The sequence below is a fragment of the Mycobacterium sp. genome (genome assembly GCF_035633495.1).
GTDB lineage: Bacteria > Actinomycetota > Actinomycetes > Mycobacteriales > Mycobacteriaceae > Mycobacterium.
Genome location: NZ_DASQEU010000108.1, coordinates 1 through 47208 on the forward strand (window position 1 = coordinate 1; position 47208 = coordinate 47208).

The following is a 47208-nucleotide window of genomic DNA, read 5'->3' on the forward strand; positions in this document are numbered from 1 at the left end:
CGACGTGCGTTCGCTCATCCCGATGATGACGACGCCGTTGCCCGGCACCAGGACGTCACCGCCTTCGATCGTGGACATCCCCCACGACTCCTCGGGATCACCCCACCAGACCTTCGATCCGACGTAGTCCGGATGGAACTCATAGATCGCCTTCATCAGCAGCGTCTCGTCGTGGCGGGCAGGCCAGAACAGCGGGTTGAGCGTCAGCCCACCGTAGATCCAACAGGTGGTGTCGCGCGTGTAGAGCGTGTTGGGCAGCGGCGGCATCAGATACTCGTTGACGCCGTTGGCTTCCCGGGCCAGAGCGCGATAGCCCGACGTCAACTCGGCGGGCAGGTCACGCGTCGACATGCCACCGATCAACAGTTGGGTCAGCCGGCGGGGCTCCAGCGAATCGAGGAAGGACCGCGTGTCGTCGACGAGGCCGAGGCCGACCTCGTTCGGCACGATCTTGAGATCGAGCAGCCAGGTCCTCGCCTCTGGGATGGTGACCGTCTCCGTGAGCAGATTGTGCAATTCGACGACTTCCACGTCGTGGTCGCGCATCTTGTCCGTGAAGTCGAAGTGGTCGCGTCGCGCGTTCTGCACCCACAACACGTCGTCGAACAGCAGATCGTCACAGTTGGTCGGGGTCAGGCGTTCGTGCGCCAGACCCGGTGAACACACCAGCACCTTGCGCAGCTTGCCGACTTCGGAATGAACGCCGTAGGCGGCGGACGGGTTGGTCACGGTGGGTCCTCTCGATACTGAATCTCGTTGAGTCTCAGTGGCGCCGGTAGCCAACGACACGACGCCGGCGACTGCACCCAGGACGATGATCCCGAACAACACGGCCTCTGCCGGGCGGAACAACGGAAGGTTGCGTTCCCTGCGCGCGATCACGTAGAGAATGGCACCCGGGGGCATAGAGGATGCAGGACAACAGCAGCTTGTCTGGACCGGCCGCATAGATCAGAACACCGTGTAGGCGGTCGCCACCGCCGCGATGGCCATGTCGCGAATGAGAGACTTGCCGGTCTCGTACGTCTCGCGAGTCGCAGTGAACTTGAGCATGTAGCCGGCCGCGAGCAGGTAGGGGATGAGGGACAACGAGGCCGTCAGGTCCAACATGCAGTCGAGCGCGTCCGAGGCGAACATCAAGATGATCAGCAACAGCTGGATCAGACCGGCGGCCATCACCAGTGCGGCCACCGGTGCGCCCTTCGCGTTGGTGCGGGCGAGGAACCGTGGCATGTCGTCGGTCTTGGTCGCTATGTAGAGGTCTCGGTGGACATGAGGGTCCACGCCAGGTCCGCACCCAGGACCGACAGAACGACACCGACCCTGATGATTACCGATCCCCACGGTCCCACAATGAATTCCAGCACCGAAGCCATCGACGGCTGCGCCACTCCGGCCAGCTCACCCTGCGGGAGGATGCCGTATGGCAGGAGCGTCACAAGAGCGAAAACACTGAGCACACTGAGGAATCCGATGATGGTGGCGCGCCCGACGTCCTCGCGCTTGCGGGCGAACCGCGAGTACACGCTCGCACCCTCGATTCCGAGGAACACGAAGACGGTGATGAGCATGGTGCCCTTGGCCTGCTCGAAGACGGACGAGAAGCTGCGGTCGTCGCCTCCCCAGAAGTTGTCGGCGAACATGTCGGCCTTGAGTGCGATCGCCGCGATCACGATGAAGACCAGGATCGGGACGATCTTGGCGACCGTGGCGATCTGGTTGATCACCGCCGCTTCCTTCACCCCCTGGAGTATCAGGTAGACGAACAGCCACACCCCGATCGACGAGACGATGACCGCGATGGCCGTGTCCCCCGCACCGAGCCCGGGAAAGAGCGCGCTCGCAGTCGTCATGATCACCACCCAGTAGGAGTGTTGCCCGCACACGCCGACGCCGATGGTTCCCGCAGTGGTCCACGAGCTTCCGATGGACAACGCCACCACGCCGCAGATCACGGCGGTAGCCACGTAGAAGTAGCCCGGCGACAGCATCTGAATCCCGTAATAGACGAGAGTCGGGATCGTGCCGGATAGGTTCCACGTCCCGATGAGGGCTCCGACGGCGAGCAGGATGAACAGGTCGCTGGTGATCGACGAGAGCGCGCCCTGGCCCGCCTCCTGCACGGCAGTCCATCTGTGGCCGTTCTTGAGCGCGATCAGGCTCGCGACGGCACAGCACACGACGAGGGCCACCTGGATGGGCCCGTCGAGGGCAGCCATGCCGAACAGTGCCAGCGCGGACGCGATCAGGATGGCCAGGGCGAGCAGATGGAGTAGTGCATCGAGAAGCGACGGCGCCCGAGTCGTCGGCGATCCCTGCATCTCTGCCACCGCGACCGCGTTCACCCGCGCCGGATATTGACTTCACTGAAAACAACAGCGACTTCACCGTCGCGCAAAGGTCAACTTTGTTACCAAAAGCACCTGCGCCGTACGGCATTCACCGTGAGCCATTCGCAACGGCCCACGAGCCCGGAGACGACCGGCTATCAGAGTTCTGAGATGATTTGCTGCCGTTTGGCGCTGTACTCGGCGTTGGAGATGGTACCCATCGCGCGCAACGTCTCCAGTTCCTGCAGACGCTGAGCGGTCGACGGCTCGGCTGCAGCGGGCATCGGCGGTGGCACGTACGGCGCCGCCGGATCGACGGGGGGCGCCGCCATGTGCGCCGCGGGAGGAACCTGTTGCGCGGCGGCACGCCGGACCACGCTCATGACCTGCTGACGCACCGCCGGGTTGGACCGGATGTCGATGGTCCCGTTCATCGGCACCCCGTTGGCCTTGAGGATCTGCATGATCTCCATCAGCGGACCCGCCTGGCCCGACAGGTCGTAGGTCCGGTTGCCATCCTCCGCGAGCGTGAACTGAGCGGGCATCATTCCGCCCACCAAAGCGCTTCGGTTCCAATCGATTTGATATTCGTTCGTGGCGGGGTCGACGAGCACCACCAATTTGCGGCCGGTGATCAACGGCAGCCTCGTCACCGACGCGATGACCCTGTCCTCGGCGTCGAAGGGCCTGATCCCCGGCCCCTCGACGTGCAGTCCGATCTTCACCAACGGTTGGTCGTTGATCCTGGTGCCCGTCTCGCCGATGGCCGTCACCTGCGCGAGCGCCAGCACGCCGCCGGCCTCGAGCATCTGGGTCTTGGCAGCGGACTTTGCGCCGAAGTTGGTCAGCGCGATGGCGATCAGCACGTCGGCGGCGGTGATCAGCAGACCGACCCAGAACATCCACTCGATGTAGGGTCGCGTGGCCTTGCCGAGCGCGAAGTACACACCGAGGAAGATCGGGCCGACGAGCCCGCCGCACAGCAGCACCATCAGCTGCGCCTTGACGTATCGGCCCACCATTGCCACGCTCCCTCGTCAACCGGGCGGTTCGCAGGTCAGACTAACGCCAACCGGGCGAAATCGGCCCGATTGCGCCGCTCAGTTCGCCTCGCAGAGATCGGGGATCTCGACGATGATGAACGAGAAGTTGTCGTGGGCGCCCTTCTCGCGCGTCGTCGCGATGATGTCGGTCGCAAGGTCGTCGAGGTCGGACTGCAGGACCGCCGCCTGCAGGTCCTCGGGCGTCATCACCCCGCTGACTCCGTCCGAGCACATCAGGTACGTCCCGGCCTGAAGCGGAAGCACCGTCAGATGCGGTTGTACCGGCGGGAACTGACCGAGCGACTGCGTGATGATGTTCGTCGGCCTGCCGTTGGAGTCGAACACAGAGTCGTCGATCGAGATCTGCGAGAGCACGCCGTCGGTGATCGAGAAGACCGGGCTGTCGCCGACGTTGAAGATGATGATCCCGTCGTCGGTGATGCACAGCCCGGCGACCGTCGTGCCCAGCCCCTGCAGGTCGGCGTCCATGCCGACCGCCCGCACCTGCTCGTTGGTGTCGATCAGGGTCGCCGCCACGTCCTCGTCGGTGCGCCATTCGAGCGAACGTTCGGAGATGACGGTGAGCGCCACGCGACTCGCAAGATCACCACCGACATGGCCGCCCATGCCGTCGGCAACGGCGCACACGAAGGGCGCGGCCGGCGCGAAATCCATTGTGACGAGCGACCCTTCGCGCGTCTGGCTGAGCCAACCGGCGACCAGGATGGCGTCCTCGTTGCGCTTGCGCACCAGACCGACGTCGGTGAACGCGCGCACGTTGATCACGGACAATCCGCACCACCCTTTCCGATTCTCCTGCTCAGCACGCTCATCGTAGACGGGAGCACCCGATAACTCGGGCCCGAATACGAAAGCGGCGCCCACCCTTTCGGGTGAGCGCCGCTTCGCGACTAGCGTCAGATCACTTGGATGATCGCCGTAGGCGGAGCCTACTTGATGATCTTGGTGACGCGGCCTGCGCCGACGGTCTTGCCGCCCTCGCGGATCGCGAACCGCAGACCCTCGTCCATGGCGACGGGCTGGATCAGCTTGACCGTGATGTCGACGTTGTCGCCGGGCATCACGATGTCGGTGCCCTCCGGCAGCGTCACGACACCGGTCACGTCCGTGGTACGGAAGTAGAACTGCGGACGGTAGTTCGACAGGAACGGCTTGTGACGGCCGCCCTCTTCCTTCGACAGGATGTAGACGCTGCCCTCGAACTCGGTGTGCGGCGTGGTGGTGCCGGGCTTGACCACGACCTGGCCACGCTCGACGTCCTCACGCTTGACACCACGGATCAGCAGGCCGACGTTGTCGCCCGCCATGCCCTGGTCGAGCAGCTTGCGGAACATCTCGACGCCGGTGACGGTGGTCTTGGTGACGGTCGGCTTGATGCCGACGATCTCGACCTCTTCGTTGACGTTGACCACGCCGCGCTCGACACGACCGGTGACCACGGTGCCACGACCGGTGATCGTGAACACGTCCTCGACGGGCATCAGGAAGGGCTTGTCGGTCTCGCGAATCGGGTCCGGGATCGACTCGTCGACGGCGTCCATGAGGTCCTCGACCGACTTGACCCACTTCGGGTCGCCCTCGAGCGCCTTGAGCGCCGAGACCTGCACGACGGGGGCTTCCTCGTCGAACTCCTGGGCGGCCAGCAGTTCGCGGACCTCCATCTCGACGAGCTCGAGGAGTTCCTCGTCGTCGACCATGTCGGCCTTGTTCAGCGCGACCAGGATGTAGGGCACGCCGACCTGACGAGCGAGCAGCACGTGCTCCTTCGTCTGGGGCATCGGGCCGTCGGTCGCGGCGACCACCAGGATTGCGCCGTCCATCTGGGCGGCACCGGTGATCATGTTCTTGATGTAGTCCGCGTGGCCGGGGGCGTCGACGTGCGCGTAGTGACGCTTCTCGGTCTGGTACTCAACATGCGAGATGTTGATGGTGATGCCGCGCTCGCGCTCTTCGGGTGCATTGTCGATCTGATCGAATGCGCGCGACTCGTTCAACGTCGGGTACTTGTCGTGCAGAACCTTGGTGATTGCTGCGGTCAACGTGGTCTTGCCGTGGTCAACGTGACCGATGGTCCCGATGTTGACGTGCGGCTTCGTCCGCTCGAACTTCGCCTTCGCCACTTCTGTGTCCTCCTGGACTTTGTTGGTGCTTGTTTAAAGGTGTGTCTGTTTTCAGTTGTGTGGTCGCCGCCAGGCGCCGAGACTACTGTCCCGTTGCCTTGGCGATGATCTCCTTCGACACGTTCGCCGGAACTTCGGCGTAGGAGTCGAACACCATGGAGTAATTCGCCCGGCCCTGGGTCTTCGACCGAAGGTCTCCGACGTAGCCGAACATCTCCGACAGCGGCACAGTCGCCCGCACGACGCGGGCACCACTGCGCTCCTCCATGGCTTGAATCTGACCACGGCGGGAGTTCAGGTCGCCGATCACTTCACCCATGTAATCCTCCGGCGTGGTGACCTCGACGGCCATGACGGGCTCCAGAATGGTCGGCTGAGCTTGCGCCGCAGCCTTCTTCAGCACCTGGGAACCGGCAATCTTGAACGCCATCTCCGAAGAGTCGACGTCATGGTAGGCACCGTCGAGCAGGGTGAGCTTGACGTTCACCAACGGGTAGCCGGCGAGCACGCCGTACTGCATGGCGTCCTGCGCGCCGGCATCCACCGACGGGATGTACTCGCGCGGGATGCGGCCGCCGCTGACCTTGTTCTCGAACTCGTAGGTCGCGCCGTCTTCGCCGGTGAACGGCTCGATGCTGACGAGAACCTTCGCGAACTGGCCGGAGCCACCGGTCTGCTTCTTGTGCGTGAACTCGACCTTCTCGACCTTGCGCTTGATGGTCTCCTTGTAGGCCACCTGCGGCTTGCCGACGTTGGCCTCGACCTTGAACTCGCGGCGCATGCGGTCGACCAGAATGTCGAGGTGAAGCTCGCCCATGCCGCCGATGACGGTCTGGCCGGTCTCCGAGTCCTGGTGGACCTTGAAGGTCGGGTCTTCCTCGGCGAGCTTCTGGATCGCCAGGGACAGCTTCTCCTGGTCGCTCTTCGTCTTGGGCTCGATGGCCACCTCGATCACCGGATCGGGGAAGGTCATCGACTCGAGCACGACCTGCTGCTGCGAATCGCTCAAGGTGTCACCGGTGGTGGTGTCCTTCAGACCGATCACGGCGTAGATGTGACCGGCTGCGGCCGTCTCGACCGGATTCTCCTTGTTGGAGTGCATCTGGAACAGCTTTCCCAGACGCTCCTTCTTGCCCTTGGTCGCGTTGACGACCTGGGCGCCGGAGTCGACCTTGCCCGAGTACACGCGGACGTAGGTGAGCTTGCCGAAGAACGGGTGGGTGGCAACCTTGAACGCCAGCGCCGAGAACGGCTCCGTCGTCGACGGCTTGCGGATGACCAACTCGTCTTCCTTGCCCGGTACGTGTCCGGTCACGGACTCGACGTCCAGGGGCGAGGGCAGGTAGTCGATCACGGCGTCGAGCATGGGCTGAACGCCCTTGTTCTTGAACGCACTGCCGCACAGCACCGGGTAGATCTCGGAGTTGACGGTCAGCTTGCGAATCGCGCCCTTGATCTCGGAGACCGTGAGTTCTTCGCCACCGAAGTACTTCTCCAACAGTGCCTCGTCGGTCTCGGCGACCGTCTCGAGCAGCTTGGTGCGGTACTCGTCGGCCTGCTCCTGAAGCTCGGCCGGGATGTCGATGGTCTCGTAGGTCTCACCGAGCTTGGTCTCGCCACGCCAGACCTTGGCCTTCATCTCGACCAGGTCGACGATGCCCTCGAAGTCGCCCTCCGAACCGATGGGCAGCTGAATCGGCAGCGCCCTGGCGCCGAGGCGCTCCTCGATGGTGCGCACGGTGAAGTAGAAATCCGCGCCGACCTTGTCCATCTTGTTGACGAAGCAGATGCGCGGCACGTCGTACTTGTCGGCCTGACGCCAGACCTGCTCGGACTGCGGCTCCACGCCTTCCTTGCCGTCGAACACGGCAACGGCGCCATCGAGCACGCGCAGGCTGCGCTCCACCTCGACGGTGAAGTCGACGTGCCCGGGCGTGTCGATGATGTTGATCTGGTTGCCGTCCCAGAAGCAGGTGGTAGCGGCCGAGGTAATGGTGATACCCCGCTCCTGCTCCTGCTCCATCCAGTCCATCGTGGCGGCGCCGTCGTGCACCTCACCGATCTTGTAGCTGATACCGGTGTAGTAGAGGATGCGCTCGGTCGTCGTCGTCTTACCGGCATCGATGTGCGCCATGATGCCGATGTTGCGGACCTTGGTCAGGTCGGTCAGGACATCCTGTGCCACGGCGTCTTCCCACTCTTTCTTGCTTGTTGGTTGTTGATGTGCGACCGGCGGTCGGCTCTGCCCAGCCGCCGGCTGCAATCACCAGCGGTAGTGCGCGAAGGCCCGGTTCGCCTCGGCCATCTTGTGAGTGTCCTCGCGTCGTTTGACGGCGGCACCCAGGCCGTTGCTCGCGTCCATGAGCTCGTTCGCCAGGCGCTCGACCATGGTCTTCTCCCGGCGCTGCTTCGAGAAGCTCACCAGCCAGCGCAGGGCCAGCGTGGTGGACCGCTCGGGGCGGACCTCGACGGGAACCTGGTAGGTGGCGCCACCAACGCGACGGCTGCGGACCTCCAGCGCCGGCTTCACGTTGTCGAGAGCACGCTTCAGCGTGACGACCGGATCGGTACCGGTCTTCTCACGGGCTTGTTCGAGCGCTCCGTAAACAATGCGTTCGGCGAGGGATTTCTTCCCGTCCAGCAGAACCTTGTTGACGAGCTGGGTGACCAGCTGCGAACCGTAGACCGGGTCGTTGACCAGCGGCCGCTTGGGTGCGGGGCCCTTGCGCGGCATTAGCTCTTCTCCTTCTTGGCGCCGTAGCGGCTCCGGGCCTGCTTGCGGCTCTTCACGCCCTGGGTGTCGAGCGAGCCGCGGATGATCTTGTACCGCACACCGGGGAGGTCCTTCACACGACCACCGCGCACCAGCACCATCGAGTGCTCCTGCAGGTTGTGGCCCTCACCGGGGATGTAGGCGGTGACCTCGACCTGGCTGGTCAGCTTGACGCGTGCGACCTTGCGAAGTGCCGAGTTCGGCTTCTTCGGGGTGGTGGTGTACACGCGGGTGCACACGCCGCGGCGCTGTGGGCTGCCCTTGAGGGCCGCGGTCTTGACCTTGGCGATCTTGTCCCGGCGACCCTTGCGGACCAGCTGGTTGATGGTTGGCATGTACCGGCTTTCTGTGTTGCTTCTCGTTACTGCTCTTCTGTTACTGCGGTCCTGCACAAGTCTGTGTACTGCGGTTACGCCCTGCCCCGTTACCCCGCGGCCGGGTGTGTCGCACGCGCCCTCGCACCGAATCTCGTCGATGCGTCGTGGACATGCGAATTGGCCCGGCGTGCAGGCTTGCTTGCGGGCATCACAGCCCCAAGCGCCCTATCGGCCAGGCACGATCGTCTACGATACCTGTCCGCGGGGGCGCAGGTCAAAGCGCGTCGGAGCCGCCCCCGAGCTGGGCCTTTCGGCGTCTTTCAGCGCCTCTCCATGCCGGCCGCCAGCCGCAGCACCATGTCGGTGAACACGGCGTCGGTGTCGATCGCATCCATCACGCCGGTCATCTCCAGAAGCACGAAACCGTGCAGGGCCGACCAGAACTCCAGCGCCGCAAAGAACCCGTTCTCACCCTCGAGTCCGTACGACGTCAGGACCGCGATCACCGGCTCGGCCGCCGCACGCGTGGCCTCGGTGTACTCCGGATCGTCGCCACCCAGGGGCATCCGCGTGAAGGCCGAATAGCGGCCGGGGTGGTGGTGGGCGTAGCTGCGGTAGGCCCCGGCCATCGCGACCACGGCGTCGTCGCGGGTGCGCCCGTCCCCGACCGTGTTGAGCATCCCGATGATGTCGTCGACCACGCGCATGCGCACCGTCCGGCGCAGATCCTCGAGGCTGTCGACGTGGTTGTACAGCGACGGCCCCTTCGTGCCGAGCTGCATCGCCAGGGCATTGATGGTGAGCGCGTCCCAGCCCTCCCGGTCGAGGAACGTCAGCGCGGCGTTCACGATGGCGTCGCGGCTGAGCTTCGTGGCCCTGGCTGGGTTCCGCGGTCGGCTCGTGCCGGATGTCGAGTCCGACCGAGCTGCCATGGGGCATCACTCTAGCCCCAGGCCATCACGACCGTTCAGTTAACTCTGTCCTGGCTGAGCTGGGCGAGCGTCTCGGTGATCGAGCACAGATCTGGCAGCATGCCGGGGTTCACCGTCTGCACCGAACAGGTGATGACGTCGCTGCCCTTGGCCACGTCGATGCTGCGTGCGTTGTCGTCATAGGCCTTGAAACCCTTGTGTCCGTCAACCGCCATCTCGGTCAGGGTGCGGCCCGCGTTCTGCTCGAGTGACCGCTAGGTGTCGAGGTCGTTGCCGCGGTACCACCACGTCGAGATACTCGTTGGCGAGGCTGCGTTCGCGGTCGAGGGTGCCCTTGTCGAACCAGGAGAAGACGACGTCGACGAGGCCCTCGTCCGCCGTCGGGAGGTACTGACACACGGCGAAGTGGTGTCAGCGGAACGCTCGGCAACGTAGAGTCCTGCAGGAGAATCGAGGCCGCGACGCGAGGGGGATCACCGTGGGTTGGAGGACGTGTGGCACTTCGCTGGCGGCGGGAGCGCCTGCCGTGTCCGTCCCGTTCTGCATCGGACTTCCGTCTGCGCAGGCGAAGAACGGTGACACGCACATCACCGGCCAGGGCATCACCCAGACGCTGGACTGCAACGAGTCCGCCCTCATCATCGTGGGCACCGGCAACTACATCACGGCTGTCGGCACGTGCTGGGGCGTCTCGGTTCAGGGTTCGTCGAACATCGTGGTCGCGGACAACGTCATCAACGACATCACGGTCTACGGGGGCGATCAGACGGTCCTGTTCCACGGCGGCGACCCGTATCTCTTAGACAGGGGCCGTGAACTAGGCATGACGAATCGCATCGACCGGGTGCCCGCATAGTCATGCGCGCGTTCGTCGGTCCGTTGGCAGCGCTGGCCGCCGTTGGCGCGATGGGCCTCGCCGGCTGCGGGTCGAACAGTTCGGACTCCAACTCGCCGACGGTGACGGCGGGGACGTCCGGTGTGCAGGTCGAGATCGCCAACACCATCAACTACGGATCGGTCGGGACGACCGCCGACATCGACTGCGCTGACGGGAAGTCGCTGACCATCGGCGGCTCCAACAACACCCTGACCGTCAAGGGCACGTGCGCCAACGTGAACATCGGCGGCGCCGACAACAAGATCACGTTCGAGAAGATCGACAAGGGTCTGAGCGTCGTCGGCCTCAACAACACCGTTACGTACTCCGACGGCGACCCGACGGTCAACGACACCGGGTCGGGGAACTCCATCAGGAAGGGCTGACCGTCACGCCCTGGTGCCGTGCCGTCCCGCCCCGTCGGCGAATCGCCTAGCCCCGGCCAGTGATTCGGCCGCGACCTTGGACATGCTGCCGAACTCGACGTCCATCGCGTCGTTCTCCGACATGCCCCACTGGTCGAGTGCGGACAGCCGGTCGGCCCGAAGGCACTGTTGGGGCAGCGCCGCGAGCTCGGCGGCCAAGGCCTCGGCGGCCCCGCGGGCCTGACCGCGCGGCACGACACGGTTGGCCAGTCCGATCGCCAACGCCTCGCCCGCGTCGACAGTGCGGCCGGTGAGGATGAGGTCCATCGCGCGGCTGTGCCCGATGAGCCGCGGAAGACGCACCGTGCCACCGTCGATCAGCGGTACTCCCCACCGTCGGCAGTAGACGCCGAAGACGGCGTCCTCCTCGGCCACCCGCATGTCGCACCACAGCGCCAGTTCCAACCCTCCCGCCACTGCGAACCCGCTGACCGCGGCGATGACGGGCTTGGACAACGTCATTCGCGACGGGCCCATCGGCCCCGGCCCGGTGCGGTGGACGGGGTTCGCGTCGGGTGTGCCGAAGGCCTTGAGATCCGCTCCCGCACAGAAGGTTCCGTTGTCACCCCAGAGCACCGCGACCGACGCCGAGTCGTCCCGGTCGAACTCGTCGAACGCGGTGAAGAGGCCCGCGGCAGCCGGACCGTTGACCGCGTTGCGGGCTTCGGGCCGGTTCATGATGACCGTGGTGACGGGGCCGTTGCGTTCCACCCGAACGCCGCCTGTGCTAGTCATGTCGCCTCCAGAGATTGGGTGTCGTCGCGTCGCGCCACCAGTTCGGCGGCGAAGTCGTGATAGGCCAACCGCAGAGCGGGACCCGGCCAGTCGCCGGGCAGCAGTTCGGTCGGCAGCACGGGATCTGCGAGCAGGTGACGCACCATGCCCGCAGCGACGACGAACCGGGCCGGTACGTCGGCGGCGCCGGACATGTCGTCGAGCAGGCGGTGTCCGGTCTGCGCCCAGCCGGGCAGATCCCAGAGGTTTGCCGCCAAGCCGGGGGGGTCCTCGTCACGGGCGTGCAGCACCCGAACCCGACCCCGCAGGCCGTCGGTCAACTCCAGGTGGAGGTTCGCGGGACGCATCCACACGCCCTCACGGAGTTCGGCTAATCGCTTGTCGTGCAACGTCGTTCGCAGCGCCGCGCGCGTTCTGGCGTCGATGCCGACGCTTGTGATGACCAGCGTCGTCCACGTGCCACCCCACCGGCGCAGCTTCGGGTCCAGTGCTTCGTCCTGGCGCGTCTGCCGTGCGAGTAGCCGGTCGGAGAGCCGGTAGCCGTCCGCGGAGCGCACCAGGTCACCGACACCGACCATCCGCGTCAGGGCTACCCGCAGCGTCGGTTCCCTGATGCCGAAATCGGCTGTAAGCCTGACCAGTTCGCTCGCCGAAGCCCAGGCGGGGTGGGCGCCGAGCAACACGCTGAGCACCACCGATCGCGCCGTCAGCCGGGTGAGCGCCATGGTCGCCATCTAGACCCCGGACGTCTTGCGACCCGCGTCGCCGAAGGGCTCGTCGCGTGCCTTCACCGCTTCGCGGAAACCGTGCGCGGTGGCTTCGGCGACGAACGCGTGCCCCTCGGGCGTGTGCCGTGCGACGCCGTCGAACACCGTGCTGACCATGCGGCTGGTGGCGATGCCCTGGTTGTACAGCGCCGTGTTGAGCGCCAGCTTGGCCATGATCAGCTGGTTGACCGGCATGGCGGCGATGCGGGCGACGAGGTTCTCCGTGCGCTCGTCGAGGTCCTCCGGCGCCGGCGCCTCGACTGCGAGCCCCCAGTCGGCAGCCTGGGCACCACTGATGCAATCACCCGTGAACAGAAGGCGTTTGGCGCGCTGGTCGCCGAGTCGGTGTGCCCAGAGGCCGGCGGCGGGGACCCCCCACACCCTCATCGGCGGATAGCCGATCTTCGCGTCGGACGCCGCGATTACCTGGTCGGCGTGCAGTGCGATGTCGGTGCCGCCCGCCACGCAGTAGCCGTGGATCTTGACCACCGTCGGCTTGTCGGCATGCATCAGGCTGGCGAACCCGCGAACGAAGCGGCTCATCATCTGGTAGTCGATCATGGGGTCCCACGGCTGATCGGGCAGATGGTTGATCGCCTGGGTCTTGCCGTCGAGCACGGTGCCCTTGTAGGTCCCCGTTCCACCCGCGGACGACGTGCCGTCGGCGTAGGCGGACAAGTCGAAACCCGCGCAGAAGCCCGCACCGCGGCCGGAGATCAGGATCACGTGGACGTTCGGGTCGAGGTCGGCCCGCTCCACCAGCGCCGACAACTCGAGCGGAGTGTCGGCGACGATCGCATTGCCCTTTTCGGGGCGGTTGAAGGTGATTCGGGCTACCCGGTCGGTGACCTCGTAGGTCATCGTCTTCAAGTCGTCGAAGTCGACGGGCCTGATGGCGTGTGTCACGCGCGATCCATCCCTCTGCGCGAGCAGACGCAAAGGTGCCCGACACGCCGACGTTGTGGAGACATTTGCGTCTGCTCGGCGGGAGAAGTCATCCCTTGACCAACGCTCGCTCGATGATCGGCGACAGGTCCAGTCCCGTGGGCAGCGTGCCGAACGCGCCGCCCCACTGACCGCCAAGCCTGCTGGCCAGGAACGCCTCCGCGACCGCCGGGTGCCCGTACCGCACCAGCAGCGAGCCCTGGAGCGCGAGCGAGATGTCCTCGGCGATCTTGCGGGCCCGGTACTGAATGGTCTCGACGTCCTCGAGTTGGGGGCGCAGTCCGCCGACGTGCGCGTCAAGGCGCGGGTCCTGACCCGTGGTGCGGCCCAGTTCGTCGAACAGCACGTCGATGCACTCGGGTCGAGTAGCCATGGCGCGCAACGTATCCAGGGCGCTGACGTTGCCAGAGCCCTCCCAGATGCCCATCAGCGGCGCCTCGCGGTACAACCGCGGCATGCCGGACTCCTCGACGTAGCCGTTGCCGCCGAGGCACTCCATCGATTCAACGGCGTGCGGGGTGGCGCGTTTGCAGACCCAGTACTTGCCCGCCGCGAGACCGATTCGGCGGAGCAGGGTTTCACGCTCGTTGCCCCGCACAGCCGCGTCGGTGGCACCGGCCATCCGCATCGCCAGCATGGTGGCTGCTTCCGCTTCGACTGCCAGATCGGCGAGCACGTTGCGCATCAGAGGTTGGTCGATCAGGTACGCGCCGAACGCCTTTCGGTGCTGGGCATGGTGGATCGCCCGGGTCAGCCCGGTACGCATGCTGGTCGCACTGCCGAGGGTGCAGTCCAGCCGGGTCAGATTTACCATCTCGATGATGGTCGGGACACCGCGGCCCTCCTCGCCGACCAGCCAGGCCGTCGCGCCGTCGTACTCGACCTCACTCGACGCGTTCGCGTGGTTGCCGAGCTTGTCCTTGAGGCGCTGCAATAACATTCGGTTGCGCGTGCCGTCGGGCAGGATTCGCGGCAGGAAGAAGCAGCTCAGGCCACCGGGTGCCTGCGCGAGGACCAGGAAGACATCGCACATCGGGGCCGAGGTGAACCACTTGTGGCCGGTGATGCTGAACGTGCCGTCACCGTTCGGCGTCGCCTGCGTGGTGCCCGCGCGGACGTCGGAACCGCCCTGCTTCTCCGTCATCGACATGCCCGCGGTGAGGCCGGCCTTCGTGGTCGGGAGCTTCAGTTCGGGGTCGTACGTCCGGCTGGTCAGCAGCGGCTCGTACACGGCCGACAGTTCGGGGTTGTGGCGCAGCGCGGGGACGACGGCATAGGTCATCGAGATGGGACAGACGTGACCCGCCTCCGGCGTCCAGACCGACGTCTTGGCGGCGCGCACGACGTGGGCGCCCGTGCGGTCGTCGGCCCACGGCGCGGCGTGCAGGCCATGGCCCACCGCCACTTTCATTAGTTCGTGGTAGGCGGGGTCGTACTCGACCTCGTCGACGCGGTGACCGTAGCGGTCGTGGGTGCGCAGCACGGGCTGGTTGCGGTCGGCCAACTCACCCCAGCGCTGGGCCTGGCCGCCCCCCGCCAACGCGCCGAGCTCGGCGACCTCGTCGACGCCCCACTCCCCGCCCTCGCGGATCAGGGCCTCGGCGAGCACCGGCGACGTCGCGGGGTTGTAGTCCTCCAGCGGAGGAACCTGATTGGTGACGACGTGCGTGTCTGGCATGCCACTACTGTTACATTTTCCCGACAACTGCACAAGACTCGTAATGGGCCTCACCGTCTCGCATACTGATCCCATGAAGCCCAACTCCGTCGTACATGCCGCGACGCTCACCCTCGATCACGAGCCGGTGCCGTCCGAACAGTCCGTCCGTGGCGAGCCGACCACCGCGGCCGATGCCATCGACGAGCTCGGCGGCCTCGAAGTCGGCGTGTGGGAGATGACGCCGGGGGTGATGAACGACGTCGAAGCCGAGGAGGTGTTCGTCGTGCTCTCGGGGGCGGCCACCGTCGAATTCGGTGACGGGAGTGACACCCTGTACCTGGGACCCGGCGACGTGGTGCGCCTCTCCGCCGGCGCGGAGACCGTGTGGACGGTGACCGAGACCTTGCGGAAGGTCTACCTCACCGGGGGCTGAAGAAGCGCCGGATCGGTGCCTGCGTCGGTGGGCTCCCGCCGCCGTCGCGCCTCGTACCGGTTCAGGGCGGTCACCACGACCGCCGCGAGTGCCCAGCCGAGCAGGATGTCGACGACGTAGTGCTCCGCGGTGTACACCAGCGTGAACGCCATGATCATTGGATACGCCACCAACAGCGGGCGCCACCTGGGGCGCACCCGGGTCCAGATGAACGCCGACACCGCGGCGGTCAGCCCTGCGTGCAGCGATGGAATGGCCGCCACCAGGTTGACGCTGGCCTGGCCCTGATCGAGCAGCGCCGTCGCCGAGTGAAGATTCAGGTTGCCCCAGCCCCGCGCGACGATGCGCTCGACCCATAGGTGCGCACCGTCGTGATTGGCCTGCATGGCCCCGAGCAGTCCCCCATCGGGCACTCCGCGGGCCGATCCGAACATGCACTGCGGATTCGACGGCCCGCCTGCGACGTCGCCGGCCGTGCAGCGCGCGGCAGCCCACGGTGGTGCCGCGGGCAGTACTGCGTAGATCACCAGGCCTGCGAAGGACAGCCCCACGAACAGTCGGACGAAGGCCTTCCACTCGTCGCGGTCGCGCATCCACAACACCGCCGCCACGACGTACGGAAGAATGAAGAACGACATGTAGACGGAGCTGATGACCACCTCCCACCACGGCGGTTGCGGCAGCTTCAGACGTTCCTGCAGCCACACCGTCGGCATCGTCCCGAAGAAGAGCCAGCGGTCCGCATCGGCCTGCCACTGCCACAGCGTCGGGCGCCCGATCAGCGTCGCTGCTCCCCTGCTCAGGTCATAGGCGATGAGCACCAATGCGAACGGTAGCCAATCCCTCACCAGGTAGAGGACGCGCCGCCCCTGTCCGATGCTGGCGGCAGCGAGGCCCGTACAGATGTAGACCAGCAGTAGCTCTCGATTGAACGCAAAGCCATCGGTGGCGGTTCGATACACGACGACACCCGCCCAGACGGAGATCGCCGCCCACCGCACGATCTGCAGCCATCGCTCCCGCGTCGCGGTGGAACCCTCGGCATGCGTCAACGCAATTGACGACTGGTCGATAGCGGACACGCGGGCCTCTCGGAGACGACGGAGTGGAGTCCCCGATGATCCTAGTTAACCCGAGCGATGCCCGACGTTTGAACGCATTTCGCTAGCGATTCACGCTCCGTCAGACGTTCTCGCGAAGGAACGCGATGTCGTCCTTGCGCCCCTCGTCCGACGTCTCACAGATGACGGGGGCGTCTGCGGCCTTCACGACGGCGACCAGCAATTGCGGGTCGATCTGGCCGGTGCCGAAGTTGGCGTGGCGGTCGGCTCCCGACCCCGCCGCGTCGCGCGAGTCGTTGCAGTGCACCAGGTCGATGCGACCGGTGATCGACTTGATCCGCTCCACGGCGTCGATCAGCGCCTCGCCCGCCGCCCACGCGTGGCAGGTATCGAGGCAGAAGCCAATTCCCTTGTCGCCGATGCGATCCCACAGTCTGGCGATGGTGTCGAAGTGTCGTGCCATCGCATGATCGCCACCGGCGGTGTTCTCCAGATACACCGGAACGTCTGTCTTCAGGCTGTTCAACGCCTTGACCCAGCGCTCGAACCCGGCGTCCATGTCGTCGTCGTCGGCGTGGCCGCCGTGGACGATGACGGCCGTCGCGTTGATCTCCGCGGCCGCATCGCAGGTGTCCTGCAGGATCTTGCGCGACGGGATGCGGACGCGGTTGTTCGCCGACGCCACGTTGATCAGATAGGGCGCGTGCACGTAGAGCGGCACGCTCGACGCGCGCAGCACCTCGGCGTCCTCGCGGGGCTTCGGCTTCTTCCAGCTCTGCGGGTTGCCGAGGAAGAATTGCACCGCCTCGGCGCCTTCAGCCGCGGCAGCAGCGAGGGGATCTTCATCGTGGACATGCGAACCGATCAGCACGCGCCCAGTCTAGGTCCGGCCGTCCGACGCCTCTCCCGAGCAGTCCGCAAGCGGCTCCAGCAAGAGCACCCCAAATCGCCTTGCGTCGGGACATCTTCCGTCTGCTCATCCAGCTAGCGGCGCGCGGTCGAGGTGATAGAAGATTCGACCGACCAGGTCGAACGGCGTTCGCCGAATGTCATCGACCACCATCGGAATCACCGTCCATCCGCATTCTTGTAGTCGGGCGGTCTTTATCCGGTCGTGCTTGAACGCCGCCGGATTCGCATGCCAGTCCACACTGTCGTACTCCGCAATCACCTTTGCGTCTGGCCATGCGAAGTCGACCCGCCACAGCCGACCGGAGCGGTCGACGATCTCGTACTGCAACTCCGGCAGCGGCAGCCCGCCATCGATGAAGACGAGGCGCGCCTCGCTCTCCATCGGAGACTCTGCGCGCGCGTCGGCGTGGAACAGGAGCTCTCGCACCTTGACGATGCCGCGGCGCCCCTTCTGCTCGCGGACGGTCGACGTCAATTCGTCACGCGAACACGTTGCGCTCCGTAGCACGCAGTCGAGCGTGGCCAGCGCGCGCGGACGGCGAAGGGTGCGTGCGACTTCGATCGCGGTCCATGCAGGCGCCGTGGCGAGTCGCCCCTCGATGCGGCGGAGCGGAGCACCCACCCGTTGATGCACCATAAGGGTCGCGGACGGTCGCATGCGTACGGTCGGATCAAGCACGTGGATTCGGCCGTCGCTCTCGGTGTCGAAACCGTACAGGTTCGCGGCCGTGTTCGAGCACGCGACGATCGACCTGCCCGTCATCAAGTCCAGCCCCGCGAGTCGTCCGACGATGTCCGGGGGCGACGGGGCGTAAACGCCGTGCCACACCCGAACCATCGCGCCCGTCCGAACACGGGACGCTAGCACCTTGCGCGACATGACATTCAGCAACTGTTCTCTCGTTGCCAAACCACCATTGGCACTGAACGTCTCGTCGATGTCCATGGTGTCGAGCGTTACGTCAAGCCGCGATCAACACCAGCGCCGATCGGATATCTGTGGATGGAAACGCCTCTGTGGACTGCCCACCAGACGCAAAAACCCCCGACACGCCAAGCGTGCGGGGGCCTTTGCGTCTGCTCGCGCAGAGAGGTGACTAGCGGTAGTCGCTGAATCCGTAATCGTCCAGCGGCACGGCCTGGCCGGCGCCCTGACCGAAGTCCGGGCTGTAGTACTGATCCTCGTAGGACGGGATCGTGTACGCGGCGGCCCGAGCTTCCTCGGTCGGCTGCACCTGGATGTTGCGGTAGCGGCTGATGCCGGTACCGGCCGGAATCAGCTTGCCGATGATCACGTTCTCCTTCAGACCGTTGAGCCTGTCGCTGCGGCAGTTGATCGCCGCATCGGTCAGGACTCGCGTGGTCTCCTGGAACGACGCCGCCGACAGCCACGAATCCGTGGCCAGCGATGCCTTCGTGATACCCATCAGCACCGGACGGCCGGCCGCGGGCTCGAGACCCTCGGCCACGACGCGACGGTTCTCGGACTCGAACTCGGCGCGCTCAGTGAGCGAGCCGGGCAGGAATTCCGTTGCACCCGAATCGATGATGGTCACGCGACGCAGCATCTGCCGGACGATGACCTCGATGTGCTTGTCGTGGATCGACACACCCTGGGCGCGGTAGACCTCCTGGACCTCCTTGACGAGGTGGATCTGCACCTCGCGGGGGCCCTGGACGCGCAGCACCTCGTGCGGGTTGGCCGAGCCTTCCATCAGCTGCTGGCCGACCACGACGTGGTCGCCGTCGGTGAGCAACCGCTCGGAGCCGTCCTCGTGCTTGAACACCTTCAGCCGCTGGCGACGGGTGAGCTTGTCGTAAACGACTTCCTCGCCACCGTCATCCGGGACGATCGTCATCTTGTAGAACTTCTCGCCCACTTCGATGTTCACGCGACCGGTGACGTCCGCGATCGGAGCAGTGTTGCGGGGCACGCGGGCCTCGAACAGCTCCTGCACGCGAGGAAGACCACCGGTGATGTCCTCGCCGACGCCGCCTTCCTGCTTGAACGTACGCATGGTCAGCTGCGTGCCGGGCTCGCCGATGGACTGCGCGGCGACGATGCCGACCGCCTCACCGATGTCGACCAGCTTGCCGGTGGCCATCGAACGGCCGTAGCACGTGGCACACACTCCGGTGCCCGTGGTGCAGGTCAGCACCGAGCGGACCTTCACCTCGGTGATGCCGGCGGCGAGCAGTGCGTCGATCGCCGGATCGCCCAGGTCGTGCCCACGCTCGACGACGACGTTGCCCTTGGCGTCGACGGCGTCCACGGCCAGCGTCCGCGCATACGTCGAGGTCTCGACGTGCGCGTCGCGGGTCAGGGAGCCGTCGGCCTCCACCGACGCGATCGTCGTCATGATGCCGCGCTCGGTCTCGCAATCGTGCTCGCGCACGATGACGTCCTGAGACACGTCGACCAGACGACGGGTCAGGTAACCCGAGTCCGCCGTACGAAGTGCGGTGTCGGCCAGACCCTTTCGAGCGCTGTGCGTGTTGATGAAGTACTCCAACACGGTCAGGCCCTCGCGGAACGACGACTTGATCGGGCGCGGGATGAACTCACCCTTCGGGTTCGTCACCAGGCCCTTCATGCCTGCCAGGGTTCGGGTCTGGTTGAACGTACCGGTGGCGCCGGAGTCGATCAGCTGGATGATCGAGTTCGACGACGGGTAGTGATCCCGCAAGGCGTTGCCGACCTCTTCGGTGGCTTCCTTCCAGATCTTCACCAACGCATCGGTCCGCTCGGGCTTGTTCAGTGCGCCTCGCTGGTACTTCTTCTCGATGGCGTCGGCCTGCTTCTCGTAGCCCTCGAGGATCTCGGCCTTGCGCGGCGGCACCAGCACGTCGGCCATCGACACGGTGACACCCGAGCGGGTGGCCCAGTAGAAGCCGGCGTCCTTGAGCTTGTCGACGGTCTGCGCCACGACGATCATCGGGTAGCGCTCGGCGAGATCGTTGATGATCGACGCCTGGACCTTCTTGTGCATCTGCTTGTTGACGAACGGATAGCCCCTCGGCAGCAGCTCGTTGAACAGCACGCGGCCCAGCGTGGTCTCCGCCAACCAGGCGTCGCCCATCTTCCAGCCCTCGGGGAACAGCGCGGCCTCGACGTCGGCCGGCGGACGCTGATGCGTCAACCGCACCTTGATCTTGGCCCGCACGCTCAGCGCGCCACGGTCGACGGCCATCTGGGCCTCGGCCGGCGAGCTGTAGACACCGGTCTCCGCATGGTCCTTGACGGCCGCAGCGCCCTCGCCCGTATCACCGACGATCTCGGTGGTCAGGAAGAACAGACCCGTCACCATGTCCAGACGCGGCATGGCAAGCGGGCGGCCCGACGCGGGAGACAGGATGTTGTTCGACGACAGCATCAGGATGCGTGCCTCGGCCTGCGCCTCGGCGCTCAGCGGCAGGTGCACTGCCATCTGGTCACCGTCGAAGTCGGCGTTGAACGCCTCACAGACCAGCGGGTGCAGCTGAATTGCCTTGCCTTCCACCAACTGCGGCTCGAATGCCTGGATGCCCAGGCGGTGCAGCGTTGGTGCGCGGTTCAGCAGCACGGGGTGCTCGGAGATGACCTCTTCGAGGACGTCCCACACCTGCGGACGCTGACGCTCGACCATCCGCTTGGCGCTCTTGATGTTCTGCGCGTGGTTCAGGTCGACCAAACGCTTCATCACGAACGGCTTGAACAGCTCCAGAGCCATCAGCTTCGGCAGGCCGCACTGGTGCAGCTTGAGCTGCGGGCCGACGACGATGACCGAACGGCCCGAGTAGTCGACGCGCTTGCCGAGCAGGTTCTGACGGAACCGGCCCTGCTTTCCCTTGAGCAGATCGGACAGCGACTTCAGCGGACGGTTGCCCGGTCCGGTGACGGGGCGGCCACGACGACCGTTGTCGAACAACGCGTCCACGGACTCCTGAAGCATGCGCTTCTCGTTGTTGACGATGATCTCGGGCGCGCCGAGGTCGATCAGTCGCTTCAACCGGTTGTTGCGGTTGATCACGCGGCGGTACAGATCGTTCAGGTCGGACGTGGCAAAGCGGCCACCGTCGAGCTGAACCATCGGACGCAGCTCCGGCGGGATCACCGGAACGGCGTCGAGCACCATGCCCATGGGCGAGTTGCGGTTCATCTGGAACGCCGCAACGACCTTGAGCCGCTTCAGCGCACGCAGCTTCTTCTGGCCCTTGCCGTTCTTGATGGTGTCGCGCAGGCTCTCGGCCTCGGCGTCGATGTCGAAGTTCTCGATGAGCTTCTTGATCGACTCCGCGCCCATCGCGCCGTTGAAGTACTCGCCGTAGCGGTCGATGAGCTCGCGGTAGAGCACCTCGTCGACGATCAGCTGCTTGGGAGCCAGCTTGGTGAACGTCGTCCAGACCTCGTCGAGACGATCCAGCTCGCGCTGGGTCCGATCGCGGAGCTGACGCATCTCGCGCTCGCCGCCGTCGCGCACCTTGCGGCGAACGTCGGACTTGGCGCCGTCCTTCTCCAGCTCGGCCATGTCGGCCTCGAGCTTCTGGCTGCGCTCGGCCAGATCGAGATCGCGCTGATCCTCGACCGCCTTCTTCTCGACGACCATCTCGGCATCGAGCGTCGACAGGTCATTGTGCCGCTGCTCGGTGTCGACGGCGGTGATCACGTAGGCCGCGAAGTAGATGATCTTCTCGAGATCCTTCGGGGCCAGGTCCAGCAGGTAGCCGAGACGGCTCGGCACGCCCTTGAAGTACCAGATGTGCGTGACGGGTGCGGCCAGTTCGATGTGGCCCATCCGCTCACGGCGCACCTTGGCACGAGTCACCTCGACGCCGCAGCGCTCACAGACGATGCCCTTGAAGCGCACGCGCTTGTACTTGCCGCAGTAGCACTCCCAGTCGCGAGTAGGTCCGAAGATCTTCTCGCAGAACAGGCCGTCCTTCTCTGGCTTGAGCGTGCGGTAGTTGATGGTCTCCGGCTTCTTGACTTCGCCGTAGGACCAGTTGCGGATGTCGTCCGCAGTGGCGAGGCCAATGCGGAGTTCATCGAAGAAGTTGACGTCGAGCACGTAACTCCCTTTCCCCTTGCGGGACTAGATGACTATCAATCAAAAGCGTGGACCGCGGGGGTCCCCAAAACACTTAGGCGAGATCCTCGACCGACGGAGATTCGTTGCGGGACAGGTTGATTCCCAGGTTGGCCGCAGCACGCTCCAAGTCCTCGTCGTCGCTGTCGCGCATCTCGATGGCATGGCCCTCCGACGACAGCACCTCGACGTTGAGGCACAGCGACTGAAGCTCCTTGAGCAACACCTTGAACGACTCCGGAATACCGGGCTCGGGGATGTTCTCGCCCTTGACGATCGCCTCGTAGACCTTGACCCGGCCGACGGTGTCGTCGGACTTGATGGTCAAGAGCTCCTGCAGCGTGTACGCCGCGCCGTAGGCCTGCATGGCCCAGCACTCCATCTCGCCGAACCGCTGGCCGCCGAACTGCGCCTTACCACCGAGCGGCTGCTGGGTGATCATCGAGTACGGGCCGGTGGAACGGGCGTGGATCTTGTCGTCCACCAAGTGGTGCAGCTTCAGGATGTACATGTAGCCGACCGTCACCGGGTACGGGAACGGTTCGCCACCGCGGCCATCGAACAACTGCGACTTGCCGTCGGCGTCGACCATCACGTCGCCGTCGCGGTTCGGGAGCGTCGAGCCGAGCAGACCCTGCAGCTCGTTCTCACGGGCACCGTCGAAGACGGGCGTGGATACAATGCTGTTCGGCTCGGCCGACAGCAGGTCCTCGGGCAGGTTGCCCGCCCAGTCCGGCGTCCCACCGACGACGTCGATGTTCCAGCCGGCCTTGGCGACCCAGCCCAGGTGCGTCTCGAGGATCTGACCGATGTTCATCCGTCGCGGCACACCGTGCGTGTTCAGGATGATGTCGACCGGCGTGCCGTCCGGCATGAACGGCATGTCCTCGATCGGCAGGATCTTGCCGATGACGCCCTTGTTGCCGTGGCGTCCGGCGAGCTTGTCGCCGTCGGAGATCTTGCGCTTTTGGGCCACGTAGACGCGGACCAACTCGTTGACGCCAGCGGGCAGCTCGTCGTCCTCCTCGCGGGAGAACATGCGCACACCGATGACCTTGCCGGACTCGCCGTGAGGAACCTTGAGCGACGTGTCGCGAACCTCGCGGGCCTTCTCACCGAAGATGGCTCGCAACAGACGCTCCTCTGGGGTCAGTTCGGTCTCGCCCTTAGGGGTGACCTTGCCGACCAGGATGTCGCCGTCGCGGACCTCGGCGCCGATGCGGATGATGCCGCGGTCGTCGAGATCGGCCAGCACCTCATCGGAGACGTTCGGGATGTCCCGGGTGATCTCCTCGGCTCCCAGCTTGGTGTCGCGGGCATCGATCTCGTGCTCCTCGATGTGAATCGAGGTGAGCACGTCTTCCTCCACGAGCCGCTGGCTCAGGATGATCGCGTCCTCGTAGTTGTGGCCTTCCCACGGCATGATCGCCACGAGCAGGTTCTTGCCGAGGGCCATTTCACCGTTCTCGGTGCATGGTCCGTCCGCGAGCACCTGACCGGCCTCGACCCGCTGACCGCTGTCCACGATCGGGCGCTGGTTGGCGCACGTGCCGTGGTTGGAGCGGGCGAACTTGCGCATCCGGTACGTGTGCCGGGTGCCGTCGTCTGCCATCACGGTGATGTAGTCGGCGGACACCTCCTCGATGATGCCTGCCTTGCTCGCGACGACGACGTCGCCGGCGTCGATCGCGGCACGCAGTTCCATGCCGGTACCGACCAGCGGCGCCTCGCTGCGCACCAGCGGAACCGCCTGGCGCTGCATATTGGCACCCATGAGGGCGCGGTTGGCGTCGTCGTGCTCGAGGAACGGGATCATCGCCGTCGCGACCGACACCATCTGGCGCGGCGAGACGTCCATGTAGTCCACGTCGTTGGGCGAGACGTTCTCGACCTCGCCACCCTTACGGCGAACCAGGATGCGATCCTCGGTGAACCGGCTGTCCTCGTCGATCGGCGAGTTGGCCTGCGCCACGACGTGGCGGTCCTCCTCGTCGGCGGTGAGGTGGTGGATCTCATCGGTGACGACACCATCGACGACCTTGCGGTACGGGGTCTCGATGAAGCCGAACGGGTTGACCCGCGCGTACACCGACAGCGAACCGATGAGGCCGATGTTTGGGCCTTCCGGGGTCTCGATCGGGCACATGCGGCCGTAGTGGCTCGAGTGCACGTCGCGGACCTCGAGGCCGGCGCGCTCACGGGACAGACCACCGGGGCCCAGCGCAGACAGGCGGCGCTTGTGGGTCAGACCCGACAGTGGGTTGTTCTGGTCCATGAACTGCGACAGCTGGCTGGTGCCGAAGAATTCCTTGATCGCCGCCACGACGGGACGGATGTTGATCAGGGTCTGCGGCGTGATGGCCTCGACGTCCTGGGTCGTCATGCGCTCCCGCACGACGCGTTCCATGCGCGACAGGCCGACGCGGATCTGATTCTGGATCAGCTCGCCGACGGTACGCAGCCGACGGTTGCCGAAGTGGTCGATGTCGTCAACCTCGACGGGAACCTCGACGCCACCCGGGGCGGTCATCGTGGTCTGGCCCTCGTGCAGGCGCACCAGGTACTCGATGGTCGCGACGATGTCCTCTTCGTTCAGCGTCGACGACGTGATCGGCTGGCCCACGTTCAGGCCGAGCTTCTTGTTGACCTTGTAGCGGCCCACGCGAGCCAGGTCGTAGCGCTTCTCCTTGAAGAACAGGTTCTCCAGCAGGGTCTGCGCGGATTCCTTGGTGGGGGGCTCGCCCGGGCGCAGCTTCCGGTAGATGTCCAGCAGTGCCTCGTCGGGACCGGCGGTGCTGTCCTTCTCGAGGGTCGACATCATGATCTCGGAGAAGCCGAAGCGCTCGGTGATCTTCTCGCTGGTCCAGCCGAGGGCCTTCAGCAGAACGGTGACCGGCTGACGACGCTTGCGGTCGATGCGGACGCCGACGGTGGCGCGCTTGTCGACGTCGAACTCGAGCCAGGCGCCGCGGCCCGGAATGACCTTGACGCTCGTCAGGTCGTTCTCGGTGGCCTTGTCCTTGGACTTGTCGAAGTACACGCCCGGCGACCGGACGAGCTGGGACACGACGACACGCTCGGTGCCGTTGATGATGAAGGTGCCCTTCTCGGTCATCATGGGGAAGTCGCCCATGAAGACGGTCTGGCTCTTGATCTCGCCGGTGGTGTTGTTGATGAACTCGGCGGTGACGAACAGCGGCGCCGCGTAGGTCTGGTCCTTCTCCTTGCAGTCATCGACGGGTGCCTTGACCTCGTCGAAGCGCGGATCGGAGAAACTCAGCGAGAGCGTGCCCGCGAAGTCCTCGATCGGCGACAACTCGGTGAGCACCTCTTCGAGGCCGCCGACCGGGCTGACCTCGCCGCGTTCGAGAGCCTTCTCGCGCCAGCCGTCGGAACCAATCAGCCACTCGAAGGAGTTCGTCTGCACGTCCAGCAGACCGGGAACCTCGAGGGGTTCGCGGAGTTTGGCGAAGGAAACTCGGTTAGGTGCTCCAGGAACGGAGTTGTTGGGGTTTTCTACTGACTTGCTCTGGCGAGAGACTGCCAAGATGCATCCTTCCAGCACCGGATGCGACTATCGGAGACCGGCCTGAACCGGACCCTTGGCCGCGTAATCTGCGTTAGGTTCGGCTGGCGTTCTCAAGCCCGATCTCGGCCCCGAGGCACACGTCTAGTTCACTGAGCAGGGCTCAGGCTAGGACCACGGTGTCAAGAGGCGGGTGAGGGGTGGGCAGGATGCAGCCAGCGCAACGTCCAACAATAGCGCAGACCGGCGCATTCCTCAACAACCGCATGCGGCGCTAGAGCGCCCACGAGATCGGCGCTGGCTGGCGTCCTCTACCCGTGCACACATGCTGACCAACAGATTGGCCCGTTTTCGCGTTTCCGTCAAGACTTCACACGCGGTTTGGGGAGGAAAACTCGCCGGTAGCTTCTAGACCGCGACCGCGCCAAGTCCCGCTGCAGGTTGTCGGGTCGGGGTGATCAATCTGTTGACACCCTTGACCGAAGCCCGGTCCAGCAGCTCCTGGTACAGCTCGTCGGAGACGGTAGGGGTGCGGCTGAGCAGGAACCCGGTCCTGCCCCTGGAGTCACTGACGATGGCCCAGCTGTAATCGGGGGCGAGGTCGACGATCCAGTAATTTCCTGGAGGGGTGGCCGAGGCCGGCCCGAAGAAGCTCACGTTCAGCTTGTTGTTGGCAGGGTCGACCGGCAATGCGGTGCCGACGATGGTCGACTGCGGCCCGTTGTTGAAGAAGTAGTTGCCGGAGTTCTCGACTTTGATCGATCCATCAGCGTTGAGGCCGTAGACGGCCTTGGTGTTCACCAGACCGATCGAGAAGAACTGCTTCACGCTGCCCACCTCGTACCACGTGCCGAGGTATCTGCTCAGGTCGACGACCGGCGGAGGACCGAGCACGACCGCCGCGGTCTGCCCCATGACGATGAACTGATTCGGTTTGCCGTAGATGCCGTACTTGGGGCCCGGGGTGGTCGGGCCGTTGCCGGCGTAGAAGTCGTTGATCCAGCCGGTGGCCAGCGTGTAGACGGCCTGCGTGTTGCCCGGCGGGGAGCGTTTGATGAACAACTGGCTGATGAAGTCGATGATCGGAACGCCGCCGATCAACGAGTCGACATGCGAGCCGTTGGCAAGCACGGCACCGACGAATTGGCCCGAGCGCAAAGCCACCAGATCGTTGGTGGTTTGGCCGTTGGCGTTCCACGCCTGAGGTGGCGCCGCGATCTGATACACCGGGATATCGCCGAGTGCCTCCAGAGCGGGGGCGAAGGTGCCATTCGACGAGACGCCATCGAACATCACCACGCCGAGGAGATCGTTGTCGACCGGCCGCACGGCGTCGGTGTAGAAGCCACCCGCAGCCACGGCGAGCCCCCCGCCCGCCGAGTGCCCGGTCAGGATGAATTTCTCGGGCAGGGTGCCCTCATAGCCCGCGGCGTTGGCGCTGCCGTTCAGCGCGTAGCGGCTGGGGTCGGCGAACAGCGCGGCCACGCCCTGCTGCATCGGCACACTGTTGAGAGTGCAACCTTTGCAGGTAAAGAACGGGAAGGACGGGATGTTGGGTACCACCACGACGCTGTTGGTCTGCTGAGCCAGCTGCTGGGCGAGCGCGCCGTACCACGACTTGCGACCGAGGAAGCCGTGTTGGAGATAGATCACGCCCTGGGCCTGCACCGTGCCGTCGGCCTGCGTCGGGAAGTACCAGTCGGCTGCTCCGGTGTAGGTCTTGGAGCCGACCGGAATCTGCAGATCGGAGTGACCCACTTTGACGCCGGTCACCCCGTTGGTGGACGGCGCGCTCAACGGGACCTGAGCCGGTGTGCTTCCGACCGCGGCCGCCGGCGTGGCCCCCGTGGGGACCGCGGCCGGGGCTACCGCACCGGTGGGCGGCTGCCAGCCGAGACCGGAAACTAGGGTGAGCACCATCGTGGCCAGCGGTCCTGGCGCGGGGGGTGCGTGCGCGACGGGTGCGGCGAGGCTGCGGATCGCAGCGATCCCCTGGGCAACCTCCGTGGCGGGCGCAGGATTGGCCGTTGCATCAGCCGCCACCGCTGTCACGACCGCCGGTTTCGCGCGTTCGTCGATGAGTTGCGGCTGCGGCACGGTGACCGGGGTCGACTCGTCGACCGTCGTCACGTCCTTCACCGCCGACTTCTGGGGTGCGGGTTCGTCCGAGCGCTTGGCCTCTGACGCGGCGACCGGCTCGGGAGCGGCGGCTTCGGCCTGCACCGTCGGGTGTGCGACCCGCGTCGCCGTCTTCGCACGCTTGGAGGACTTCGCCGGTGCCGATTTCACCTGCGCGACGGGCTCGAATGTGGCGGTCTCGTCGCGGTCGACGGTCACCGTGGAAGCACTCATGGTGGTCGCCGGCTTGTCGACGCCCTTGGGGCCATCGACCGAATCCTGGCCCTTGTCAATGTCTTTCGAGACTGCCGAAGCCCCGCTCGTGGAGGGCTGCGAATTCTGGGGCGATTGGGCCGACGACGGTCCCGCTCCACCGTCCGTCGAGCCCGACTCGGCGGCGGCGACCCCGTTCCCGGCGCCGAGCGCGATGCACGCACCCGCGGCCGCGATCCACAACCCGCGCAGCATCTTGTTCGACGTCACCGCCGAACTCTAACCGCACTCGTCGACGAGGTGGGATCCAATTGTCGCCTACGTCAGGAATTCGACATCAAGTCCCGGTGGCAACCCTGCGCCCGCCCACCGTCTGCGACGCGGCCGAGACCTCACGGGTCACGTCGACCAGACCGGCCGCGCGCATGGCGTCGGTGATCTCGTCGACGTCGAACAGTCGAAGCGGCGCCAGTCGCGACGCCGCCACCTCGGCCCGGCGTACCGGTGCGGGTCCGCGGGCGCATGTCGTGAGGACGGCGATCCGGCCACCGGGCTTCGAGACGCGGACCATCTCGCGCAGCGAGCCGAAGGGGTCGGCCATCAGGTACAGCGCTCCGTAACAGCTGATCGCGTCGAACGTGCCGTCCGCGAAAGGCAGGTCGACGGCGTCTCCGCGGACGTAGCCGACCTGGCTACCGGGGGTGGTCTCGCGCACGGCTTGCGCCAACATGGTCGGCGAACTGTCCACCCCGATCGCGAGGCCGTCCGGGCCGACCTCCTCGACGAGCGTACGGGTGGTGTTGCCCGGCCCGCACGCGACGTCGAGCACGGTGTCACCGGGCCGAATGCCGAGCAACCTCAGCTTTCGCCTGTCCTCCTGCACGGTGTTGCGCGCCGTGAAACCCCAGAACAGCAGTGGGCGCCAGAGACGTTCGTAGATCATCGGGAGCACCGTCGAACTCATGACGCGCTGGCCCGTGGTCTGCGGAACTTGGGCGTCGCCCATGACGTCGAGGTATCCGTCCAAGAAAGTCGCGGGACGGTTTAGGAGAGCGCGTGTTCGCCGGTCGGCTGGACCGGGGAGCGTCACTCCTTGACGAGCGGGATGGACGCCGTGGGGGCTTCCTCTTCGGCGTTGCGGTGCCGCGAGGTGGCGTCGCTGTCGCCGTTGGCAAGGCTGGACGTCGGGTGCTGGTTGTGGCCGTCGAGGTCCTTGCGGATGGCTTCCTGCGCCGCGGGCGGCAGGGTGTACATGATCTCGCGCACCCGCGCCTGACGACGGTCGACGGCTTGGCGGTGCGGCATGCCGGGCGTGGCATTGACCTGCGGCGGCACACCCTCGATCTCCTCGGTGCCACCGTCGTGGTGACCAGCGTCGATGAGGGCCTGCTCCTCGGCCATCGTCGACTCGTCCTTCTCCTCGGACATACCGATCGGACCGATACGACGACCGTTGAGGAACTGCTTGACCACCGGCTCGTCGCTGGTCAGCAGCACCTCGCGCGGACCGAACATCACCAGGTGCTTGCGGAACAACATGCCCATGTTGTCGGGCACCGTGCGGGCGATGTTGATGTTGTGCGTCACGATCAGGATGGTGCAGTCGATCTGCGCGTTGATGTCGATCAGCAACTGGCTCAGGTACGCCGTACGGACCGGGTCCAGACCGGAGTCCGGCTCGTCACAGAGGATGATCTGCGGGTCCAGCACCAGCGAGCGGGCCAGCCCGGCGCGCTTGCGCATACCACCGGAGATCTCACCCGGGAACTTGGTCTCATCCCCGGTCAGACCGACCAGGTCGAGCTTCTCCATCACGATCTGACGGATCTCGGATTCCTTCTTCTTCGTGTGCTCACGAAGCGGGAACGCCGTGTTGTCGTAGAGGCTCATCGAGCCGAACAGCGCGCCGTCCTGGAACATCACGCCGAACAGCGTGCGGATCTCGTAGAGCTCCTTGGCGGAGCACTCGATGATGTTGGTGCCGTCGACGATGATCTTGCCGCGTTCGGGACGCAGCAGACCGATCAGCGACTTCAGGAACACCGACTTACCGGTACCGGACGGACCCAGCAGCACGCTGACCTCACCCGCCGGAAGGTCGAACGTGACGTCCTCCCAAATTCGCTGGGACCCGAAGGACTTCGTCAGTCCCTCAACCTGAATACCGATGCCCACGCGCGATCCTTCCGCCAGTGCTTTTGCCCGCCAAACAGGCACACCCGCCTGTGGTTTTAGTCACTCTAGCGCACACAATATTGGCACTCTCCCCTTTGGGCTATTCAGCCACTTCGTGCAAACGCTGAAAGTTGTTTGCTCTACTCGCTCAGTGGCGCGCGGTCCAGACGCGAAAAAGCCCCCGGGGAAGACCCGGGGGCTTTTTGCGTGAGAACTACTACTTGACGGTGACCTTCGCGCCTGCGGCCTCGAGCTTGGCCTTGGCATCGTCGGCGAGGTCCTTGTTGACCTTCTCGAGCAGCGGCTTGGGGGCGCTGTCGACGAGATCCTTGGCCTCCTTGAGGCCCAGACCCGAGACGATCTCACGGACGACCTTGATGACGCCGATCTTCTTCTCGCCGGCACCCTCGAGGATGACGTCGAACTCCGACTGCTCCTCGGCGGCCTCGGCGGCTGCGGGGGCAGCGCCTGCCGCGGCAACGGCGACCGGGGCGGCCGCGGTGACGTCGAAGGTCTCCTCGAACTGCTTCACGAACTCCGAGAGCTCGAGCAGGGTCATTTCCTTGAACGCGTCGAGCAATTCGTCGGTGCTGAGCTTGGCCATGGTGTTGGTCCTTCCTAATTACTTACGTTGGTTGGGTTGGTCGGTCAGGCGGCAGATTCTTCTGCGGCCTTCTTTTCCTGCAGAGCTGCGGCCAGTCGGGCGACCTGGGACGCGGGAGCTGCGAACAGCGCCGCGGCCTGGCTCGTCTTGCCCTTCATGGCGCCGGCCAGCTTGGCCAGCAGCACCTCGCGCGACTCCAGGTCCGCGATGCGCTCGACTTCGGAGACGGTCAGCGCGTGACCGTCCATGTAGCCGCCCTTGATGACCAGTGCCTTATTGTCCTTGGCAAAGGTCTTGATCGCCTTGGCGGCGTCAACCGGCTCGCCGGTGATGAACGCGATCGCCGTGGGTCCGGCGAACAGCTCGTCGAGACCTTCGATACCGGCCTCGGACGCTGCCCGCTTGACCAGCGTGTTCTTGGCGACCGTGTAGGTGGCGGACACGCCGAGCGACTTGCGCAGATCGGCAAGGTTGGCGACCGTCAGTCCGCGGTACTCGGTGACGACGGTTGCCGTCGACTCCTTGAACCGTTCGGCGATGTCGGCGACCGCGGTGGCCTTGTCAGCCTTGGCCATGCATGCCTCCTCGTGGATGATTTCGGATGTTCTCACCGACGAACGTCACGAGGGGCCCGGAAATGACGAACGCCCCGGCGCAGAGCGGGCCGGGGCGTGAACGATCACGGATACCTGGTCCTCCTGCGTGGGCCGCCCGGATGATCCGGGACCTTCAACCGATTGCTCGGTGACCGACGGTCTTCGGTGGAACGCCCAAAGGATAGCGCGCTACCCGCCGATCAGCCAAAACCTCACCCCTCGCCTCGTGCGCCCCTGCGATTTGGGCGTGCTGGGTTGCGCCGACCGCAACTCAGCACGCCGAAGTCACCAGCCAGGCGGCCGCGTCCGGGGCGAGCCGAGTAGCCGTGCCTGGCACCGACGCCAGGATCAACCGGGCGTCTGCCGGCAGGTCCACCGGCACCTCACCCGTGTTGACCCAGCACTGCGCGCTGCCACGCCGAAACGCGGCCACTGCAGGCGGCGTCGCGATCCATTCGAGATCGCCCGAACCCACCCAGACCGCCGACCGCGCCGACAGAGCCGCGCGATAGAGGTTGAGCGTCGAATCCGGATCGCCGTCCTGGGCCTCGGCGGTGTGCGACGACCAGTGCGGCGGCTGCGGCAACCACGTCTTCGCCTCTGCGTCGGACGAAAAGCCATAGGGCGCAACGCCATCCCCCCATGGGAGGGGGACGCGGCAGCCGTCGCGGCCGACGTCGGTGAAACCGGACTGCACCCACATCGGATCCTGACGGACCTCGTCCGGCAGGTCTTCGATTTCCTCCAAGCCGAGTTCCTCGCCCTGATAGACGTAGGCCGTTCCCGGCAGCGCCAACTGCATGAGGGCCGCCGCCCTGGCGCGGCGCAGGCCCACCCCGTAGTCGGCCGACTCCGTGCTCCAGCGTGCCCGCTCCCAGTCGGTTTCGATGAGGTGGTCCGGCTGCGACCGGGAGTAGCGAGTGACCGTGCGGGTGACGTCGTGGTTGGACAGCACCCAGGTCGGCGGAGCGCCGACGGTCGCGGCGACCGTGATCGCATCGTCGACGACCTTGCGCAGAACGTCCGCGCGCCAGGGCGCACGCAGGAAGTCGAACTGGAAGGCGGTGTGCAGCTCGTCGGGACGCAGGTATCGAGCCAGTCGTTCATTGCTGGGCACCCAGGCCTCTGCAATGAAGATCCGTTCCGGCGCATAGCGATTCGCCACCGCACGCCAACCGCGATAGATTTCGTGCACGCCGTCCTGGTCCCATGCGGGATGCGAGGCGTTGTGCTGGACCAGCGTCGGTGCGGCGTCGTCACCGGTGCCGCCGTCCGGCAATCCCTCGGCCTTGACCAGACCGTGCGCGACATCGATGCGGAACCCGTCGACGCCCTTGTCGAACCAGAAGGCCAGCACGTCCTCGAACTCGGCACGGACCTCTGGATTCTCCCAGTTGAAGTCGGGCTGGCCGGGCGCGAAGAGGTGCAGGTACCACTGACCGTCCGCAACCCTGGTCCAGGCTTGCCCGCCGAAGACGCTCTGCCAGTCGTTGGGTGGCTGTTCACCGTCGGCGCCTCGTCCCGACCGAAAGTGGTAGCGCTGCCGCGCACCCGGCTCGTCCGCCAGCGCCGCGGTGAACCAGGCATGGTGGTCGGAGCTGTGGTTCGGCACGATGTCGAGCAGCACCCGGAGCCCCGCGTCGTGCGCCTCGGTGATCAGTCGGTCGGCCTCGGCCAGGGTGCCGTAGACCGGCTCGATGTCCCGGTAGTCGGACACGTCATAGCCGGCGTCGGCCATCGGTGACGGGTACCAGGGGTTGATCCAGATGGCGTCGACACCGAGGCGCGCGAGATACGGCAACCGTTCGCGCAAACCCGCGACGTCACCGATGCCGTCACCGTTACCGTCGGCGAAACTGCGGATGTAGACCTGGTAGACGACGGCGGTCTGCCACCAGGATTCGACGGGGGTCACGGCTCTCCTCGTATCGGTTCGTGAACGTCTGCGCCAAAAGGCTACGCAAGTGCTCGAGCAGGGGTTGTCGCGTGACGCACCGGGGTACGGGAATCGCGCTTCGGCAGCAGGCTTTGGTCATCGGAGTCGACATGCGTTGCGGGACGGCGACTTCCACGCAGTGTCCCGGAATCCCCCGACGGGAAGCTCGTCGGGGGCAGTCGGGTCCACTCGATCGAGCCCACGCCGCGATGACCGGGCCCGGCAGACGCTGCCTGACCACCCCGAGAGTGGTCGCGTCCTCGACCAAGATCAACCTCCATCGCACCGGGGCGGCCTGAAACATGTCTCAGGATAGGCAACTCGCCCATCCCGCGTGTGAGGTGTGCCACACTCGTGCTCGGGTCGAAATGGCTGCTCGCGACCCTCGGCAGCTCACTGATCGGCAGACGAGGACGCATGAAGAAACGATTTCAGTTCGCCCGTTCGCGGAGTCGACGGGCAATGGCGCTGGCCAGCGCGCCATTACTGGCCGCCACCCTGTTGACCGGCTGCGGCAGCGACGGCGGTCCGCCGACACTGACCTGGTATGTGTTCCCCGATAACGGCGGCGCCGCGGCCCGCGCGAAGGATTGCGCGGATGCCTCGGGCGGCGCGTACCAGGTGCGCACCGAAGTGTTGCCGTCCAGTGCAACCGCCCAGCGGGAACAGATGGTGCGCCGGCTGGCCGCCCGCGACTCCTCGATCGACGTCGTCAGCGTCGACGTGGTCTTCACCGCCGAGTTCGCCAACGCCGGGTTCCTGCGGCCGTTCACGCCCGAGGAGAAGAGTCGCCTCACGGCGGGCATGCTGCCCGCCCCGATCAAGACCGGAATGTGGGACGACACCCTCTTCGCGGCACCGTTCAAGTCCAACGCGCAGCTGCTGTGGTTCCGCAAGTCGGTCGCCGCCGCGGCCGGCGTGGATCCGACCAGCCCGACGTTCACGTGGGATGAGATGCTCAAAGCCGCTGTGAGCCAAGGCAAGACGGTTGGCGAGCAGGGCGCCCGCTACGAGGGCTACATGGTGTGGATCAACGCACTGGTTCTCTCCGCTGGCGGCGAAATTCTGCAGAACGCCGACGCCGGTCGCAACGCCACGCCTACAGTCAACAGCCCGGCCGGGAAGAAGGCCGCCGAGATCGTCGGCAATCTGGCCCGGTCGAGCGCCGCCCCGGTCGACCTGTCCAACGCACAGGAGGAACAGGCTCGCGCGAACTTCCAATCGGACCAGGGCGGGTTCATGCTCAATTGGCCGTTCGTGCTGGCCGCTGCCCGCGAGGCAGCCGAAGATGGCTCCCTGGATCAGGCCGTCGTCGACGACTTCGGCTGGGCCCGGTACCCGCGGGTATTCCCGGACCGGCCGAGCGCGCCGCCGCTCGGTGGGGCCAATCTGGGTGTCGGCGCCTATTCGGAGCACCCCGACGAGGCGGTCGCGCTCATCGAGTGCGTCAACACCCAACCCAAGGCCACGCAGTACATGCTCGACGAGGGTGAACCCTCCCCGTATGCGGCGTCATACGACAAGCCGGAGATCCGCTCGAAGTACGACAACGCCGACCTGATCCGCGAATCCATCGCCGACGCCGGCCCTCGCCCACTGACTCCGTTCTACGTCGACGTCGCCGGTGCGATCACGCAAACCTGGCATCCACCGGATTCGGTGACCGAGCAAACCCCGGAAGAGACCGACCAATTCATGGCTGACGTGCTGGCGGGACGGCGGCTGCTATGACGACATTGGAGAAGCCGCCCACGCAGCCATCTGCTGACGAACCGTCGATCAGTGAGCGCGTCCGTGGGGAGCGCCGACTGGGGATGTACCTGACATTGCCGTCGTACGTGGTGATGCTGCTCGTCACCGCCTACCCGCTGGGTTACGCATTGGTGTTGTCGCTGTACAACTCCCGCCTCACCGACCCCGAGGGACGCAGCTTCGTCGGCCTGAACAACTACCTGGTGATCCTGACGGACCCGGTCTGGTGGAACGACTTCGTCACCACGCTGGCGATCACGGTGGTCACCGTGGCCGTCGAGTTGGTGCTCGGGTTCTGGTTCGCCTTCGTGATGCTGCGGATCGTCCGGGGCCGTGGCCCACTGCGCACGGCGATTCTGATTCCCTACGGCATCGTCACCGTGGTCTCGGCGTTCATCTGGCGCTACGCATTCGCGGTCGACTCCGGGTTCGTCAACCAGTGGCTCAACCTCTCCGGCTTCGACTGGTTCGGCGATCGCTGGTCGGCGATATTCGTCATCTGCCTGTCCGAGATCTGGAAGACCACACCGTTCATCTCGCTGCTGTTGCTGGCGGGGTTGGTGCAGGTGCCCGAGGACATGCAGGAGGCCGCCAAGGTGGACGGCGCCACCGCCTGGCAGCGACTGTGGAAGATCACGCTGCCGAACATGAAGGCCGCCATCATGGTGGCCCTGCTGTTCCGCACGTTGGATGCGTGGCGCATTTTCGACAACCCCTACGTCATGACCAACGGCGCCAACAACACCGAGACCATCTCGTTCCTCGCCTATCGCCAGAACGTCACTCTGGTCAATCTCGGAATGGGATCGGCGGTCTCGGTGCTGTTGTTCCTCACCGTCGTCGTCATCGCGTGGATCTTCGTCAAGGGGTTCAAGACCGACCTCTCGCAAGTCAGGGGTGACTAGTGAACAGCGCCAAATCCGGCAAATGGTGGACGATCGGCGGCATCGTCATCGTCCTGTACAGCTTCTTCCCGCTGCTGTGGATGATCAGCCTGGCCTTCAAGCCGCCGTCCGACATCGTGTCGGGTAATCCGCAGTTCCTGCCCACCACGTTCACGTTGGACAACTTCGCCCAGATCTTCAGCCAACCGTTGTTCACGCGGGCACTGATCAACTCGATCGGTATCGCGATCGTCGCCACTACAATCTCGGTCATCATCGCGATGTTCGCGGCGTACGCGATCGCGCGCTTGGAGTTCCGGGGCAAGAAGTTGCTGCTGTCGCTCGCACTGGGCATCGCGATGTTCCCGCAGGCGGCGCTGGTCGGTCCGCTGTTCGACATGTGGCGCGGACTCGGCATCTACGACACCTGGCTCGGGTTGATCATCCCGTACCTGACCTTCGCACTGCCCTTGTCGATCTGGACCATGTCGGCGTTCTTCCGGCAGATTCCGTGGGAGATGGAGCACGCCGCGCAGGTTGACGGCGCGACGGCGTGGCAGGCGTTCCGCAAGGTCATCATTCCGCTCGCCGCCCCAGGGGTGTTCACCACCGCGATCCTGACGTTCTTCTTCTGCTGGAACGACTTCCTGTTCGCCATCTCACTGACGTCCACCGACAGCGCGCGCACGGTTCCCGCGGCGCTGGCGTTCTTCCAAGGCGCCTCGTACTTCGAGTCCCCGGTGCCCTACATCATGGCGGCGTCGGTGATCGTCACCATCCCGGTCGTCATCCTCGTTCTCGTCTTCCAACGTCGCATCGTCGCCGGCCTCACCGCCGGAGCAGTGAAGGGATAACCATGGCAGCAATCACCATGCGCAACATCGTCAAGAAGTACGGTGACGGCTTCCCCGCCGTCAACGACGTGAGCATCGACATCGCCGACGGCGAGTTCATGATCCTGGTCGGCCCGTCGGGTTGCGGGAAGTCCACCCTGCTGCGGATGATCGTCGGCCTGGAGGACATCACGTCGGGCGACATGCTCATCGGCGATACCCGCGTCAACGACATGGCCCCCCGCGACCGCAACCTGGCGATGGTGTTCCAGAACTACGCGCTCTACCCGCACCTGACCGTGTTCGAGAACATCGCCTTTCCACTTCGGTTGTCCGGCAAGCACTCCGACGACGAGATCCGTAAACTGGTCACCGACGCCGCCGAGACGCTCGAACTGGTCGAACACCTGGATCGCAAACCCGCCAACCTCTCCGGCGGTCAACGTCAGCGGGTGGCGATGGGCCGGGCGATCGTGCGGCAGGCCGACGCGTTCCTGTTCGACGAACCGTTGAGCAACCTCGACGCGAAGCTCCGCGGTCAGATGCGCACCGAGATCCTGCGGCTGCACAGACGCCTCGGCGTCACCACCGTCTACGTCACCCACGACCAGACGGAGGCCATGATTCTTGGGGACCGTGTTGCGGTGCTGAAAAAGGGTGTGGTGCAACAGGTCGCAAGCCCGCGCGAACTCTACGACCAACCGGTCAATCTCTTCGTCGCCGGCTTCATCGGGTCTCCGCCGATGAACTTCGTGCCCGCGAGCGTGCGCGGCGACGAGATCGAGCTGCCGTTCGTGACGATCCCGCTTCGCGACGAGTGGCGCAGCGTCGTCGAGGACGGAAAGGTCTACATCGCCGGAATCCGTCCAGGCGCCTTCGAGGACGCCGAGTTCGTGGACTCGGGCAAGAAGTCTCGCGGCGTCACCTTCGACGTCACGATCGATGTGATGGAATGGCTGGGCAACGAGCAGTACGCCTTCGTGCCCTTCGAGTCGTCGTCGGAGATCGGCGGCCATCTGGCCGAACTCGCCAAGGACCTCGACCTCGAGCAGCTGCGCTCGCAGCTGTGCGTGGAGCTGGATCCGCTGAGCAAGGTGCGAACGGGCGACAAGGCCACCCTGTGGCTCGATGCCGAGCGGATCCACCTGTTCGATCCGCAGTCCGGTGACAACCTCACCCGGGTCAGCGACACGTCCGGGCGCCACGCAACCTCCGCCGCAGGCTAGCCAGGGAACTGCCGACGTGGCCGCACCGGAACTGCGGCTGCGCGCGCCCGCTCCCGGACTGCTGTCCCTGCCGTGGGAGCGGCCGCTCGCCGACTGGCTGGTGCCCGACGTTCCGTTGCGGGACATGGCCGTCGGGCCCAGCAGGCACCTGGTCAAGTTCGTCGAGTGCGACGGCGCGTTGTGGGCGCTCAAGGAGCTGCCGCCGCGCATCGCGGCACGCGAGTACGACGTGCTCGTCCAGCTCGAGGCGATGCACCTCAACGCGGTGCGGCCGGCGGGCCTGGTTCGGCAGCCCGACTTCGACACCGCCATCCTCCTGACCCGCTACCTCTCGGGATCGTGGCAGTACCGACGGCTGTTCCTGCGGCTGCCTCCAGACGCGCCCAGACAGCGCGCCCGGTTGCTCGACGGCATGGCGTCGCTGCTGGTCGAACTGCACCGGCGCGGCGTGTTCTGGGGAGACTGCTCGCTGGCCAACACGTTGTTCTCCCGCGATGGTCAGGTGTTGCAGGCCTCCCTGGTCGACGCCGAGACCAGTGAGGTGCACGCGCGCCTGTCCGACGGTCAGCGGGCACTGGACGTCGACGTGATGGTCGAGAACGTCGCGGCGGGGCTGATGGACATCGCGGCCCGCATCGACGGCGGAACGGCGTTGCGGGACCAGCTGATTGGTGAGGCTCTCAGCCTGCGGACGCGTTACGAGGGACTGTGGGAACTGCTGCATGCGGAGCCGGTATTCGGGTACGCCGACCGGTACCGGGTCGAGGGCAGAATCCGCAAGCTCAACGAGTTGGGCTTCGCGGTCGACGAGGTGTCTCTGCAGCCGACCGACGCCGGCGCAGACCAGCTCCGGCTGCACGTCGCCGTGGGCGACCGCCGCTTCCATGCCACCCGGCTGCGCGAGCTCGCAGGTCTGGACGTCGGTGAGGGGCAGGCCACGAATCTGCTCGGCGACCTTCACGCCTACCAGGCTCAGCTGTGCCGCGAAGCCGGGCATGACGTCGACGAGCGCACCGCCGCCCAACTGTGGGTGATGGAGATGGTCAGGCCGACCATGCACCGTGCCCACGCAGCGGTCGGGCACACCGGCACCGCGATCCAGGCCTACTGCGATCTGCTCGAAGTGCGCTGGTTGCTGTCGGAGCAGGCGGGACGGGACGTGGGCACCGAGCGAGCACTGATGGCGTTGGCGCGCAACGTCGTACCCACGGATTCCGCGGCCCAGTTGATGGTGGTGGAGACGCCGACCGAACCGTTCTCGGTCCTCGACGACGTGGACTGAGCGTCAGGCGTTGAAGAGCGCGGCCGCGCCCACCAGGCCGGCGTCGCCGCGGAGTTCGGCGGGTAGCACGCGCAGACCGCGGATGAAGTCCAGGCCCGCGTAGCGCGTGAGTGCCTCGCGGAGCGGGTCGAACAGCAGCGCGCCGGACTTCGCCACGCCCCCGCCGATGACCACCAGGTCGAGGTCGCACACCGCCGCGACCGAGGCGATCGTGGTTGCGATGGCGGTCGCACCGCGGCGGAAGGACCGTAACGCAACGGGATCGCCCTCGTTCGCCGCGTCGGCGAGCTCCTTCGCATCGGCCTCCGGCGTTGCTGCCCAGCCGTTCTCGCGAGCCCAGCGCGCCAGGTGCGGGCCCGACGCCACCGTCTCGACGCAGCCGTGGCCGCCGCACGTGCAGAGCGCACCGTCGGGGTCGACGACGACGTGGCCCACGTGCCCGGCGTTTCCGGTCCGCCCGTCGTAGGGTGCGCCGTCGAGCACCAGTCCGCCGCCGATGCCGGTCGACACCACCATGCCGAGCATGAACTGCGCATCCCGGCCCGCGCCGCGCCACCGCTCGCCCATCGCCATGCACAACCCGTCGCCGCCGAGTCGCACGGGCAGGCCGGTGGCAGTAGCGACCCTGTCGACGATCGGAAAGTGCTGCCACGCAGTGATGTTGATCGGGCTGATCGTGCCGCCAGGAAGATCGATGGGTCCCGCGGAGGCGACGCCGACCCCGCGTACGTCACCGTCGGCGACGGCCACGGCGTCGGCGAGCAGGCCCTCGGCGACCGACCAGATGGCCTCGGCACCCTCGTGGGGGGTCGGCAGCTGCGCGTGGTGGATCAGGTTGCCGTCGGGGTCGACGAGCCCGACGGCGATCTTGGTGCCGCCGATGTCGAGGGCGAGGGTGCTCATCAGTGTTTGTGGGTGTTGTCGGGTTGCCGGGGGTCACCGGGATGTTCGTATCCGGGCGCCAACTGCACGAGCTGCGCGCAACGCGCGTCGAGCCACCGACGGAACTCCCGGCGACGGGCCGCGGCCAGTAGGTGCTCGGTGATGTCCGTCCGCACGTCGTCTAGCGCGGCTTCTACGGGGCGGCCACGCCAGCCACCGCTTCCGGGCGCACGACCGCCGAAGCGAAATGGGTTGCGGCAGTGGTACTCCCTCACCTCGTCGTCGCGGACCTCGACTCCCGAGGTGACGTGCACGAACAGCGCCCGCGCGAGCCCGTCCGCTAGTGCCGACGCCGCAACGCTGCCGATCTCCAGCCGGGCCGCCACGTCGAGAAGGAGGGCGTCCTCGGTCGGCACACCGTCCGCCGTGAGGCCCACCGCCTCGGCCTCGGCGGCCACCACCCGCGCCGTGACGAGGACCTGGGTGAGCCACCGCCGCAGTTGACGTCCCTCGCTGGTCCCTGGACGCGGCAGTGCGCTCGCCTGCCGCGTCGACCGGAGCCGGTCCTCGCTGGCGTCGACCTCGCTGACGAACACCACGGCGTCTCCCACCGTCGCCACCACGGGGATCATCGGACGACCACCTCGACCGCGGGTGAGTACACCAGATCACCGGCGCAGGCCACCCGAATCAGTGCCCACCACTCGCCGGGTTCCAGCCACGCGGGTGGAGCCACGTCGAACGTCAGCTCGACCGTCCCGCGCGCAGGCAGGTCGGCGCCGATGACGTTGGGCCCCATCCACTCCCACGTCCCCCACGGGCTGATGAGATGCGCCTCGACGGCCAGGTCGGCGTACGCGTCGGTGCCGACGGTGACGCCGACCGTGGCAGTCTCACCCGCCAGTATCTCGACCGGCTCCGGGTCGGTGATCAGCCGGAGCACCCGATCGTCCGTCGCTCCGACCGCGATGACGCAAACGTCCTCCACGACCTGACGCCAGGACGCCGGCAGGGCGCTGCCGGTGACCCCGAGTTCGGCGCGCAACGGGTACAGCCCCGCCGCGGTAGCCGGCGGCATCGTCACGTCGACGACCGACTCGAGGAAATCCCCTGGCGGCAGCATGAACGGCAACTCGTCCATCTCCACCGTCCACCCCGGCGGACAGATCAGCCGCACCTTGCCGTGCAGCGGCACGTCGGTCACGTCACTGACGGCGGTGAGCTGCAGCTGCACGGAGGCATCGGGGTCGACGGCCAGTTGATGCGGGTGCAGGTGCGCGACAGCGGGCAGTCCGCCGAGCGGAGCGGGACCGCGATTGTGCAGCCAGTACCTGGCGTAGAGCGGTTGCGCCGGTTCGGCATCGGGCGCTAGCGTGGTGTCATCGGCCTCGAGCACCCGGGGCAGGTTGAGTTGGGCACCGAACGTGGCGATCTCGTAGCCGTGCAGCGTCAGGACGCCCCCGTGGTCGGCCAGTGGCTGCTCGAGCAGGTCGAGCCGCTGGGGGTCCGACACGGTGCGAAGGCCCGAGCGGATGACGACCTCGGTTGCCCTGCCACGTGTTTCGACCAGGCGGAGGGCGATGCCGTCGGCGGGGTCGACGCGTCGACCGCTGCCGCCCGCAGTGGGGTTGCCGAGGGCCTTGAGTGCGCCGAGGGCCACCTCGCGAGCGGGCTCGACCTCGAGCAGTGCGCCCCACGGCGGCAGGCCACCGGCCGCGGGGTCGTGGTCGGCGGCGACCACCAGCAGCGGGTGGTTGAACTCCGCACTGCGCGAGGGGATGTCGGAGTCGCGCCAGTCCCCGCTGCCGCAGGCGACGGCGTAGTCGAAGGTGTGCGTCCAGTGTTGCAGCTGGAAGTTCGATCCGTCCGGCGCGCTGCGCCGCGGCGGGTCGATCCAGGTGCCGGACGGCCAGCCGGTGCAGGACCGCATGAGCGACGTGTGCAGGGTCCCGTCGCCGTCGACCGCGAAGCTCGGTACGCCGCGGTTGAACACCGCGACGGTGCGCGACTCGAAGTCCTCGAGATCGGTGGGCGCCTCGTGGTCGACGACGATCTCGGCGTCGGCGAGATCGTCTACCAGGGCAGCCACGGCGGCGTCCAGTGCGACCCCGCCGCCAATGACCAACACCGGCAGGGCGTGGACGCCGCGGAGGTCCGCCCCCGGTACCCACACGTCCTTGAGCGGCCGGCCCGCCGGGATCCACTTGCGTTCAGCGACATTGGCGACGGCGTCCCCGCGGAGTACGGCCGCGGTGAAGGCGTTCACTTCGGGTCCGCCGAGGGAGATCCGTACGTCGGGCAGGTTCGAGTCGACGCTGAGATCGCCGTAGCGGGCCGACTCGGCGGTGGTGCAGGTGGCCGTGACGCCCGCCCGTGCCAGGGCGACCATCAGATCGCGGACCAACGGGTTCGCATCGCCGCCGGGCGACACGACTTCGGCGACCGAGATCGCCCGTACGCCGTTGGGCGAGTCGCCGAACCGGACGCGCACCATGGACGACAACCCGAACCAGCCGTACGCGGGGTTGTCCAAGGTGGAGGGAAATTTCTCCGCATCGACCGCTCTGGTCGATCCACGGTCGTGGGTGAGGCCGAAGCCGCGGCCGATCACCGCATCGCCCACTTCGCTGACGGGCATGGCGCCCGGCACGGGGCACGGCCAACGCAGCCGCAGCAGCCGGTCCGCGCCGGTGAAGTCGTCGATCGTCGTGCGGCAGTCCACCCGGTCGAGGCCGTTCCACAGCGTGACGGTCTGGTGGTAGGTAAGCAGGTTTCGGATGCGACCGGTGACGACGATGCGTTCGCCCAGCGCGCTGCGGTAGCGCTGCATCGAGGTGGCGCGCGCACCCGCCGACGTCGTGACCGGGCCCTTGGGCAGGAGATGCCACGGCCCCTCCCCCGCCTTCGGATGTGCCGAGTACTCGTCGTAGACGGCGAGCTCGTTGCCCACGCGGCCGCCCGCGATCAACTCCCGACCGTCGACGGTCAACGAGGACACTCCGCCGCCGCGCGCCGCGTCGACGCGCAGCCGGTAGTGCTCGTTGCCGATTCCGTCGCCCGGCAACGGTTCCCAGCGCGAGGCCGCTTCTCCCGTCACGAATCGGTAGGACCGCCAGCCCAGCGACGGGACGTCACGGGCGAGCCAGCTGATCGAGTGCCCGTCGTGCTCGCTGAGCACGGGTACGGCGTTGCCGTCCGGGTCGACGACCGCACCGTCGAACGGCGCCTCGAAGTGCATCGTGACGATGTCGGTCCTGTTGTGCGCCAGCGGGTTCCACACGACGACGGAGCCGTCGACCGCGGACGACAGCAGGCTGAGCGCGGTGTCGCGCGCCTCGCGTCCGAGCTGCCACGCGTCACGCCAGCCGGTCAGCAGGTCGAGGTATACCTGGTCGGACTCCGAACCGGTGATGGCGTCGTGATGCGCGCCGTAGGCGAGCTGCACCCACGCCTTGGCCAGCGCAGCCTCTGGGTACTTCGCCCCGGCGAGCAACCCGGCGAACACGGCGAAGCGCTCGCCTTCCAGCACGGCGTTCTCCGCCGCGCGGTTGGCCTGTTTGGTGTCGATGTAGGACACGTCCTTGCCCGTGTAGATCGGGTTCATGTCACGGGTCTGGGGTGACGGTGCAGCACCGCGCTCATCGAGTTCGGCTCGTACCGCAGTGAAGAACTCGCTTGGGAGCGCGCAGACGAACCGCGGCCAGGTGTAGCGCGCATTCCAGTCGCGGTGAATCTCGGTGACCCACTTGTTCGGAGGCGTGTAGTCGGTACCGACGGGGAGAAGCACGTTGCGGGTCAGCGCGACCTTCTTCATGTTCGCGAACAGCTCGTAGGTCGCGTGTTCGGCGTCCTCGAGCGAGGCGGACGAATCCATCCACCAGCCGGCCGCGTAGTGCGCGGGCATGTAGTGCGTCAGCAGCCCGCGCCCGGACGGCGCCATCCACTCGAACTCGCTGGCGAACTGCATGCGTTCGGGATCACCATCGCCCGCCATCGGACCCCACTGGTGATGGGGGCCGCGGGCCCACGAACTCGACGTCAGCCCCGCATCGGCGGCCATGCCTGGGAATTGCGGGTCGTGACCGAATACGTCGAGCTGCCACGCCGTCGCCGGGTCGGCGCCCATTACGTCTCGCTGAAAGCCGATGCCGTGTACGAAGTTTCGAATCGCCGTCTCGGGGCTGGTGAGGTTGGTGTTGGGCTCGTTGTAGGTGCCGCCCATCACCTCCACGCGTCCGAGTGCGATCAGCCGACGCAGGTCGTCGCGGTCCTCCGGATTGGTGTCCCAGTACGGCTTCAGATAGTCGACCTCGGCGAGGACGAACTTGTATTCCGGTTCACGCCTTGCCATTTCGAGATGAGCGTTCACCAGCTCGAATCCGTTGGTCTGCCTGCACCGGCCCGGCGGGTCCTCGGTCCAGACGCTCGTGTAGGCGGCCTGGGTGTTCCACCACACGGGGTCGTAGTGGAAGTGGCTGACCATGTGCATCGTCCACCCGGGCTCGGCGACGACGAACTCGAAGTCCACGGCGTTGCGACCGACGTGCACCTGCGCCCGACGTCGCTCGCCGACCACCGGGTCGGTCACTCGCACCTGCACTTCGACGGCGCGGCCCCGGGGTACCGCGTTCACGCTGCGCACCGTCTGCAGCCCCGGCCCCTCGACGCGCACCGGCGTGGGATGCGAACAGAATCGATAGGAAACCCGCACCACTTGGAGCGGTTGGTCGGCGGGGCCGGTGAAGAGCTCCGTCGACTCCGCCGAGGTGACGTGCATGCCGCCACCCTACGTGCGGACGCTGGCCCTAATGAGGCGTTCGGCGACGTCCCGTACCGCGGCCACGACCTCGGGCGGCTCGAGCACCTCGAATTCGACGCCGGGAAGAGCCAGCCATGGCACCATCCGTTCGGGGTCGTCGGCACCGGCGGTGACGATGCACACGTTCGGCCCGTCGTCCTCGATCTCGGCGGACGCGTCTGAGAAGGACTTGGCGACAGTCTCCTTCGACGCCTGATACCGAACCCGCGCGACGTAGCGGTACGGGGAGGCGGTGATGGCGCGCTGCACGTAGCGGGCCGCGTCGGGCGCCTCCCGCGGTCTGAACGTGGTGCCGCGCGCCGTGACGTCGACCATCCGGTCCAGCCGCAGACTGCGCCAATCGTCACGGTCGCGGTCAAAGCACAGCAGGTACCAGCGCCTGCCCGTCGTCACCAGTTGGTAGGGCTCCAGCCGTCGTTCGGTGGTGTTGCCGCTGCGGTCGACGTAGCCGGCGTTCACGTATTCGCGATCGCGGCTGGCCCGCGCGAGGGTCATCAGCACGTCGGGGTCGACCAGTTCGTCCGACTGTCTCGTCGTCAGCGTGGTGGTCGCGTCGTGGACGGCGGCGACCTGCGAGCGCAACTTCGACGGCATCACCTGATCGAGTTTTCGACAGCGCTCGCAGCGCGGATTCGCCGACGCCTGCCACGCTGCCGCCCGCCGCCACCCGTAGACACACCGCCATCGCGACGGCTTCGTCGGGATCGAGCAGCAACGGCGGTAGTGCCGCGCCCGCTCCCAGTTGGTAGCCGCCGCCGTGACCCTTGCTGGCGTGTACGGGATAACCGAGGTCGCGCAGGCGTTCGACGCCGCGCCGAACGCTGCGAGTCGTGACCTCGAGCCGGTCGGCGAGTTCTTCGCCGGTCCACACCCGGCGCGACTGCAACAGGCCGAGGAGCTGCAGCACCCGGCTGGTCGTTTCGGACATGACAAGAGTGTGCCGCACTCTTAGGACTGAAACTGTCCTATATGACTGCGAAGGTAGTCCCATGAGTTCGACGACGACCGACTTGACCGCTCATCTGGCCGAGCAACTCGACTGGCACTGGCAGCACCAGTTGCCGCCCCGCCTGCACGGCCTCACCGACGACGAGTACTTCTGGGAGCCGGTGCCGGACTGCTGGACGGTGCACCGGGACGGCGGCATCGACTCGCGTTCCCACCCCCGGAGCCCGAGCCGCTCACCACGATTGCGTGGCGGTTGGGCCACGTCATCGTCGGCGTCTTGGCGGTTCGTGTGCACTCGCACTTCGGCGGACCGCCCGCCGCCTATGAGACGTGGCACTACGCGACCGACGCCACCACCGCCATGCGCCAACTCGAGAATGCGTACGACGGCTGGATGTCCGGCGTCCGCCACCTGACGGTGGCCGAACTCGAGCGTCCGATCGGGCCCGCCGAGGGGCCGTGGGCAGACAGGCCGATGCTCGACCTGATCCTGCACATCAACCGCGAAGTCGTTCATCACGGGGCCGAAGTCGCCCTGCTGCGAGACCTCTACGCCCACACCATCAACACCAAGGAGAACTGAACATGCCCGCGATGCCGCCACCCGTTGCCGACGAGCGTCAAGCGTTGCGCGACTATCTATTTCAGCAGCAGTATGCGTTCCACGCCATGGCCTTCGGGCTCACCGACGACCAGGCACGCGCGACGCCCACGGTCAGCGCCCTGTCGGTCGGCGCGCTGATCAAGCACGCCACCGGATGCCAGCGCAGTTGGATGCAGCGGGTCGCCTCGGCTCCTGAAGCGCCACCGGCCGACGACCGGCCCGTCGAGGAGCGGCAGGCGGAGTACGCCGACCAGTTCACGATGAGGCCGGACGAGACACTCGCCTCGGTGCTCGAGCGCTTCGCGGCGCAGAGCGACGACACCCTGCGATTAGTCGAGACGGCCGACCTCGACGCGGCGGTGCCCGTGCCGCGCGATGCGCCGTGGTTTCCGA

The 47208-nt window shown here is 66.3% G+C and carries 38 protein-coding genes and 3 pseudogenes; 10 read left to right on the top strand and 31 right to left on the bottom strand.

Translation table 11 applies throughout. From position 1 onward, the window contains the following. From VET27_RS16490 to VET27_RS16545, 12 genes and pseudogenes are all read right to left on the bottom strand, one after another. Positions 1-729: arginine deiminase (locus VET27_RS16490; RefSeq protein ID WP_526519994.1), on the bottom strand; the 729-nt coding region annotated here is incomplete at its 3' end. 222 nt (positions 730-951) lie between these two features. Beyond that, complete coding sequence (locus VET27_RS16495) at positions 952-1284, bottom strand: amino acid permease (protein WP_526519996.1); 333 nt, start codon at positions 1282-1284, stop codon at positions 952-954. Further along, a complete protein-coding gene (locus tag VET27_RS16500) occupies positions 1251-2345 on the bottom strand; it encodes an amino acid permease (protein ID WP_526519998.1) in 1095 nt (364 codons plus the stop codon). Before VET27_RS16500 ends, VET27_RS16495 begins: the two co-directional genes overlap by 34 nt. Positions 2346-2488: 143 nt before the next feature. Continuing rightward, positions 2489-3352, bottom strand: coding sequence for an SHOCT domain-containing protein (locus VET27_RS16505; RefSeq protein ID WP_526520063.1), 864 nt, complete (start codon positions 3350-3352; stop codon positions 2489-2491). Between the two features lie 78 nt (positions 3353-3430). Continuing rightward, positions 3431-4159, bottom strand: coding sequence for a PP2C family protein-serine/threonine phosphatase (locus VET27_RS16510; RefSeq protein ID WP_526520000.1), 729 nt, complete (start codon positions 4157-4159; stop codon positions 3431-3433). A 164-nt stretch (positions 4160-4323) separates the two neighbouring features. Continuing rightward, positions 4324-5514, bottom strand: a complete 1191-nt coding sequence (gene tuf, locus VET27_RS16515; protein WP_526520002.1) for an elongation factor Tu — start codon at positions 5512-5514, stop codon at positions 4324-4326. An 82-nt stretch (positions 5515-5596) separates the two neighbouring features. After that, entirely contained in the window at positions 5597-7699 is a 2103-nt protein-coding gene (gene fusA, locus VET27_RS16520) for an elongation factor G (RefSeq protein WP_526520004.1), read from the bottom strand. A gap of 78 nt (positions 7700-7777) precedes the next feature. Then, positions 7778-8248, bottom strand: coding sequence for a 30S ribosomal protein S7 (gene rpsG / locus VET27_RS16525; RefSeq protein ID WP_526520006.1), 471 nt, complete (start codon positions 8246-8248; stop codon positions 7778-7780). Next, a complete protein-coding gene (gene rpsL, locus VET27_RS16530; RefSeq protein ID WP_029115763.1) occupies positions 8248-8622 on the bottom strand; it encodes a 30S ribosomal protein S12 in 375 nt (124 codons plus the stop codon). The genes rpsG and rpsL overlap by 1 nt, the downstream gene beginning before the upstream one ends. A gap of 302 nt (positions 8623-8924) precedes the next feature. Beyond that, a complete protein-coding gene (locus VET27_RS16535; protein ID WP_526520008.1) occupies positions 8925-9536 on the bottom strand; it encodes a TetR/AcrR family transcriptional regulator in 612 nt (203 codons plus the stop codon). 35 nt (positions 9537-9571) lie between these two features. Beyond that, positions 9572-9832 (bottom strand): annotated as a pseudogene (locus tag VET27_RS16540) (DUF3558 domain-containing protein); the annotation flags it as partial. Then, positions 9741-9935, bottom strand: coding sequence for a hypothetical protein (locus VET27_RS16545; RefSeq protein WP_526520065.1), 195 nt, complete (start codon positions 9933-9935; stop codon positions 9741-9743). The pseudogene VET27_RS16540 and the gene VET27_RS16545, both read right to left, overlap by 92 nt. Positions 9936-10014: 79 nt before the next feature. Between VET27_RS16545 and VET27_RS16550 the strand changes: the two genes are divergently transcribed. Both VET27_RS16550 and VET27_RS16555 read left to right on the top strand, forming a co-directional pair. Then, positions 10015-10392: a DUF3060 domain-containing protein gene (locus VET27_RS16550; protein WP_526520010.1), complete on the top strand. Its 378-nt coding sequence runs from the start codon at positions 10015-10017 to the stop codon at positions 10390-10392. 2 nt (positions 10393-10394) lie between these two features. Continuing rightward, the gene (locus VET27_RS16555) at positions 10395-10799 is read left to right on the top strand and encodes a DUF3060 domain-containing protein (protein ID WP_526520012.1); all 405 of its coding nucleotides are present in this window, start codon (positions 10395-10397) and stop codon (positions 10797-10799) included. A 3-nt stretch (positions 10800-10802) separates the two neighbouring features. Here the strand turns inward: VET27_RS16555 and VET27_RS16560 are convergent, their stop codons facing one another. The 4 genes from VET27_RS16560 to VET27_RS16575 form a co-directional block, all read right to left on the bottom strand. Continuing rightward, positions 10803-11573: a crotonase/enoyl-CoA hydratase family protein gene (locus tag VET27_RS16560; RefSeq protein WP_526520014.1), complete on the bottom strand. Its 771-nt coding sequence runs from the start codon at positions 11571-11573 to the stop codon at positions 10803-10805. Further along, on the bottom strand, positions 11570-12298 hold the full coding sequence (locus VET27_RS16565; RefSeq protein WP_526520016.1) for a PaaX family transcriptional regulator C-terminal domain-containing protein: 729 nt from the start codon (positions 12296-12298) through the stop codon (positions 11570-11572). Before VET27_RS16565 ends, VET27_RS16560 begins: the two co-directional genes overlap by 4 nt. 9 nt (positions 12299-12307) lie before the next feature. Beyond that, positions 12308-13246, bottom strand: a complete 939-nt coding sequence (locus VET27_RS16570) for an enoyl-CoA hydratase/isomerase family protein (protein ID WP_526520018.1) — start codon at positions 13244-13246, stop codon at positions 12308-12310. 88 nt (positions 13247-13334) lie between these two features. After that, positions 13335-14963, bottom strand: a complete 1629-nt coding sequence (locus VET27_RS16575) for an acyl-CoA dehydrogenase family protein (RefSeq protein WP_526520020.1) — start codon at positions 14961-14963, stop codon at positions 13335-13337. 73 nt (positions 14964-15036) lie between these two features. Between VET27_RS16575 and VET27_RS16580 the strand changes: the two genes are divergently transcribed. Then, positions 15037-15378: a cupin domain-containing protein gene (locus VET27_RS16580; RefSeq protein ID WP_526520022.1), complete on the top strand. Its 342-nt coding sequence runs from the start codon at positions 15037-15039 to the stop codon at positions 15376-15378. On the opposite strand, the gene VET27_RS16585 is transcribed toward VET27_RS16580, so the two are convergent. The 11 genes from VET27_RS16585 to VET27_RS16635 all read right to left on the bottom strand — a co-directional run bounded on the left by VET27_RS16585 (position 15360) and on the right by VET27_RS16635 (position 33564). Further along, a complete protein-coding gene (locus VET27_RS16585; RefSeq protein ID WP_526520024.1) occupies positions 15360-16460 on the bottom strand; it encodes a phosphatase PAP2 family protein in 1101 nt (366 codons plus the stop codon). The two genes, VET27_RS16580 and VET27_RS16585, sit on opposite strands and share 19 nt — an antisense overlap. A gap of 100 nt (positions 16461-16560) precedes the next feature. Then, the gene (locus VET27_RS16590) at positions 16561-17310 is read right to left on the bottom strand and encodes a deoxyribonuclease IV (RefSeq protein ID WP_526520026.1); all 750 of its coding nucleotides are present in this window, start codon (positions 17308-17310) and stop codon (positions 16561-16563) included. A gap of 105 nt (positions 17311-17415) precedes the next feature. Further along, positions 17416-18297 carry a type IV toxin-antitoxin system AbiEi family antitoxin gene (locus VET27_RS16595; RefSeq protein WP_526520027.1) on the bottom strand — a complete coding sequence of 294 codons (882 nt, stop codon included), beginning with the start codon at positions 18295-18297 and terminating at the stop codon, positions 17416-17418. Between the two features lie 151 nt (positions 18298-18448). Continuing rightward, positions 18449-22399, bottom strand: coding sequence for a DNA-directed RNA polymerase subunit beta' (locus VET27_RS16600; RefSeq protein ID WP_526520029.1), 3951 nt, complete (start codon positions 22397-22399; stop codon positions 18449-18451). A 73-nt stretch (positions 22400-22472) separates the two neighbouring features. Further along, positions 22473-25964 carry a DNA-directed RNA polymerase subunit beta gene (gene rpoB, locus VET27_RS16605; protein WP_526520031.1) on the bottom strand — a complete coding sequence of 1164 codons (3492 nt, stop codon included), beginning with the start codon at positions 25962-25964 and terminating at the stop codon, positions 22473-22475. Between the two features lie 387 nt (positions 25965-26351). Next, a complete protein-coding gene (locus tag VET27_RS16610) occupies positions 26352-28544 on the bottom strand; it encodes a lipocalin family protein (RefSeq protein ID WP_526520033.1) in 2193 nt (730 codons plus the stop codon). A 67-nt stretch (positions 28545-28611) separates the two neighbouring features. Then, positions 28612-29280: a methyltransferase domain-containing protein gene (locus VET27_RS16615; protein WP_526520035.1), complete on the bottom strand. Its 669-nt coding sequence runs from the start codon at positions 29278-29280 to the stop codon at positions 28612-28614. 80 nt (positions 29281-29360) lie between these two features. Beyond that, positions 29361-30449, bottom strand: a complete 1089-nt coding sequence (locus tag VET27_RS16620; RefSeq protein WP_526520037.1) for an ABC transporter ATP-binding protein — start codon at positions 30447-30449, stop codon at positions 29361-29363. 217 nt (positions 30450-30666) lie between these two features. Next, positions 30667-31053 (bottom strand): 50S ribosomal protein L7/L12, encoded by a 387-nt coding sequence (gene rplL / locus VET27_RS16625; protein ID WP_526520039.1) that lies wholly within the window; start codon positions 31051-31053, stop codon positions 30667-30669. 44 nt (positions 31054-31097) lie between these two features. Continuing rightward, entirely contained in the window at positions 31098-31628 is a 531-nt protein-coding gene (gene rplJ / locus VET27_RS16630) for a 50S ribosomal protein L10 (RefSeq protein WP_526520041.1), read from the bottom strand. A 292-nt stretch (positions 31629-31920) separates the two neighbouring features. Next, positions 31921-33564: a glycoside hydrolase family 13 protein gene (locus tag VET27_RS16635; protein WP_526520043.1), complete on the bottom strand. Its 1644-nt coding sequence runs from the start codon at positions 33562-33564 to the stop codon at positions 31921-31923. 438 nt (positions 33565-34002) lie between these two features. Here VET27_RS16635 and VET27_RS16640 point away from each other — a divergent pair, with 438 nt between their 5' ends. Genes VET27_RS16640 through VET27_RS16660 form a run of 5 tightly spaced genes read left to right on the top strand, consistent with a single transcriptional unit; the run spans position 34003 to position 39562 of the window. Next, a complete protein-coding gene (locus tag VET27_RS16640) occupies positions 34003-35316 on the top strand; it encodes an extracellular solute-binding protein (protein ID WP_526520045.1) in 1314 nt (437 codons plus the stop codon). Continuing rightward, on the top strand, positions 35313-36242 hold the full coding sequence (locus tag VET27_RS16645; protein ID WP_526520047.1) for a carbohydrate ABC transporter permease: 930 nt from the start codon (positions 35313-35315) through the stop codon (positions 36240-36242). The genes VET27_RS16640 and VET27_RS16645 overlap by 4 nt, the downstream gene beginning before the upstream one ends. Then, positions 36242-37075, top strand: coding sequence for a carbohydrate ABC transporter permease (locus VET27_RS16650; RefSeq protein ID WP_526520049.1), 834 nt, complete (start codon positions 36242-36244; stop codon positions 37073-37075). Before VET27_RS16645 ends, VET27_RS16650 begins: the two co-directional genes overlap by 1 nt. A gap of 2 nt (positions 37076-37077) precedes the next feature. Next, on the top strand, positions 37078-38280 hold the full coding sequence (locus tag VET27_RS16655; protein ID WP_526520051.1) for an ABC transporter ATP-binding protein: 1203 nt from the start codon (positions 37078-37080) through the stop codon (positions 38278-38280). A 16-nt stretch (positions 38281-38296) separates the two neighbouring features. Then, complete coding sequence (locus tag VET27_RS16660) at positions 38297-39562, top strand: DUF4032 domain-containing protein (RefSeq protein WP_526520053.1); 1266 nt, start codon at positions 38297-38299, stop codon at positions 39560-39562. Between the two features lie 3 nt (positions 39563-39565). Here VET27_RS16660 and VET27_RS16665 read toward each other — a convergent pair whose 3' ends face one another. The 4 genes and pseudogenes from VET27_RS16665 to VET27_RS16680 form a co-directional block, all read right to left on the bottom strand. Next, the gene (locus tag VET27_RS16665; RefSeq protein ID WP_526520055.1) at positions 39566-40465 is read right to left on the bottom strand and encodes an ROK family protein; all 900 of its coding nucleotides are present in this window, start codon (positions 40463-40465) and stop codon (positions 39566-39568) included. Further along, a complete protein-coding gene (locus tag VET27_RS16670) occupies positions 40465-41076 on the bottom strand; it encodes a DUF7158 domain-containing protein (RefSeq protein ID WP_526520057.1) in 612 nt (203 codons plus the stop codon). The genes VET27_RS16665 and VET27_RS16670 overlap by 1 nt, the downstream gene beginning before the upstream one ends. Next, on the bottom strand, positions 41073-45221 hold the full coding sequence (locus VET27_RS16675; RefSeq protein ID WP_526520059.1) for a glycoside hydrolase family 38 N-terminal domain-containing protein: 4149 nt from the start codon (positions 45219-45221) through the stop codon (positions 41073-41075). Before VET27_RS16675 ends, VET27_RS16670 begins: the two co-directional genes overlap by 4 nt. Before the next feature lie 9 nt (positions 45222-45230). Then, positions 45231-46191, bottom strand: a pseudogene (locus VET27_RS16680) (helix-turn-helix transcriptional regulator). A 61-nt stretch (positions 46192-46252) separates the two neighbouring features. On the opposite strand from VET27_RS16680, the pseudogene VET27_RS16685 reads away from it, so the two are divergent. Together VET27_RS16685 and VET27_RS16690 are read left to right on the top strand one after the other, a co-directional pair. Continuing rightward, positions 46253-46794 (top strand): annotated as a pseudogene (locus VET27_RS16685) (DinB family protein). 2 nt (positions 46795-46796) lie between these two features. Continuing rightward, a partial coding sequence (locus VET27_RS16690) for a mycothiol transferase (protein WP_526520061.1) occupies positions 46797-47208 on the top strand: 412 nt, incomplete at its 3' end.

Bases quoted from the DNA above. Each gene is read 5' to 3' on its own strand.
- VET27_RS16535 (WP_526520008.1), bottom strand. From the start codon at position 9,536: ATGGCAGCTCGGTCGGACTCGACATCCGGCACGAGCCGACCGCGGAAC.
- VET27_RS16505 (WP_526520063.1), bottom strand. From the start codon at position 3,352: ATGGTGGGCCGATACGTCAAGGCGCAGCTGATGGTGCTGCTGTGCGGC.
- rpsL (WP_029115763.1), bottom strand. From the start codon at position 8,622: ATGCCAACCATCAACCAGCTGGTCCGCAAGGGTCGCCGGGACAAGATC.
- rplJ (WP_526520041.1), bottom strand. From the start codon at position 31,628: ATGGCCAAGGCTGACAAGGCCACCGCGGTCGCCGACATCGCCGAACGG.
- VET27_RS16580 (WP_526520022.1), top strand. From the start codon at position 15,037: ATGAAGCCCAACTCCGTCGTACATGCCGCGACGCTCACCCTCGATCAC.
- VET27_RS16670 (WP_526520057.1), bottom strand. From the start codon at position 41,076: ATGATCCCCGTGGTGGCGACGGTGGGAGACGCCGTGGTGTTCGTCAGC.
- VET27_RS16565 (WP_526520016.1), bottom strand. From the start codon at position 12,298: ATGGCGCTCACCCGGCTGACGGCGCGATCGGTGGTGCTCAGCGTGTTG.
- rplL (WP_526520039.1), bottom strand. From the start codon at position 31,053: ATGGCCAAGCTCAGCACCGACGAATTGCTCGACGCGTTCAAGGAAATG.
- VET27_RS16655 (WP_526520051.1), top strand. From the start codon at position 37,078: ATGGCAGCAATCACCATGCGCAACATCGTCAAGAAGTACGGTGACGGC.
- VET27_RS16555 (WP_526520012.1), top strand. From the start codon at position 10,395: ATGCGCGCGTTCGTCGGTCCGTTGGCAGCGCTGGCCGCCGTTGGCGCG.
- rpsG (WP_526520006.1), bottom strand. From the start codon at position 8,248: ATGCCGCGCAAGGGCCCCGCACCCAAGCGGCCGCTGGTCAACGACCCG.
- VET27_RS16575 (WP_526520020.1), bottom strand. From the start codon at position 14,963: ATGCCAGACACGCACGTCGTCACCAATCAGGTTCCTCCGCTGGAGGAC.
- VET27_RS16560 (WP_526520014.1), bottom strand. From the start codon at position 11,573: ATGACTAGCACAGGCGGCGTTCGGGTGGAACGCAACGGCCCCGTCACC.
- VET27_RS16615 (WP_526520035.1), bottom strand. From the start codon at position 29,280: ATGGGCGACGCCCAAGTTCCGCAGACCACGGGCCAGCGCGTCATGAGT.
- VET27_RS16595 (WP_526520027.1), bottom strand. From the start codon at position 18,297: ATGGACATCGACGAGACGTTCAGTGCCAATGGTGGTTTGGCAACGAGA.
- VET27_RS16640 (WP_526520045.1), top strand. From the start codon at position 34,003: ATGAAGAAACGATTTCAGTTCGCCCGTTCGCGGAGTCGACGGGCAATG.
- VET27_RS16675 (WP_526520059.1), bottom strand. From the start codon at position 45,221: ATGCACGTCACCTCGGCGGAGTCGACGGAGCTCTTCACCGGCCCCGCC.
- VET27_RS16665 (WP_526520055.1), bottom strand. From the start codon at position 40,465: ATGAGCACCCTCGCCCTCGACATCGGCGGCACCAAGATCGCCGTCGGG.
- VET27_RS16645 (WP_526520047.1), top strand. From the start codon at position 35,313: ATGACGACATTGGAGAAGCCGCCCACGCAGCCATCTGCTGACGAACCG.